Here is a 48573-nt window from a genome sequence, read left to right as displayed (position 1 = left end):
TGCAGACCGGGCGGTTGAACGAATGGCGGGCGACGTTGTTGGTGCGGGAAACAGCATGCCTGTCGGCTGCCGATCGGGGCATCGTGGACCGCCGGTTGTGCTCGGATCCAGCCATTCTCGACGGGGTCGGTGACCGCGGGCTGATCGCACGGGCGAAGGCGTTGGCGGTGGAACTCGACGCCGCGGCGGTCGTGGCCCGGCATCGCAAGGCGGTGTCGGAGCGGCGGGTCACGACACGCCCGGCGCCGGATTCGATGGCCTATCTGAGCGTGCTGATGCCGGTCGAGCAGGCCGTGTGTCTGCAGGCGACCCTGGGGCGGGATGCGGACAGTCTGATCGCGACCGGGGACAGTGGTGGCCGGACTCGCAATCAGCTGATGGTGGATCTGTTGTTCGACCGCGGCACCGGAGCGTCAGTGGCGTCGGGTGTCCCGGTGGCGGTGAATCTGGTGCTCTCGGACGAGACGTTGCTGGCCGGCGGGCACGAGGCCGCGCAGCTGCACGGGTTCGGGCCGATGCCGGCCGGTATCGCTCGGCAGCTGGTGGCCGACGCCGTCGATCGTGACACCGAGACGTCGCTACGGCGGGTGTACTCCTGTCCGCACTCGGGGGCGCTGACGGCGATGGAGTCGCAGTCCCGCACGTTCCCGAAGAGCCTGCGAAAGCTGATCGACCTGCGGGATCGGACGTGTCGTACGCCGTGGTGCGATGCACCGATCCGGCACCACGATCACATCCGCTCCCGCCGACAGCACGGGGCGACCACCGCGCGAAACGGGTCCGGGCTGTGCGAGGCCTGCAACTACGCGAAGGAAGCACCAGGCTGGACGGCCCGACCGGTGCACAACCCCGGCCGCACCCATCTCATCGACCTCGGCACCCCGACCGGACACCACTACCGGTCGGCGGCCCCACCGCTCCCCGCAACTGGACGACAGTCGGAGGTCGAAACTGTTGTGAGCACACACCTCCGCGCCTCCTGAACCACACCTTCCGAGGCGGAGGTGTAACGCCGCTGATGCAATGTGCGACTTGTCTGTTAACGCGTTGACACCTACTCGGGTGTTCGACACGGGCTACGAACGGATGGGGTAGACCATGGAACGTCGCGTTTCAGCACGCAAGGTCGCACATCGACGAAGGATCGCAGGCAATCTGATCGCGCCCGGCGCGTTGGGGCTGGCGGCGCTGCTCGCGACACCGTGGTCGAACCCGGGTTCACCGGCCACGACGGCGACAGCCTTGACGGCGGCGGCCTCGGATGCGTGTTACGACATGGTCAGTATCGCCGTTGCCGGCCGCGGTGACACCCCACGCGAGGGGAACCGGATGCTCGTGGCGCCCGACGGCACACGCCTTCCCGCGTCGTACTCCAGCGACTACAGCAGCCCCTGGATCGACGAGGTGGTGAATGCGCCGCAGCAATCCGTCGGCGGAGGGTCCTACGCCGCGGTTTACATCGAGTATCCGGCCAACATGAATTCGTACGAGGACGCCGTGAACGCCGGCGTCGACAACACCGAAACGGTGATGCGGTCGATCCACGCGTCGTGTCCGGACACGAAGTTCTCGATCGTCGGCTACAGCGAGGGCGCCGATGTGGCACGGCGGGTTGCGATGGAGGTCGGCAACCAGGACGGCCAGGACGGCTCGTACGACATTCTCGATCCCGCGTCCGTTGTCGGTGTCGTCATCCTGGCGGATGCCGGCCGCAACCTCGGGGGAGGGCCATTTCCCGGTTCGGAGAACGAATTCCGCAATCCCGACGGCTTCGACCTTGCGTACCAGTCGGGGCAGGCGGGCACGTCCGGGCGGGGAGCATTGCCGGGCACGTCGGGCAGCTTCGGTGCCCTGGACGGGAAGGTGGCATCGTTCTGCTCGGAAGGCGACCTGACCTGCTCCGCACCCGAGAACATTGCGCTACTGCAACTCGCGATCAACGTGGGACGGCAGTTGAACGTCGACTCTCTGCAGAAGGACGGGCTGACGCCGGCGACAGGACAGGATCTTGCGGTGGTGCTCGGGCAGCTCGCCCTCGCCGCGTTCGCGGACATTCAGTCGCAAGACAATTGGATGCAATCCGATGAGACGTTCCTCGACGTCCTGGTCAAGGTGTCGGATCCTGCGTACAAGCTCGATGCCGCTGCGGCGCAAACGGACACGTCAGCTGGTCCCATCTCGTCGAATCAAGCGGTCGACCTGGTCTACCTGCCCGCGAAAGTGCGGAACGAGATCATCGGGTTCATCGCGGACAACCAGAACACGATCCAGGTGGCGATGAGCGACCCGTATCAGCAGACGCTGGGGGAGGGGACGGGCCATCACTTCGACTACTGGCGTGATGCGAACGCCGCCGGCGGGAAACCGCTGACGTCCGCCCAGTACGCTGCGGCCTGGTTGACGCACCTGGCGCAGGAAGCGGAAAAGGGCGAAGCGCGAGCGGCCGCTGCGGAACCGTCGACCGCGAAGCTCGCCGCTGCGTCCACGAAGGAAACGGAAGCGTCACAGGTCGCCCCCACCACCGACAGCGCGAAAAAGGCTCAGTTGGCGAGCAACCCGGTCGGCACGACCACGACGACCAGCAGTTCGCCGACACCGACGACGACGGTCGCGACGACTACGTCACCGGAACCCACGACAGTCGTCGAGGTAGCCGCAGAACCTGCGACCTCGGCGCCTCAGGCCGTCGCGGAAACAGCGGAAATAGCGGACACATCCGTGGTGACCACTACCGCGGCGGAACCCACTGCGACCACGGTGTCGGAGTCACCGACGACCACCACGCCGGTCGTCACCACGACAACGGTTCCGCCGGCGGCCGGGTGACCCCTCCGTCAGTGCTGCTCGGCTTCGCGTGCAGCACGTTGGAGGCGGGTCCGGTAGCTCTGCCACCACGTCCGGTCTTCTGCGGGCACGTCGGTGTTGTCGGGCCGAAGTCCGACCGTCGCGTCGAGCGGGAGAGTCCGGATGGTGTCGTCCGCGTGCACCCATGCTGTGCGGTACTGCCCGACGATGTATTCGCGTGACTCGTCGGGGGTCGCCCACATGTCCATGTCTTCGGCGTCATCGGTCACACACGGTGGGAATTGGACGGATCGGCCGAACGTATTCGGACAGCCCGTCCAGCTTGGAGGTAGCGGTGAAGGTCCACCTTCGGATCTGTCAATGCCCTTCCTGATCGGTCAGGTCCTTGCCTTCGAGGGCCTTGACGCGACGCCGTTCGAGGAGCACGAGCCCCGTGCCGAGCACGAGGCAGAGGACGCAGGCGATCCCACCGATCAGCGCCCAGCCCTCGAATCCGTACCCGGCCGCGACCAGCGTCAATCCGAGCACGGCGATTCCTGCGGCGATGAGGATGTATCCCGGCCAGTTCCGGCTGTCGGTGATCGCCTCACCGGCGTGATTGCGCATGGTGTGGACATCGTCCTGCGGGTGGTGCTCGGAGTTCAACTCACGGCTGGGTCCGTTGTCCGGCTGATACGTCACTGCAGTCCTCCTGTGCTCGAGCGGTGATCTGAGTTTCATCAGTCGGTCTCGGTTTCGGCGTCGGCGGAGTCGTCCGCCAACTCGGGTGCGTTCTCTCTTGTCGCCATGCCGCCGTCCTTGCCGTGATCGGCGGGACCGGGACGGCCACCCTTGGGCTCGTCCGTCTCGCCGTGAGTGTCTTTGGTCATGATCACGCTCTCCTTCAGTGGCTGTGCCGACGGCGTTGTCGTACGGCGAGGTAGGCAACGACGAATGCGCTGACGAGTCCGGCCGCCACGGCATCGCGGGGTTGCTGCCGGATCCTGTCGAGTTCGTGACGTGCGCCGGCTTTCGCGCGTGCGGGCACGTCCACCTTGCGGTGTAGCGCATCCACAGTGGATGCGAGTGCGGCTCGCTGTTCGGCGACGGAAGGTTCCGGTTGCGGCTGTGGGTCGGTCATCGAAGACCTTCCTTCACGGTGTCGACGTCGGCGCGAACGCTGTCGGCCATCTGCTCGGGCACGGGCGGCAGCGCGTTCTTGGCGCGGCGGGCTCCGACCGCCGCGACGACACTGCCCACGATGATCAGCACGGCGGCCACGATCAACGCGGCCAGCCACGGATCGAGTGTCGTCGCCAGTCCCAGAATGGCGGTGGCGACGAGGGCCCCGAATCCGTACAGCAGCAGCAGCACGCCTACTCCGGAGACACCTGCTCCGATCCCGAAGCGCGTTCCTTTGTCTTTCACTTCGGTGAGGGCGTGGGTCATCTCGGTTCGTACGAGTCCCGCTACCTGATCGGTGAGTCGTTCGACGAGTTGGACCGTCGACAGCTCGTCGAGATCGTGTGCAGCGCCGGGCGGTTGGACCCGCGCGGAATCGGCGCGATGGATATCGGTCATGTCCGTGCTCCTTCCTCGTCTCCGCTCCGCCTACCCGGGAGCGTTCCGGGCGAAACAGAATGGTCTTCCGCCGTGCTCACCGGTCTGCGGAGTCGCCGTCGGTCGAGCGATGCCGCGACTGCAGGATCGCAGCGAATCCCCACAGTCCGCAGAACATGGCGAAGGCCACCGCGGCGGCGAGGGCTCCGACGAGGGGCGAGATCACGAAGCTGAAGATCAACGCCACCACACCGATCAGCGCCAGCGCGAGGGTGGCGATGCCGCAGATCGCGAGGCGATGCGAGGCAAAGACGAGATCCGGGAGCGCGTGCCGGCGGAAGAGCATGCGGTGCAGGCCGGCAGGGGCCACCAGAAGCATGGTCGACGTCACCGACAGTGCGACGGTCGCCAGATAGATGGCGACCTCGCTGTTCGAGAGGTCCTCGAAACGCTGCTGGAACGGCAACGTCAACAGGAAGCCGGTGAGCAGTTGCACGCCGGTCTGCACGACACGCAGTTCCTGCAGAAGGCCACTCCAGTTCCGGTCGAGCCGTTGAGTCTCGGTCTCGTGCCGGGCGCGGAAGTTCCAGTTCGCATCGTCGCGATCCAGTCCTCGACTGTCCATCCCTCTGGAGTACCCCATCACCGGCGGTGAGGGCACTATTTCGCGGGGAATACGGGGAGAGAGCCACAGAACCGGGTCTGCCCATCGTGCGATGGGCAGACCCGGTTCCGGAGTACGGGCCGACTAGCGTCGCCCGGCCGTGCTTCGTCCGGTGACGAGCCTGACCAGGAACAGGAGTATCACCGCGCCGAGTAGGCAGGTGAAGAAACTGAACCAGAGACCGCCGCCTTCGACGTCGGTGCCGAAGAGGCTGAGGATGAAGCCGCCGAGGAGGCCGCCGATGATTCCGACGACGATGTTGAGGATGATTCCCATCTGAGCGTCGGTCTTCATGATCTTGCTGCCGATCCACCCGGCGAGGCCGCCGATGATGATCCAGCCCAGAATTCCCAGTCCTAGCACGTATCAGTCCTTTCGGGGGGGAGTGGTGACCGGCGCCGGCCGATTCCACTCGGAGAAGAGACGCTCGGTGCGGGCCGATCGTGATCCGGCCCGCACCGTCTCACTGTTCGGCGCGCTGGCGTGCTTCCTGCGCTTCGGCCTTGCCTCGGGCCTTCTCCGCTTCGGCTTCCTTTGCGGCGGCCTCGCGTTGGGCGGCCGCCTTGTCCTGCTGCGCCTTGCCCTCGCGGGTGAGATCGTCCTGACCGGACACCGCACCCGCGGCTTCCTTCGCTTTACCCTTGACGTCTTCGACGACGCCCTTCACGGCCTCGGCCGGACCGCTGTTGTTCTCAGCCATGTTCGTCACCTTTCGGTTGTGGACGGGAGATTCGGCAGTACTCACCGCGCTTGCGCGGCTGCCTGCTTCTCGGAGTGCGCGCCGTTGTTGGACAGGCTGCCCCCGGAGTTCTCGAGGTGGGCGCGGACGAACCACTGGAACTTCTCGAGTTCGCCGGTCTGCCCGATGAGAAGATCTTCGGTGATCGGGTCGAGATCGCCCGTCTCGGAGATCGCCTTGCGGTTGTCTTCGACGACACCGCTGTAGACCAGGTCGAGGGCTCCGAGGTGCGCCTGCGCCGTATCGCGCTTCACCGAGTAGTCGTCCCAGGTGCGGTCGCGGGCGATGGCGGCCGGGGTTCCGTCGGGCGACTTCCCCAGCGCGGCGATGCGTTCGGCGACGGCGTCCGCGTAGCCGCGCACCAGTTCGACCTGCGGGTCGATCATCTCGTGCACGCCGATGAAATTCGGACCCACCACATTCCAGTGAATGTGCTTGAGCGTCAGATGCAGATCGTTGTAAGCGCTGAGCCGTTTCTGAAGTATGTCGGCGACTCGCGCGCCTTGATCGTCGGAAAGACCTGGCACGGTGAACTTCGACATTCTCGGTCCTCTCTTTCGCTACATACCTGCCTGCGGAACTTCGAGGCTTCGGTGCCCCCGTCGGTTGCTCGAGAGGCGGGGCGCCGGTTGAACTCACCGCGTACCCGTGGTGAGCAGTCTCGAATCACCAGCACCTGCCTCGCCGCAACCCGCGCTCGCGTCGACCAACGTTTCTGATTCGACTGCTGAAGTTCCGACCACTCGACCGTACTACAAAATCTATGTCGGGCAAATCAGATCTTCTGCGGTGTTCGGAGAGGATGCGCTGGGCCCGGCAGATCTCGATTGTGCAAAGGCTCCGCCCGAATCGCCCCGTACCCGCAAGAGAGGCATTATTTTCGGTCTGATTCGACCAGGGGTCGACCGTGCATACGCCGAGGAGGAGCAATGCTCAACGTGGCTCTGCTTGTGGTTCTGCTCGTTGCGAGTCTGTGGGGCGGAGCTGCCCTCCACGGCCTGGCCGATCGAAGGGCGGAACGATGAGCGCCGGGTACACACTGCCTGCCGGGCGGTCGGAGGCACTGCGCACGGGCACGGTGCGCTGGTTCAACGCCGAACAGGGCTTCGGTTTCCTCGCTCCGGCCGACGGATCCGACGACATCTTCGTGCACGCCTCCGAAATCGCCGGCGACGGTCACCGCATTCTCGAGGAAGGGCAGCGCGTCAGCTTCACCGTCTGCCGCACCGAGACCGGCAACCAGGCGCGCGACGTCCGGGTCGCCTGAGCCCTCCGAATCGAGTCCGTCGAACCGGCAAGTCGGGACGCATTTCGGCCCAGCTCGCACTTTCGTTCGCCGACGGGTTGAGGGTCGCGGCAGCTGGGTACGCTGCCGAGAGTCGCAGAAACCGACGACACAGACGTGGAGTGCAGATGGCCGAGGTCGACGAGGTTAGACGAATGAAAACGAGATCCGGTGTGCCCGTGGAACTTCGTGTGGCGGCGGAGTTCGAACAGTTGCCTGTGGTGCGCGCCGTCGCGGAAACTCTCGCCGTGCTGGGAGACTTCACGCTCGACGACGTGGCCGATATCAAACTTGCCGTGGACGAAGTGTGTTCGGAACTGATCGCGGCTGCGCCGGGAAGCGCCGAACTGACATGTTCGTTCGCCGTCACGGAGACGGGGTTGCACGTGACGATCAGTGCACCCCTCACCCGAGGCGGAGTGCCCAACCGGGAGAGCTTCGGCTGGCACGTGCTCGAGACGTTGATGAATGCGGTTTCGGTATCGGCGGGACCCGTCGGCAACGGGTCCGTCGAACGGACCGTGGCGGTGGAACTGGTCAAATACCGGGGCACCATCTAGTGTCTCCGGTTTCGGAACGCGGCGAAGGGCACCGTCCCGGCAGAGACGACTACAAGGACGTGGCGCCCGCGGTTGCGCGCCTGCGAGCCTTGGACGCGTCGTCCGGGGACGCGTCCGTCCTGCGCGACGAAGTCATCACACGGTGCCTTCCCCTCGCCGATCACATCGCCCGCCGATTCGGTGGGCGCGGCGAGGCGCACGAGGATCTGCTGCAGGTCGCCCGGCTCGGGCTGGTCAAGGCCGTCGACCGCTTCGATCCGGACCGCGGCTTCGACTTCGTGTCCTACGCGGTGCCCACGATCATGGGGGAGGTTCGCCGGTACTTCCGTGACACCGGCTGGTCGATGCGAGTGCCCCGGCGCATGCAGGAACTCCACGCATTGATCACCAAGGCCGTCGACGAGCTGTCGCAGGAACTGGGACGGTCGCCCTCGGCCAGTGAGATCGCCGCCGAACTCGAACTCGACGTCCGGGAAGTGTCCGAGGGCCTGCTCGCGAAGAATGCCTACCAAACCTTGTCGATGGATGCGGCCATGGGTGATGATCCCGACGACCTTCCCCTCGCCGAGACTCTCGGTGAGGAGGACCCGGAGCTCGCGAACGTGGAAAGTCACGCCGCCGTGCGGCCGGCGTTGGAGAAACTTCCGCCGCTCGAACGCCGTGTGCTGATGTTGCGGTTCTTCGGATCGATGACCCAGACGGAGATCGCCCAGCGCGTGGGCGTCTCGCAGATGCAGGTCTCGAGGATCCTGGCGCGCACCCTGTCCGGGCTGCGGGAGCAGTTGGGCGGCGGCTGACCACGCGTCACCCACCCAAACCCGCGACAGTCGATTCGAGCGACGCGGCGTGGAACTCCAGATCGCTCTGCGAGCAGTCGCGGTCTTTCGGGAGCTGCTCGCGCAACTCGTCCCGGGTCACGATGACCAGGGACTGATGCTCGTCGCCCAGCTCACCCGAATCGACGATGGTGGGGGCGCCGCTCTGCAGGATCAGGGCGGGATCCGGCAGTGGCGAATCGAGAAGTGTCTGCAGGTGGGTCGCGGTCACGTGGGTGTTCATAGTGCCCGGCATACCCGGACATACCGCGTTCGAACCCCGCCGGTTGATGCTGCCGCGAGTCGGGCACCCGGCAGTCGTCGTCGCACGAAGGGAGAGAAGGCTGCTGCACATCACCGCGCTCCGGCGCCTGCGCTCGTGGGCGTACGGCGATTCCGATCAGCCGGCGATGCTCGGCGACCGCATCCTGGCGGTCGCGGTGGGCGCCGGAACCGGTGGACGGCCCGATCGTTGGGCCGAACGGTCGGCGCAGGTGCGGGTGCAACTGGACGACGCCCTGGACGCCGTGGCCTGGACGGCGGAGAGCGCGCGCGCCAACGTGCGACGCGCCGCCGGTCCGGTCGCCGCCGGAAGGAGGTGGGGACAGGCGGTCGTTTCGTGGAGGCTCTGGCAGAGGTGATCCGATCCGAAGTCGCCTTCGCCGACAGCCGCGACGCTCACGTCGCCGCCTGCCGGACGGCGGAGGAACGGCTCGGCCACCTCGAGGATGCGGTGTCCTACCACAGCGGTCTGACCCGGGGTTCGTCGATGAGCGCCGGAAGCATCCTCCGGCCGTCCGCTGCAGCGCTGAGCTTGCTGACCGGGGAATCTCCCGGCTCGCCGTCCGGGACGGCATCGGTGGACGAGGACGGTCCCGGGGTCGAGTAAAGTCTTCTCGACGGTAGAGACAACTGCTGCGTTCGTTCAGTGGGTGTCCTGTCGGTTACACCCGGAATTTGAGGTGTATCCGAGAATGGCCGAGACTGTGGGTGAGCACCCTGAGTCGATGTCCCCCGATCTCGACAGCGCGACGATCGCTGCCCAATTGGGCTCCTTGGCAACCGCGTTGGACGAGTTCAATCGCAATTCCGGGTCGCAGGTGGAGATGAGCCTGCTACTGCAGCGGGTCTGCGAACAGGTGGTGGACGCGATCGCCGACGCCGACATGGCCGGGATATCGCTGCTGCGCGACGGGCGGGTAGTGACCGTCGCGTACACGGACGAGGCGATCCGTGAGATCGACATCGAGAACTTCCAGGCCATCGACGGCGACTACTTCGGTGTCGCAGGAACACGGAAGGTCGTCAAGGCCCGGCTCGGGGAGGCCGCGGCCCGGTGGCCGTCGGTCGCGGACAATCTCGACCAGGCCGGTATGCGCAGCTTCCTGTCCGCGCCGCTCGCCGTCGACGAGGCCCTCGCCGGCACCCTCAACATCTACGGGCAGGGGGATCACGGGTTCAGCGAACTCGACGCGGTGGTGCTGCTCGTCTACACGACGGCGATCGAGGGTTTGCTGAGAAGCGCCCGCAGCGTGGAGCTGGCCCGGAACGAAGTCTCGGGCCTCACGAGGGCCATGAAGTCCCGCGCGGTCATCGAGCAGGCCAAGGGCATCGTGATGGCGCTGCGGGGCGTTTCCGCGGACCAGGCGTTCGAGATCCTCGTCGCGCAGTCGCAGCAGGAACACATCAAGTTGGCGGAGGTGGCGCGTCGCATCGTCGAATCGGTGACGACGAATCCCGAGTGAGGTCACGACATCACCCACTCATGGAGGTCGCGGTCGTACTCGATCAGACCGCCGGCTTCGAACGCGTTCAGCCAGCCCCGCATCGGCCACCGCCCCCAGCGGCGGTGGAAGGTGCGGGCGTTGGCGAGGATGTCGCGCAGGTGCTCGACGGGCGGATCGGACACCGGATGATGCTGGTGGAACGAGTCGGCTCCGCCCACCCATCTCAGACCGACGCCCGCGGCGCGGGCGGTCTGCGCGAAGTCGGTGTCCTCCCCGCCGTAGCCGGAGTAGTCGGTGCAGAACCCGCCGACATGCTGCCAGGTCGCGCAGCCGACCGCGAAGGACAGCGACCAGAACAGATCGAAATCGGTTCCCGCCGTCACGGACCCGTTCGGCGGCGCGGGGCGCGCGGGGTGCGGGGATCGCATCTGGTCGAGCCCGTCGAGGTCGTATCCTCCGGGACCGGGCGGCGGAAGGTACGTCACGGGGCCGCACAGCAGGGCCGACCGATTGCCCGGTTGCTCGGCCGCCGACACGTAGCGGCCCAGAAGCTCCTCGGAGGCCATGCAGTCCACGTCCAGGAACACCAGCAGATCGGCGCCGCCGGCGAGTGCGGCCGCCGCGCCGATGTTGCGTGCGGCCGCCAGTGGCAGTGGTCCCTCGTCATGGTCCAACCAGATTCCCCGCGCGTGTCCATGTTCGGAGACGGCGTCCATCGTCCGCGGGTCACCCATCGCGACGACGACGTGGTCGTCGCAGGCGCGCCGGCTCCGCCCGAGGGAACGCAGCTGCATCCGCAGGTGACGGTCCCGGTGCGCGGCGATCGTCACGACCGCGACCCTCATGTCACCGATTCCGCCCGTTTCGCGAGACTGTCGATGACTGCCGCTGCGCGGGTGGCGGCGCCCGCGGTCTGCCAGCGCACCCAGCGTTCGCCGCCGAGGGCGAGTGCCCGGTCGAGGAGGGCCGGCCACCGGTTCAGCTCCGGCCAGTGCGGTACCGTCACGGCCAGTCCTCCGCGGGCGAGTGCGTCCGCTGTGGCCTCCTGTTCGCCGAACGGCCGCGGCTGGGCGATGACGATCGCAGGGCGGCGCGCGGCGGCGATCTCGGCGACGGAGTTCTGGCCGGCATCGGAGACGACGACATCGGCACCGCACAGCTCCGGCCACGGGTCGTTCACCCACGGTGCCCCGGGAACCCCGAGCGCCTGCCATCGGTATCCGCGGTGACGGTGTGCACATCGACGGACGTCGGCGAGCGTCGCCGCGGTGCCCCCGGCACCGCTGAGAACGAGTATCCGCGGGCGGGCCGAGTCGGGGCCGCCGGCGGGTGCGCGGCCGTCGAACCGGCTGATTCCTCCGACGAAGGTGGTTTTGTGCGCGAATTCCCGCAACCACTCCGGGTCGTACATTGCCTGCGGCCATGCGGCGACGATGTGGTCGGCCAGCCGGTAGCCGAGGTGATGGGCTGGATCTGTGCGTTCGCCGGGCATCGCGATCACCACCACGGGCACGCCCAGCAACCGAACGAACGCCGCCACCTCCACCGATACGTCGACGACGAGCAGGCTGGGGTGGGTCTCGTCGACCCACGACGCTATGCGGGACATGCGAGTCCGCAGCCCGACGTCGTGCACGGGTGCCCAGTGCAGAGCATCGTCGGCGGTGGGGTTCTCGGGGGAGGAACCACGGTCGTCGCGCGCCAGGGAGACGCTGTCGGCGAACGGGGCGCCGGGAGCGATCGGCGCCGAGGACAGCGCGGTGACGGGCGTGTCCAGAGCCGCACAGATACTCGACGCGCGCATCCGATGCCCAGACCCGTGGTGATGGATGTAGTAGCCGATCACGACGCCTCCCGCCGCTCGCCGTCGGCGCGGACACGGTTCGCCGCGAGCCGACGGTAGATGCTCACGTAGGCATCCACCATGCGGCGTTCGGAGCAGTGCGCCCGGGCGTGCGCTCGCACCGACCCACGTGGCAGCGCGATGACCCGCGGTATCGCGTCGGCGAGGGCATCGACGTCGTCGGGCGGGACGAGGCGACCACAGTCGGCGGACACCACCTCGGGGATACCGCCGCGCGCGAACGCGGCGACAGGTGTGCCGCAGGCGAGCGCCTCGGCCACCACCAGCCCGTAGGGTTCGTCCCACAGTGGAGTGATCACGGCCGCCGCCGCACGACCGATCGCTGTCGCCAACTCGGGCTGGGTGAGGTGCCCCAGATAGGTCACGTCGGCACCCAGCAGGGGTGCGATCGTGCTCTCGAAATAGGCCGGATCGCTGATGGGTCCCGCGAGATGGATCGCGAAGCCCGCGCGGCGCGCCGCCGCGACCGCGACGTGCGCACCCTTCTCGGGTACCAGTCGGCCGAACCAGATGAGGTCCGTGCCGCCGGCCCCTTCGGGCCAGCCATCGACGTCGACACCGTTCGGCACGACATCGATACGCTCGACGGTGTGACTCCACGCTGCCGCGGTGTGCCTGCTCACGGCCACGAAATGTGCGTCAGTGCCGGCCCGGACGGCGAGAGCTGATTCGAGCCACGGAGTGGGCGGTGTGTGCAAGGTCGACAGCACCGGTATCGGAACCGCGGGGGCCATGGCTACGGGAAGGTAATGCAGGCTGTGGTTGTGCACCACGTCGAACGACCCCGCCAGCGGCCCGGCGAGATCGAGCATCAACCGCAGGTACGCATGGTGCTCCCGCAGGAAGTCCATCGGTGGCATGGACACGTCCCGCTGGGCGGCGACACTCGTCGCCAAGGTCTCCACCGTCAGGTGCGCGCAACCGAGGCCCGGATCGGATCCTGGTCCGGCGAAGAGACTGACCCGATGCCCGTCGGCGCACAGGCGTCGCGCCAGATGCCAGACGTGCGATTCGAGGCCGCCGGGGAACGGTTGCCGGATGGGGTGCCGACTCGAGGCGATCAGGGCGATGCGGAGCGCATCGCCGTTCACGGCAGTGCACGCCACGACAGCGCTCTTTCGTACAGGTCGTGGTGTGCACGCGCGAGGAGGCGCCGCTGTGTTGCGCGCGCGTCCCACGTCGCCCGGGCCGTCTCGGACCCGTACAGGGTGCGGATGGCTCGATCGAGCGAGGTCGCGTCGAAGGATTCCTCGTCGAATCCGTAAGTGGCGCAGTCCTGTTGCTGCGAGTAGAAGCCGCACGTCGGCGCAGCCACCGCGGTGCCGAGGTCGTGGCACGCCTCGAGCCATCCGGAGTGGGTGCCGAAGCGGTACGGCAGCACCGAGATCGACAGCGACGACAGATAGTCCCACAACTGGTCGTCGGAGAAATACGGGTGGACACGCACCTCGACGCAGTCGGCATCTCGGTACTGCAGTAGTCGCGCCGCCGCGTCCGGCGCGTACCAGTAATTGCCCGGTTCGAAGATCTCGTCATGGACGTCGATCTGCAGACGCGCTCCAGGTAGCCCGGAGACGGTCCGGGCCAGGGTGTCCAGTACCGGGAACGGATCCATGTTCGCGCGAAGGCTCTTGACGTGGACGCCGACCACGAACTCGTCCGAGTCCGGGCGGGGACGCTCGATCAGAGGCCGCTCCACGACGTGCGGGTGGTCGAGAACGGTCGCGATGCGGGCCCAGTTCGCGTCGACAACCGCGGCCGCGCCGTCGGTGAGGGTGACCAGTTCGGTGGCGGCAGGCACCAGTACGTCCAAGATCTCGAGGTGCGGCTCGGGGTCCGGGTGGTGCGGATTGCGGAGGTCGTGCACCGTGTACACCAGCGGCTTTCCGCGGACGGACAGTTCGTGGACGATGTCTTTCATCTCGGCCGGATCGATGGCGTCGAACCCGAAATGAATATGGAACACGTCGAAGTCGCGATGGTGGCGGCTGATCCATCCCGGATCCAGCATGAGCGGCGGCCACCATCCGCCGGGGACCTTGCGACCGTCCGCCGGGACCGGATCGGGGAGACGCACGACGTCGCCGCCTCCGTCCGGGTCGGCCAGATGACGAACGTAGACGTGTGACTCCGGGACGGAGGCAACGCGAATCATGGGTACTCCTTCGGCCTCTGCCGAGATACGACGGGGGTAGTGCGACTGATCAGTCGCCGGCAACCGGAGACAGCGCGCCGAGGAACGACTGCGCCCAGCGGTGCACGTCATGGTCGAGCACCTGGCGGTGCAGCCGCGACATGCGGCGCCGTCCCTGCTCCCGGTCCGGGTCGAGGGCGGCCATGATCGTGTTCTTCACTCCGTCGAGGTCGTGCGGGTTCACCAGGTAGGCGCCCCGGAGTTCGGCGGCGGCACCGGCGAACTCGCTGAGCACCAGCGCCCCACCCAGATCCGCTCGACAGGCGACGTACTCCTTCGCGACGAGGTTCATCCCGTCACGCATCGGGGTGACCAGCATGACGTCGGCGGCCAGGAACAGCGCGATCAGCTCGCTGCGATCGACCGGCTGATAGAGGTAGTGCACGACCGGCCGGCCGATCTGACCGTGATCACCGTTGATGTGGCTGACCTGCTCCTCGATGGAACTGCGCATCTTCATGTAGTGCTCGACGCGTTCACGGCTCGGGGTGGCGAGCTGCACCATCACGGTGTCGGACGGATCGAGCCGGCCCTCGTCGAGCAGTTCACCGAGCGCCGAGAGCCGCAGGTCGATGCCCTTCGTGTAGTCGAGTCGGTCGACTCCGAGGAGGATCTTGCGGGGGTTCCCGAGCTCGCGGCGGATCTCGGCGGCCCGTTCGACGATGGCGGGATCGGTGGCCTGTTCGACCAGTTGCCGCGAGTCGACGGAAATGGGGAACGCTCCGACCTGCACGACCCGGTCGTCGAGTGTCACCCGACCGAGTGCGCTGCGCACGCCGACGCCTGCGGTGGTGGTGTCGAGTCCCAGCAGCCTGCGCGCCAGGAACAGGAAATTGTTGGCGCCGCCGGGCAGGTGGAAGCCGATGAGATCGGCGCCGAGCAGCCCCTCCACGATCTCCTTGCGCCACGGCAACTGCATGAACAGTTCGACGGGCGGGAAGGGGATGTGGAGGAAGAACCCGATGGTCAGGTCGGGGCGCATCTCCCGCAGCAGACGGGGCACCAGCTGCAGCTGGTAGTCCTGCACCCACACGGTTGCGCCCTCAGCCGCGGTGCGCGCGGTCTCCTCGGCGAAGTGGCGATTCACGTCCAGATACGAGTGCCACCAATCCCGGTCGAAGACCGGCGCCACCAGCACGTCGTGGTACAGCGGCCACAGCGTCGCGTTCGAGAATCCTTCGTAGTACAACGAGACCTCGGCCGAGCTCAGCTCCACCGGGTACAGGTCGATCCCGCCGGAGACGATCGGTTCGACCTTCGTGTCGGGCACACCGGGCCAGCCCACCCAGGAACCGCGTTCCCGGTCGTGAAGGATCGGTTCCAGGGCTGTGACGAGGCCTCCCGGGCTCCGCTTCCAGCGTGTCGTCCCGTCGTCGAGTGTCTCCATGTCCACGGGCAGTCGGTTGGCGACCACCACGAAGTCGGACGTGCCGTACGGAGCAGTGTCTTTCACGCCGAGCGCCCACCCTGGTGAATTGCCTCGGTGACCAGCCGGAAGGCGTCCTCGAGGTCGGCGCCGAAGGGGATCTGTGCAGCCATGTGCATTGCCGTCAACGGCCTGCGAAGAGCGGTGTTGCCGGTCACCGCCCACGGCACGGCGAGCCTGCGGGCGCGACCGGCCATGATGTCGAGTATCGGTAGGGCAGACGCGCAGAAGAACTGCACGTCCGTAAGGTCGAGCACGAACGGAAGTCGTTCGTTGATCGCCTCGTCGAGGTGGTTCCCGAAGGTGTGGAGGGTGGTGACGTCGATGTCACCGGATATCCGGACGACGAGAATTCCGCCGGCACCGGGCGCACTGACGACGGAGAGCCTCCCGTGCTCGGGCTCGACGGCCCAGCTGAACAGCGTCGAATTGTCGGCAGGGTCGGAGCGTGTCGGCAGCGCACTGAGAACAGATTTCATGTCGTTTCCTCACGATCGAGCGACGTAGGAGACAGGCACGAAATAAGGCGCGTGAACCGTGCCCGTCCATTGCGGCTGGGGGCTCAACCGTGCAGGACTCTGACGTTACCCCATGGTGTCAATTACGGGGACGCGTTTCTCACCCCACCATCACCGCCGATGTCGCGCCGTTCGCGTTTTCGGTAGTCCCACTGCACTTCTCGACGGCGCGTCCGGCGGCACAGCGGGAGCCCGGCGTAGCTTTTCCGCGGAGTGGGTAACCGGTACGGATGGAAATCATCGCCATCGTGATCCTTGTCGGCGTCGTGACGTTCGTGATCGCGCGCCGCCGTGCGCAGAGTCGGAAGCAGAACTGATGCGGAACAGTCCTACGGGCGACGCCGCTTCTTGTGCGAACTGTCGCAGAAGGGAGCGATGCTCGTCCGCCCACACCGGCACAGCGCCACGGTGGCCCGGCCGCCGCCGAGCGGGTTACCGTCGGTGTCGAGGATCCGCGCAGCACCCCGCACCAGGAGTGGACCATCAGGGCAGACGGTGATCGTGACGTCGGACTCGTCGGCCACGGCAGATTCGTCGGCCCCGGGAATGGGAATGGAGTTCATATGACTACTTTGCACTCTCGGTCGACGTCGGACACGGTGGCGCAATCGGGAACGTCCATGCCCTTCCCGAAGCCGCGCGGTCCCGTCAGCGATCTCCTGTTCTCCATTCTGCGCGCCGACGGCGCCGATGCCGAACCGTTCGTGGCGGCGGCACGCTCCCTCGCCTCGTCGGCGCGCGACAGTCCCCGGGCCTTCCTCGTCGACGAGGACGCGCAGATCTGCCTGACCGCGCTCTACGAACTGCACCTGCAGGGGATCACCGGTGTCGGTGACGAGTGGGAGTGGAACAGCGACCTGATCGCCGCCCGATCGGCGCTCGAGGTCCCGTTCGACGCCGCGATCCGTGACGTCGCCGACGCGCCGACCGGCGCCGACGACGTGGTGACAGCGCTGTGGGCGATGACCGCCCCCAGCACGGCGCCGGGGCTGTCCGGTCACATGGCCCACGACGCGGATCTCACCCAGTTCCGGGAGTTGCTGATCCACCGTTCGCTGAACCAGTTGCGTGAGGCCGACGTGCACACGCTCGGCATTCCGCGGCTCGCGGGCGCACCGAAAGCGGCGCTGGTGGAGGTGCAGTCCGACGAATACGGCGGCGGCAGGCCCGAGAGGATGCACTCGGCGCTGTTCGCCACCACGATGCGCGAGCTCGGGCTGTCCGGCGACTACGCGCACTACATCGACGCGGTGCCCGCCGTGACGCTGGCGTCCCTCAACGCGCTGTCCCTGTTCGGCCTGCACCGCGGTCGTCTCGGGGCCCTGGTGGGGCACCTGTGCGCGGTGGAGACCACGTCCGCACTGCCGAGCAAGAAGTACGCCGCCGGACTGCGCCGCCTCGGATTCGGGAAGGCGGCCACCCTGTTCTTCGACGAGCACGTGGAGGCCGACTCCGTGCACGAACAGATCGTCTGCCGCGACCTCGCCGGCGGGCTGGTCGCGGCCCGGCCCGCAGTAGCCGACGACATCCTGCTGGGGGCCGCGGCCTGCCTGGCCTTCGACGACCTCGTCGGCGATCACGTCACCCGGTGCTGGGCGGAGAACCGCACGTCCCTGCGGCAGCCGCCCGGTTAGGGTCAGGTGCCGGACGCGGCGACCGCGTGCTCGAGGTCGCTGAGCGACGTCTCCAGGTGCGTGATAATCCGCTGAAGATGGGGGACGGCGTGCCGATCGCCTACGACGCCGACGTCGAGTTGACCGGACCGGCTGGTGAGGGTGATGCTGAGCGCCTGACCCCCGAGGACCGTCGGCGCCGGATAGACCGCGTCGAGGCGGGCGCCGTTCCAGTACCGCGGCCTCGACGGGCCCGGCATGTACGAGATCATCACGTTGAACGGCGGGGGAGTGTCGTCGACGAACCGGCGGACCGGCTCGAGCAGGATCGGGCTGATCGCCAGCGCGCTCATCAGCTGGAACTGGGTGTGGCTCAGCGCGCCGAACACACGGTTGGTGTGCTCGACCGATTCGCTGATGCGAGCCAGGCGTGCCGCCGGATCCGCTTCGTCGGTGGCGAGGCCGACGACCATCGCGCCGACGCCGTGATCGCGGCCGCGCGGACCGATCATCGTGCCGCCGAGGTCGAGGGGCACGGGCAGCATCGCCGTCAGCGGCGCGTCCGGCAGCGCGTACTGCTCGAGGAGATACTGGCGCAGCGCCCCCGAACACATCGCGAGCACCACCGCGTTGATCGTGGTGCGGGCCGCGGTGGCCACCGACACCAGGCGCCGGATCGGCCACGACCGTGCCGCCAGTTTCCGGGCCCGGCCGACCGGAACGTTGAGCATCGTGGGCGGTGACTGCAGGGGGAGGGTCAGATGTTGCTCGCGGACGCCGTCGTACGCGACCTTCGCGAGCGCAGGCAACACCCCGACGATGCTGGTGGCGGCCCGCACGCCGGCCCGGACCATGGCCACCGGCAGCACGGATTCCCGCCGCGGCGTGCCGGCGACCCCGGGCGTCCACGGTGCGGGGCAGTCGCGGGCGTCGGGGTCGGTCGACAGGGCGTGATGGAGAAGTCGCAGCCCGGCCGGTCCGTCCATCAGCGACAGGTGAATCTTCGAGAACACGGCCGTCCGTCCGTCGGCGAGCCCCTCGATGACGTGCATCTCCCACATCGGGTGCTGCGGGTCGAGCGGCATGCCGTGCATCTGGGACACCAGCGACAGCAGATCCTCCATGCGGCCCCGGCCCGGGACCGCCGTGTGCCGGACGTGGTAGCCGAGATCGATGCGGTCGTCGAACGACCACCAGGGATAACTGGCGCCCCGGAGCGGGCGTACGGCGCGCCGGCGGAACGTGTCCGACGCGTCCTCGTGCGAGATCAACGCCTCGAACATGGCCCGGGCATGATCGGGCCCCGACTCGCGCGGTGGTTCGAACAGTTCGAGCGCACCCACGTGCATGGGATGCGACGGCGTCTCGAACAGCACGAACATCGCCTCGGTGGGACTCATCACCGACATTCAGCGCCTCTTTCTCCATGCTCGGGACACGGCCCGAGCATGCCCCGGCGCATCCCACGTCTCCAGGGTAAGCAGAACATGGAAACTTCTTCCGCACGGCCGTTTTCGTGCCCCGCCTGCTCAGCCGCGGTCGAGCTGCGGAAACACCGTCTCGCGGGCGAGAAGCAGAACGGCGGCGGCGACGGGTATCGCGAGCAGCGCCCCGACGATCCCCAGCAGTGCGCCGCCGATGAGGACGGCGACGACGGTGACCATCGGGGGCACCTTGACGGTTCGGCCGATGATGCGGGGAACGAGAAGGTAGTCCTCGAACAGGCGGAGGGCGATGAAGTAGACGATGGTGGCCAGTGACACCGGCAGGGACACGGTGAGGGCGACCAGCGCCACCACGACACCGGCGAGGGTGGATCCGACCACCGGAATCAGATCCAGCACGGCGACCAGGACGGCCAGCAGCAACGGGTAGGGGACGTCGAAGGCGACCAGCCACACGAACGTGAGGACGGCGGTGATCAACGAGATCAGGAGGTTCCCGAGCACGTATCCGCCGACCTTCGCGAAGATTTCGTCGCCGATCAGAATCGTGCGTGGACGCCGCGAGTTCGGGGCCAGGCGGTAGATCGACGACCGGATGTGCGCGAAGTCGGCCAGGAAATAGGCGGTGAGCACGACCACGATCACGGTGCCGCTGATGGCGCTGAACACGAACTTGCCCGCACCCACGATCCCGCCGACGACGATCGGTACGTTGCCCGCATCGAGTGCCCGGCGCAGTTCGTCCTGCAGATGGAAGCGGGTGCTGAGTTCCCCCAGCACCGGGTAGTTCTGCTCGAGGTGCCCCAGGTAGTCCGGGGCGTTGTGCACGAGGGCGCCGCCCTGCGTCACCATCGGCGGGATCGCCGCGGCCAGGAACCCGGCCAGCACGGCGAAAGAGAGGACGAAAACCGTTGCGACCGCCGCCCATCGGGGAAATCCGTGCCGCACCAACCAGGACACGGCGGGTTCGAGGCCGATCGCGAGGAATGCGGCGACGGCGATCAGGACCAGCACCCCGCGGGCCGCGAGAACGACCTCGATCAGGGCGTACGTGACGGCGACACCGGCGGCTCCGGCCACCCCGATGAAGAACGGGGACCGGCGATCGAACCGCGGTCCGGGCTTCCCGAGCGGATGCGCCGCCGTGCTGATGCGCGCCGCGCCCTCCTCCGCGGCGATGATCGGCTGCTCCTGCGCGGGGGAATGCGGTTGGGCCACGCTGTCGTCGTGGCCCCCGGCGGCCGTGGTCACGGCCGGCGGACGACTCTGTCCCGCCGTCCGCTGCCGGTAGCGTCCCGCCCGATGCGAGGACACCGATCCGCGGCGATCGATGTGCCGGGACCGGTTGTCGGCGCAACCGGTGATGCGGGTGTCGAGCGGCAGTAGTCGTCGATCAACTCCACCGCGCGTTCCGCGCACACGGCGGGTGACGGCATCCGCCCGATACCGAGGCCGGCGATCACGATGACGCTGCGGCGGCCCAATCCTTCGACGCCGAGCGACCAGCCGAAGGTCCGGTTCCACGCCAGCACCGCGTTGCGTCCCGGCAGATAATGCAACCGGAGCGGCAGAACGAGGACGACTTCGATGCCGTCGCTGTCCCACCAGTCGATGGAGTCGGCGTGAACGCTCCTGGCAACCGTGTGGATGTAGTCCCGAACGGTGCGGGTGTCGGCAATGCCTGTTCCGCTCTTCATCGTCCACCGCCTCAGCTGTTTGACGATCGACATACCCGGCCCCGCGACAGTTGAAACTTCACCCACCGAGGTGTGCGTGCTCGAGGGGCGCGACGCGCCCGCCTCCGGGTAGCCTCGCCGCATGCCTTACGTGGAGCGCTCGGGAGATGTGTTCGTCCTGTACTTCGGTGAGGAGGGGGAACCGGACAGCGAGAACGCCTTCCACCCGGATTGGATCGACAAAGTCGAGGGCCTCCTCGATCAGGTCGAGCAACACGACGGTCCCGCCGCACTGGTGACGACAGGGCTCGGAAAGTTCTACTCCACCGGTCTCGACACCGCCTGGGTCGTCGCCAACACCGACAAGCTGAACTCCTACATCGACCGTGTGCAGGCCCTGTTCGCGCGGATCCTCACCTTCCCCCTGCCGACCGTGGCCGCGCTGACCGGGCACACCTTCGGCGGCGGCGCAATCCTCGCGGCGGCCCACGATCACCGGGTGATGCGTGAGGACCGCGGCTACTTCTGCCTGCCGGGCATCACCATCGGGGCGAGTTACGCGCCGGGCAGCATTGCGCTGCTCGCGGCCCGCCTGCCCGCGCGGGCCGTGCACACCGCCCTGGTGACCGGCCGTCGGTACGGTGGCGTCGCGGCGAGAGAACTCGGGTTCGTCGACGAGGTCGCCCCCGAGCAGCACGTGCTCACCAGGGCGGTCGAACATGCGCAGGGCCTCGTCGCGACCCGAGGACGCACACTGGGTGAGATCAAGTCCTCGCTCTACGCGGACGCCGTCGCCTCGCTCCGCACCCCGGTGGCGAACCTCGAGACGCAGGAGGCGCTGAACGGCGGCTGACGAGTCACGGGGCACACCGAGGGGTGCAGGCCGTGAAAACGGGTACTACTCCCGCGAGGAGCGGGGCGTCGGGCATCCGTTCTCACCGTCATCCGGAGGCGACACCATGAAACGCGTTCTGACACTTGTCCTGCCGATCCTGCTGGCCGTCTTCGCGCTGGCCGCGTGCGGAAGCGACGGTGACGACTCGTCCGGTTCGGCGGAAACGGCGTACGGCGGGGACCATCCCATGTCCGGCATGCCGTCGATGTCCATGTCGATGCCGATGTCGATGCCTGCGGGGGCTCAGCGGGAGATCGTGATCTCCGATTTCACGTACACCCTGCCCGGCACGTTCGCGCCGGGAGAAGAGGTCACCGTCCGCAACGACGACACCGCCGAACACACCGTGACGGCGGACACCGGCGACCTGTTCGACGTGGAGGTTGAACCGGGTGCGACCGCGACGTTCACCGTCCCCGGTCAGCCGGGCACGTTCGCGTTCCACTGCACCTATCATCCGAACATGGTGGGCACGCTCGAGGTTCGGTGACCGCGTCAGTCGAGCGGCTCGATGCGGAAGACCTCGCACCGGTCCGCGGCGGCCGCGAACGCCTCCGGGGAGGAGTTCGCGACCGTCCCGGCCTTGAGAAACATGGTGACCCCATGCGGCACCCGGGTCGGGAACTCGCGGAGAATCCGGCCCCGCTCCGGCACCGGCAGCGCGACCAGTCGGACACGCTCGCGTCGCCGCCCCCGGGTCAGCTCACCACGCCCGGCGGCCCGGGCGTTCTTCGCCCAGTCCGATTCGGCGTATCCCGCGACGACGTAGCGCCGGCCGTCCACCTCGTACGGTGAGACGGGCGTCGACCGCAGCACGCCCGTCTTCCGGCCGGGGACGGTGAGCGCGGGCATCGGCATCGGAACGCCCAAGCGATGCAGACCCACGATCACCCTGTTGACGTGGGCGAGATACCAGGGCGGCAGCACTCTTCCGGTCCGGCGCACCATGTCCTCGACTATTCCGAACCCGGCGCTCTCGTGGCAACCACCTCGATCTCCACGAGCGCATCCCGATGCGGGAGTGCGCGCACGGCTATGCAGGATCGGGCGGGTTTGATGCCGGCGAAGGTTTCGGCGTAGACGGCATTGACGGCGGCGACATCCTCCATCGACGTGAGGAAGATCGTCGCTTTGACGACGTGCTCGAGGGAGCTGCCTGCCGCCGCGAGCACCGCGGCCACATTGGCGAAGACCTGACGCGTCTGGGCCCGGGGATCGTCCTTTCCGACGAGCACGCCCGATTCGGCGGTCAGGGGCAGCTGCCCACTGCAGAACACCAGGTCGCCGACCTGGATTCCCTGGTTGTAGAGATGCGCCGCGGACGGCGCGTGGGTGGTGGCAATGGCGGTGGTCACGTGCATCGGTCCTTACGTCAGGGTGCAGGGGTCGAGTTCGGTGGACGGCGCTGCGGGGTCCGGGTGCTCGCCGGTGAGCGCGACGGTGATGCCGGACAGGACCCGGTCGAGCAGGGCCTCCGAGGTGGCGAAGTTGATCCGGATGAACCGGTCACCGGCCTTCCCGAAGGGCGCACCGCCGTCGACGAGCACGTGCCCGGCGCGGCGGATGCGGTCGATCGGATCGTCCACCGGCAGGGCCGAGACGTTCACCCAGCTCAGATACGTGGCCTCGGGCAGGTGGTGCCGGGCCTCGGGCAGCGCCCGGGTCAGGACGTCGTAGACCCGTGCGCGATTGCGGTCGAGGACGCGGATGAGGGTGTCCTGCCACGCCTGCCCGTGCTGCCATGCGGCGAGGGATCCGACGACCCCGAGAACCGAGACCGCGCCGTAGAGGTCGGGGGGTTCGTTGTCCCGGACCGCCAGCAGGTCCGTGGGACCGTAATGCAGCACCGCGCAGCGCAGACCGGCGAGGTTGAAGGTCTTCCCGGCCGACGTGACCGTCACGGTCCGCGATGAGGCGTCCTCGCTGATGGACGCGAACGGGATGTGCCGGTGCGGTTGGTAGATCAGTTCGGCGTGGATCTCGTCGCTGATCACGAGCAGGCCGTACCGTTCAGCGAGTTCGGCGATGCGTTCGAGTTCGCCGCGCGTGTGCACTCGACCCGTCGGATTGTGCGGATTGACGAGGACGAGCACCTTGGGACGATTCCGTGCCAGGGTGCGCTCGAATTCGTCGAAGTCGAGCGCCCACCCGTTCTCGGTGTCGACGAAGGGGAATTCGACGGTGCGCCGCCCCATCGTTTCGATCGTCGCCAGGAACGGCGGGTAGTTCGGGGTCTGAATGACCACCGCATCCCCGGGGCGGGTGCCGAGATGCAGGATCAGCTGCAGCGCCTGGATCAGATCGGTCTGCTCCCGCACGTCGGCGGGGTCGACCTGCCAGCCGTAGCGGTCGGACATCCGCCGGGCGAACTCGGCACGCAAGGGAGTGCCGCCCAACCAGTTCGGGTACCCGAGGTCGCCGCGGTCGATGACGTCCTTTAGCGCGTCGCGGATCTCCGGGGCAACAGGAAAGTCCATGTCGGCGACCCACGACGGGAGTGCCCCGGCTTCGACCGCGCGCGCCCATTTCACCCCGGTGCGCCGGGACAGCGCACCGAGGTCGAGGTCGTCGAATCCCGGGAACAGGGGGTGGGGTGTCGTCGAGGTGGTCACAACGCTGCTTCCACTGGGACGGTCGACAGGGCGTCGCGGGAAACCTCGACCTGTCCGTGATGTTGGGAGAGTTCCTCGAGCACGTGGAGGAGGACCCCGTTCGGGGTCAGTTGGCGGCTCGGCCCCTCGTAGTCGGCGGGTGGGGTATTCGTCAGCGGCGCAGCGGGGTCGAAGCCGTCGAGGTCCTTCTGCAGGTTCGCCCGCAGGGCGGCGATCGTGCGGGTGAGGTCGGCGATGGTTCCCCGGGCGGTGAACTCGGCCTCTCGGTCACGGTTGCTCTCGCGGCCGCCGATCAGGTGCCCGATCCAGTAGTCGGCCACCTGGGTGCAGTGGTAGGTGATGGCCCAGGGGGAGTTCGCGCCGTCGAAGGGTGGTGCCTGATTGGCGCGCTCGTCGCCGAGTTCGCCGAGGACGGCGAGCATGCCGTCGAACGCGCGGTCGAGGAAGTACAGGTATTCGTCGGTGTTCACGGGATTCGCTTTCGTCGTGGTGGGAGTGTGCGGAAAGTCAGTGGATCTGTTCGAGGACAGCGTCTTTCGTCTCGGGCAGGCGGGTGAGCACGATCAGCGCGCCGATCGCGAACAGGACCGCGCTCGTGGAGAAGACCAGTCCGGTGCCGCCGAAGCCGAGCAGGAAGGGGACCGCGATGGGGCCGAAGACCGAACCCAGCCGGCCCAGGGCGGTGGCGGAGCCGACTCCCGCCCCGCGACTGCGGGTGGGGAACAGTTCCGGGGTGTAGGCGAAGATCGAGGAGAACATGCCGAAGAAGAAGAACTGCAGGAACGATCCGGCGAGGATCAGCTCGAACGTGCCCGAACTCTGGCCGTAGAAGAAGGCGGCGATGCCGGATCCGATGGTGTACCCGGCCAGGCAGTAACGCCGTCCGAGCCGCTCGATCAGGTACGCGGCCGACAGGAACCCGGGGATTCCCCACAGGGCCATGACGAGGACGAACCCGATGCTCTTGGCGACGTCGAGGCCGTTGTCGGTCAGGAGCTTGCCGATCCAGGTCGTCAGCCCGTAGTAGCCGGTCATCAGGCAAAACCACACTGCCCATACCGTCAGGGTGCGCGCTTTGTGTGCGGGAAGGAAGAGTGCCCGGAAGCCTCCCCGTCCGGTGTCCTCGCCGTGCGCGCCGCGCACGGGTTCGGGCTCGGGTAGTGGCCGGCCGGTCGCGTCGCGTACCGCGCTTTCGATGGAGGCCAGGGTGCGTTCCGCTGCGGCCGTGTGCCCCCGGGAGACCTGCCACCGGGGTGACTCCGGCAGGTTGCGCCGAATGATCAGCGCGACCACGGCCAGGGCGGCCTGCATGAGAAAGAATCCGCGCCAACCGAACGTGGAGGCGACCAGGAGGTAGGACACCGCGCCGGCCGTGATGAAGCCGATCGGCCAGGCACCCTCGAGCAGGGCAGCGTAGCGCCCGCGCTTCGACGAGGGCATGAATTCGGCGAGGATTGCCGCGGCCACCGGGAACTCCGCTCCCATGCCGACACCGAGCAGGAATCGGAAGGTGAGCAGGGATTCGAAGTTCCACGACAGGGCGAGTCCGATGCTCGCCAGGCCCCAGGCGATGATGCTGTACTTGAAGACCCGCTGGCGTCCGAATCGGTCGGCGATGGCACCGGCCCCGACGGCTCCGAAGAACATTCCGGCGAAGCTGGCGCTGCCGAGTACCCCTGTCTGTGCTGCGGTGAGCGAGAAGTGGTGGCTGATCGGTGACAGCAGGAAGGTCATGGCGCCCAGGTCGATCGAGTCGAAGAACCAGGCGGTGGCAATCACCAGGAAGAGGTTTCGCTGGACACGGCACCACGGCAGTCGTTCCATCCGGCCGGCGATCGTGGTGGTGGTCAGGGGAGGCGCGGTGGGCCCTCGTGTCGGTGCTGGGACGCGCGCATCGTCGTACATGGAATCCGGGCTCCTTTGGTGAGAACGCTGTGTGAATGAGTCCCGTCGCTGGCGCCGAGACGAATCACCCTCGGTAGCGTCACCACCCTAGGGGGTGACGGGGATCATGGAAGAAGTTTGAACTCGTTCGCGTCACCTGTCAAGATGGTGACGTGAACGAGTTCGTGTATGTGAGTGGACGGCATTGCCTGGATTTCGCCGGCACCATCCTGTGGCGCCGGACCCTGCGCACTGAGCTGCTCGAGAATCCGGACGATCTGCGCCGGTGGGTGGCCGGGGCGAACCTGTGCGACGAGATGGAACCGCCGTCCGCCGACAGCGTCCGCGACGCACGGCACCTCCGGGAGGCGATCTACAGCGCCGTCGGTGCGGCGCTGACCGGCAGCACCCACCGAGCGACGGAAGCCGAGGTCGGCCTCCTCAACACCGCCGCCGCGGGTCCGTTGCCCACCCTCACCCTCACCCGCGAGGGCGATACGACCAGCACCGGCACACCAGGCAACGCATTGAGCCTCCTCGCCCGGGATGCCATCGATCTGATCGGCTCCCCGGCGATGGCGAAGGTGAAGGAGTGCTCGAACCCGGACTGCACCCGGCTGTTCGTCGATCTCTCCCGCGGCTTCTCGCGCCGCTGGTGCGGAATGGCGGAGTGCGGCAACCGGATCAAGGCCGCAGACTACCGCCGCCGCAAGAAATTGCAGAGCATCGACTAGCGGCGATCAGGGCTGGCGGGTGCTTCGCTGTCTCGCCACCAGCAGAACACGAACAGCGCCAGCGACGCGACGAGTGTGGAGACCACCCACACCGTGAGGGCGATGTCGACCCACGACCCGATCGGCGGGCTTCCCGGCAGGATTCCGCGCAGTGGCACGACGGCGAACAGCATCGCGGCCATCCAGCCCAGCATGTCCGTGTTGACGGCGCGCTTGCGGCGGAACGTCTGCAGCGCGACGAAGGCGGCGAGGCCCGCCAGGATCGTCATCATCAGCAGCAGGATTCCGGCGTAGATCAGGTTCCCGCCCGTGCGCGCGAACATCAGCGCGGCACCGGTGCCGTTCCGGGAGAGGTCCGTGTCGACCGCCACCGCCTCGGCGCGCGCCTTCCACCCGTCGACCCGGCCGTCCAGCAGCAGGGCCGTGGGCACCAGTTCACGGTCGGCGCCGAGCCCCTGATACGCCTCCACCACCATCGGATTCACCTCGAACCGGTCGAACGGCCAGTAGGCCGCGTTGCCGGTGGCGATGAACTCGGTGTCGAAGGTCGTGGCCGAGGCGCCCGCCCGGAAGACGATCTCCTCGTGGCTGGTGCTCGGGATGAGCAGCAGCGTGATGTCCCGGTTCAGTGTGTCGCCGTTGGCGTGGAGGAAATCCTCACCGACGGTGATCGTCACCTCGGCCTGCACCCGGTCGGTCGTCGGCTGCAGCGACTTCGCCGTCACGAGGACCACGACCTCGTCGCTACCGATCTCGAACGGTCCGTCCTCGTCGCCGGTGCGGCTGCTCAACCCGTACACGGTGAGCGACGCGGCGTAGATCAGCGCGAGGAGAAGCGCCGGGACGGCCCACTGAAGGCGGTGATGTTTCGAGTTCATGGACGTCGGCGAATCACAGCGTGGCGGAGACGTTCTCGGGGTCGATCAGGATCTTCGCGTGCATCTCGGGGCTGCCGAGCGCGGTGAACGCGGATTGGACACCGGACAACCCGACCGTACCGGTGATCAGCGGCGCCGGATCGATCTTTCCGTCGGCGAGCATGTGGAGGGTGTCGCGGAATTCGCGGGGGTCGTAGGCGATGGCGAAGCGCAGGTCGATCTCCTTGTTGACCGCCAGTGCGGGCCGGAAGGTGTCGGTCTCCATGCAGACCCCGACCACGACGACACGTGACCGCAGCGGCGCCCCGGCCAGGATGCCGTCGATGACTCCGGGCATGCCGACACACTCGAAGACGACCGGCCCGGACGGTGTCGCGCCCACCGCGTCGGCGAGGGCGAAGGCGTGCCACCACGGCAGCTTCGGGATGCGGCGCAGCTTCTCCATGGTGTCCAGTCCGAGGGCGAGCACCTCCGTGATGGAGGTCGTCTCCCTGCGCCGCGGATAGGACGTCCAGGGCGACGCCGCGGCAGGGTCGACCACGACGTCGCCCCCGCAATGCCGGGCGAGTTCCCGCCGACGGGTGGAGAAGTCGGCGGCGACCACGGTGCGGACACCGGACGCCTTCAGCATGCTGATCACGGCGAGACCGATCGGGCCACATCCGATGACGATCGCGGTGCGGCCCTTGCCGACGTCACCCTTCCGCACCGCGTGCCACGCCACCGCCATCGGCTCGGTCAGTGCGGCCTTCTCCGCCGACAGCCCGTTCGGCACAGGCAGGGTCATCGACTCCTGCACCACCACCTGTTCCGCATAGCCGCCCGGCGCCGAGGCCGACAGCCCGGTCAGGTGGATGTCCGACCCGGTGCGGACGATGGGCAACGCAACCACCGCGGTACCCACCGGCCACCGCTTTCGGCAACCGGGACCGTAGTCGGCGACGGTGCCGCTGAACTCGTGCCCGAGCACGACTCGCTGGTGGGAACGCATGAAGTCGCGGTAGCCGGTCTCGGCCGCCAGTTCCGCCATCTCGTCGGCGTGTACGCGGGCGTGCAGGTCCGAGCCGCAGATCCCGCACCGGGACACGTCGATCAGCACCTGACCCCGGGCCGGGATCGGAGCCGGGATGTCACCCACCTCCAGGCGAGTCTCGGTGCAGATGACAGCCTTCATGCTGGGCTCCTCGGGTGCGGCGCGGTGGGCCTCCGCTCCGAACGTAGAACACTCCCGGCGCCGAGACACCACGATTGCCGAATGGCCGCCGCAGGGTTGTCCCGTCCCGGCGATGGGTGTAGACCGACAGCATGAGCGTCCTCGGTCAGATGGACTCGTTTCGCCGTGTCTTTCCCACCGCCCGCCGCAACCGCGCAGACCTGTTGCGCTGGTTGCGGCGCCGTCCGCAGCTACTCGCCGCCGTCGGGTTCCACGAGTTCGCGCTCGCGACCAGCGCCAGGGTCGACCCCCGCCTCAAGGCGCTCGGCGAGATCAAAGCGGCCGCGCTGACCAACTGCGAGTACTGCCTCGACATCGGATCGGCATTCAGCCGCGCTCTCGGAGTGAGTGACGCCCAGTTGCGCGCCCTCCCGACATTTCGTGAGAGCAGCGAATTCGACGACACCGAGAAGCTGGTGCTGGAGTTCGCCGAGGCCATCACCCGCACACCCGCCCACATCGGCGAGGACCTGCGACGCTCACTGCTCGCCGAGTTCTCCGAGGCGCAACTGACCGAACTCGCCGCGGCCATCGCCTGGGAGAACCACCGCGGACGTCTCAATCAGGCGCTCGGTGTCCGGCCCTCGGGGTTCTCCGACAGCGACTTCTGCGTCGTGCCCGAGCGGTAGCCGACGGAGTCTCCGAACTCGGTCCGATCGACGCCAGATAGTCAGCGGCAGCGGGAACGGGACAACCCGCCGAGCACGAAACCCAACCCGATGCCGAGCATCCACACGTCCTTCGCGACGGCGATGCCGTTCTCGTTCGGCCAGATGCTGCCGGGGTTACGCAGCGCGGGCGTCCTCGCGTACATGGCCACGAGGCCCCCGGAGAACCCGGTGAGCGCCGCCCCGGCCACAGCGGAGGGCACAAACGGTGCGAGTAGTGCTGCGCCCGTGCCGATCTCGGCGACCGAGAGCAACTTGATGAATCGTTCCGGCGGAATCGCGTTCAGGAACGGGAACGCTCCCGCCGCCATACCGTGAATCCCCTGGGCGGTCTGCTCGTCCGCCGACCATTTCTGGATCCCCGTATGGAGGATGAAACCCCCCGTCGCGATGCGCGCGGGAAGGTCGCCGAGTGTGTTCACTCGCATGGTGGTCTCCTGTCGTCCGGGTCGAACCAGAGAACTGTTCCCCTCCTCAGCCTCCCACTCGATCGACGGCCGGGAGCGGTTTCGACGAAGCAGGGGCGCCTGCTGATCGTCGCCGCGCCCCTCGCGGAGCCGCGGCGACGACGGTGCGTGACCGGCGGCTCAGTGGGCGAGGACGACGGCCCCGTCCGTGTCGGCGGCGGCCGCTGACCCCGAACCGGGTGCGCTCAGCTGCGAAATCCGGCGGGGCAACGCGAAGGCCACGATCGCGCCCAGTAGTGCGGAGATCGCGCCGATCACGAACGCGATCGTGATGCCGGTGTCCGTGTAGAAGACCGCCCCCTGCATGACGGTCGCGATGTGCGAGTTCAACACCGAGAAGGCGATCACCGGAAGGATGGCGGGCAGGATGCTCTGGAACACCGCCACCATGCTCGCCGTCGTCGCCTGCAATTGCGGCGGCACCACGGCGATGAGCAGGTTCGGGATGGAGGCGTACCCCATGCCCATTCCCACGCCGAGGAGTGCGGCGAATCCGATCAGGAGTGCCTTGTCGTCGTGGATCATCGCCGTGAGCAGGCAGGCGGCGGCCATCACGAGCATTCCCACGACCATCAGGACCCGGGGGCGGACGTTCCGGGGAACCAGGGTTCCGACGATGAGTCCGCCGATTACCACGGCGCCACCCAACGGTGCCTGGAAGATCGCGAATCCCTCTGCGCTGATGCCGAATCCGTAACCGAGACCCAGGATCGCCGGGGTCATGCACATCATCGGGAGCATGATCGTGAACACCGAGGACGTGCCGTAGCAGAAGCCCGCGCCGAGCGCCGTCAGGAACACCGGCCGCTTACCGAAGAACCGGATGTCGATCAGCGGGTCCGCGAGCAGGCGTGCGGACACGATCCACGCCACCAGCAGGGCCACACCGCCGGCGATGAATCCGATCGTCGACCCCGACGTCCAGCCCCACGAGGGCCCGAAGCTCACCCCGACGAGGATGCCGGCGAGTCCGGCGCCGAGGAGCGCCGCACCGATCAGGTCGATGCGGGAGCGAAGGCGCACGGGCGACTCCCCGGTCGTCGCCCGGATCAGGACGCTGAGGATCACCAGGCCGGCCACGAAGAACCAGAAGATGCTCCGGAAGCCGAAATTGTCGATCAACCAGCCGGTGAAGAACGGCGCGGGGATTGCGATGAGTCCCATGCCGCTCGTGGCGATGCTGACCGCCAACGCCACCGTCCGGGCGGGGAAGACGTCACGGATGAGCGAGTAGCTCAGGAACAGGCAGGGCACGAGCAGACCGGTGAGTGCGCGGCCGGCGATCAGCACTGCGTACGTCGGTGCTATCGCCGAGATCAGCGACCCGAGCGCCGACAGGCCCACGGCCGTCAGCAGGAGCTTGCGCTTGCCGTGCGTGTCGGCGAGCTTGCCGATCAGCGGGCAGGTGATCGCTCCCACCAGCAGGAACGACGTGAGCAACCACGCGCCCTGGGTCGTCCCGTAGTGGGTGACGATCTGCGGCAATGCGATCGAGATCATCATGTAGCTGACCGCGAGCATCTCCAGAAGCAACACGATCGAGGCGAGCGAGAAGATCAGGCGGGGCGTCCATCGCTCGGTGGTCGCATGGGTGACCATCATCGGGTCCTTTCGAATACCTGCCCGGGACTCGGGGCGGTGCTGCGGCACAGCGGCGGCCCGAGCCGGGCGGTAGGGGTGGGTGGTCACATTCGGTGGTCGAAGTCTCGTGAATGTGTAATTGACATCACAGTTCTCGGGGATGCGGCACGCCATGCGGCGTTCCGCCCAGCGGGAAACCGACCGGAGTGCGTGTTCGCCGGTTGACGCGAATCGGTGATTCCCGGTCCCCACTCGAGCGAGGATCGACTCATGGCCGAAACACAGCGCGAGAAGGAGTTCCACCGGCTGAGAACGCCACGCTCGGCGGCCGTCGCGGGGATCGTCTTCGCCGTGCTGTTCGCAACCAGCCTCGTTCTGCTGCGGACCGCGCTGCCGGCGGACCCGTTCGACGAAACCCCCTGGGTGGGGAGCGGCGAGACGCGGATCAAGGCGGCCCTGCTGCTTGTTCCGTTCGCGGGGATCGCGTTCCTCTGGTTCATCGGCGTCATCCGCGACCGGCTCGGTGACCTCGAGGACCGATTCTTCGCGACGGTGTTCCTCGGCAGCGGATTGCTGTTTCTCGCGATGGGTTTCGTCTCGATGGGGGTGGCGGGCGGCGTACTCGCCATTGCCCGCCACTCGGGCAGCTCCGCGAACGAGATCGTCTACTTCGGCCGCGAGATCATGCTGCAGATCAACCACGTCTACGCGCTGCGTATGGCCGCGGTGTTCATGATCTCGCTGGGGACGATCTGGCTGCGGACCGGCCTGGTGCCGCGATGGCTCGTCGTGACCACGTATTTGCTGGCTCTGGCTCTGCTGGTGATCGTCGACTTCAGCCTGTGGACGACATTGGCATTCCCTGCGTGGGTGCTGCTGGTCAGCGTCTACATTCTGGTCACCGGACGCCGCGCGAGCGCGGTCGCCGACCGATCGCTCAGGTCCGCGCCGGCGTCGTGGAGACGAAGTCGTCGATGATCTCGACCACCGCGGCGGGATCCTCGAGGTGGGGATAGTGCCCGACCCCGTCGAGGACGGCGAGCCGGCTCCCGGGAATCGCCTCGTGCGCCGCATATCCGTGCGCGACCGGGATGATGCCGTCCGAATCGCCCCAGATCAGTTGCGTCGGGAGACCCTCGTTCAGGTACAGGCGGCTCAGCGCGCTCACCGCCTGCCCCCGATGGTCGACGACTGCGCGGAGCGTCCGCAGAAACGCCTGCCGGGTGGCCGAATCGGACAGTGACGAGTAGGCGTTCCACATCTCGTCGCCGCGTACCGAGTGGATCCCGACCGCCGAAAGCCAGCCACGGACCTTGTTGCCGGCGTCACGAACCACCGGGGGCGCCACCAACGGCAGGAGAAACTCGGACCCCGGCGCCGCCAGCAACCGCAGGGTCCAGTTCACGTCCGGTCCCAGTCCGCCGCTGCCGATGAGGACCAGTCGGTCACACAGCTCGGGATGCTGGTAGCTGAACTGCATCGCCACCCCGCCGCCGAGGGATTGACCGATCACGGTCACGCGTTCGATGTCCAATTCGTGCAGGAGGTCGCGCAGCCAGGCGGCGAACGCGCCCAGCGAGTAGTCGCCGCGAGGCTTCGCGGAATCACCGTGGCCGGGCAGGTCCGGCGCCAGGACCCGGTACCGCTGCGCCAACTGCGGAAGAATCGCACGCCACGTCGCAGAACTTCCCGCCATCCCGTGGACGAGCAGCAGTGCCTCGCCCTCACCGCCCATCCGGTATGCAACTGCGTCCCCGTGCAGTGCGAGGTGCTGGAGTTGGGACATACAACGACCTCCCGATCGGGTGATGCTGCGGCCTCTTCGGTAACGATAGGGGAGTTTCGCTCGATATCGTCATCAACTGCGGCGTGGGAACTTGATCTCAGCCCCCGGTTGATCTAGCTGGCACCCCAACGCAAGGCTCGAAAAACAGGAGGAACCCGCATGAACTCTGTGTCGAGCCCGGCCATCGCTCGTCCGCGTGTTCTGCTGATCGACGCCGACGTCGAGACATCTCTCGTCGACCGCCTCCGGGATGGGGGATTCTTCGTCACGAGGACGTACGCGGAACCGGTGCGATCGCGGATCGAACCTCCCGACGTGGTCATCGTCGACGCGCGATCGCCGCACCTCGACGCCGACACAACGGTGCGGGCGTTGAAAGCGATGCGATTCGCGCTCGCCATCGTGGTGATCGGCACCTTCCGTTCCGGCAACCGCCGCAGTGACCTCCTCGAGGCCGGCGCCGACGACGTGATGGAGATGCCGGTCGGGGCGGACGAACTCGTCGCACGGCTCCGCGCGATCCTCCGCCGGGTGAAGCCCGACGTGTCCGCACAGGCACCTGCCGGCGCGCAGGACGTCTGCCTGTGCGAGGAGCCTCACGAACCCGACCACGACGGGCTGCGCACCACCCTGACCAGGACGGAATTCGTCCTCTTCACCGTGCTCGCGCAGAATGTCGGCCGAGTCGTCACCCGCCGCGACCTCATGCTCATGGTGTGGGGTGTGACGGTCGAATCGAAGACGAACGTCCTCAATGCCTATGTCTGCTCGCTGCGGCGGAAGCTGGTGGCCGTCGGATCGCCGTACGTCGTCCACACCGTGCGCGGCGTGGGATTCGCGCTCGGCGAGGTCGAACGTCCGGGGAGCATCGACTCCGTCCGTCAGGTGCCTGTCGCCGCCTCGTGACACGGACCCGGCTGCGCGAAGAATTCGAGCGCCCGTTCGAGCACGACATCCGGCGTCTCGTCGACGAGGAAGTGTGAGGCGCCGTCGACGAACTCGACACCGAAGTCGGCGGTGTGCTCCTCGAATCCGCCGAGGAACTCCGGGCGCACGATGGGGTCTTCGGCGCCGATGAGCGCCCGGGTGGGGGTGCTGAGCCGGCAGTGCCTGTACGTGCCGGTCATGATCCGCGCGGCCTCGCGCATGATGAAGCAGCGGTAGAGAGCGGACGCCGCGTCGGCGCGGGCCGGTTCGCGCAGCCGTTCGGCGAACAGTTCGATGTCCCGCTCCGACCAGGCGTTCGGGTTCGTGGTGAAACCCCGCAGCAGGTGGTAGGTCAGCCGTTGATGTCCCCGGCCGAGCAGGCGTGGACCGAAGAACGGTGCGGCGATCACGGGTTGGAACCAGCCGTGCCGGGCGATCGTCAGCAGCAGCCGTGGGTCGAACCGCACGAACGGGTGAGGGACACCGAGGCTCACGTACTTCCGGACACGGTGGGGCGCGCTCAGGCACAGCTCGTATCCGAGCAGTGCGCCCCAGTCGTGCGCGATCAGGCAGACCCGGTCGAGTTCGAGCGCGTCCAGGAGCGCCATGACGTCGGCGAGCAACTGCTCGCGGTCGTATCCGGTGGGCGGGGCGTCGGTCCAGCCGGCGCCGCGAAGATCCGGGCAGATCACCCGGTAGTGCGCGGCCAGCCCCGGGAGTATCCCGCGCCACTCCCACCAGTGCTGGGGGAAGCCGTGGAGCAGCACCACCGGTTCGCCGTGACCGGCCTCGGCCACGTGCATGCGCAGGCCGGGGAGTCGGAGGTAGCGGTGCCGGACACCGTCCAATGCAGGAAAGGTGTTGTCCGGCTCGCCGTTCGGGCCGGAAAGTCTGTCGTTTTCGCGGGCCGCGTGTCTCATGACCTCACGTTACTACGATCATAGTGCCAAGTCACTATGTTTATAGTAGCGGTGTGACGCCAACGAGAACGAGAGCGCTCGACGCAGCGATCGACCTGGTCGGAACCGAGGGTCTGCGATCGCTCACCCACGCCCGGGTCGACGAACGCGCCGACCTCCCGAAGGGAACCACCTCCAACTACTTCCGTACCCGGGCGGCGCTGCTCACCGGCACCGTCGACGCGATCGTGGAACGCGAGATGTCCGAAGTCGGCGTGCTGGCACCGACATCCGCAGACGACCTCGTCGACGCGCTCTGCCGTCTGATCGACTACACGACCGTCACCAACCGAACCGTCACCGCCGCCCGGCTGGTCCTGTTCCTGGAGGCCAGCCACGACCCCGCTCTCCGGGAAGCGCTGGCGCGCGGACGCACAGCCATGGAGGCGTCGGCCGTCTCGGCATTCCACCGGCTGGGAGCACGGGATCCGCAGACCGCCGCCACCGCGGTCATGGCCTGCGCAGAGGGGATGATTCTGCATCGCATCGCCCGATGGGACACCACGGATCCGCGGCCGACGTTCACACTGGTGGTGCGGGCTGCGCTGAACTGACGTCCCGCGTTCGCCGCCGAGAGTCGCTACCGAGATCGGTCACCTCAGGTCGCGTCGGCGGAAGCCGATCAATCCGACTGTGACGAGTGCGGCCGCGATGACCGATTCCCACACGATCGGTGCCGGGTCGAACGCCCCACCAGGAAGTTTCGGAAGGTGACCGAATGGTTCCAGGTCGAGGACCCAGGCCGGGAGGCCGGCGAGGGAGCCGACCGTGAAGATCAGGATGAACGCTACATAGACGGCCCATGCGGCGGGCGCGAGGCGGGGCAGCAGTCCGAACAGTGCCACGGCTACTCCGGCCGCTATCCAGATCGCGGGAAGTTGAACCAGTGCGCCGGCGACCGTCGCGGGGAGCTTGTCCGAGATGTCCCCGACGGACGCGCCGTACGTCACTCCGACGGCGACCCCGGCGACGACGATGGCGACGGCTGGGCCGAGCACCGCGAACAGCAGGTGGCTCAGTGCCCACCGAACGCGGCCGACCGCGCCCGCGATCACCGGCTCGCCGCGTTGCGCGGTTTCCTCGTAATGGAGCCGGAGGGCGGCGGAAATCGCGTATGCCGACGCGGCGATGCCCAGCATGGTGAGCGCGAAGGCGACGAAGACGTCCTCCACGGTTGCGTTTCCGCCGAGGCGGGCAAGGAAGTCGTTGATCGTCCGGCTGTCGCCGAGTTGGTTGCCGAGTCCGTGGGCGGCACTGCCGAACAACAGTCCGTACAGGAGCAGGGCGACGGTCCACGCGAGCAGTGTCCCGCGGTGCATCCGCCACGCCAGACCGATGGGCCCCGCGAGAGCCGGCCCGGCGGTCTCGCCGCCGGGGCGTTCCGCGATGAGTCCGCCACCGACGTCGCGGCGGCGAAGCAGCACGTAGGCGCCGGCGGTCGACGCCGCGGTCGCTGCCACATGCAGCAGGAGAACCCACCACCGCTCCTCGGCGAACGGGCGCAGCTGCAACGACCAGCCCTGCGGCGACCACCACGACAATGCCCCGGAACCGGCATCACCGACGGCGCGGAGCGCAAAGAACACTCCGAGTGCGCCCAGCGCGACGCCGCGCGCCGTGCGGGCGGAGGTGGTCAACTGCGCGGCGACGGCGGCTACGCCGGTGAACACGAGACCGCTTGCGGCCAGGGCGGCTCCGTAGCCGATCGAGCCGGCCGGCGGCAGGTCGAACATGCTCAACACGACGGCGAATGCGGTTCCCGTCACGATCGACGCACCCGCGGCAACGACGATCGCGGCGGTCAGTCCGGAGTATCGGCCGACCGCGGTCGAATCGATCAGCTCGGCGCGACCGGATTCCTCCTCGGCCCGGGTGTGCCGGATCACGGTCAGGATCACCGCGACGGCGATCACGGTGTACAGCGCCCCGGCTTTCCAGATCGCCACCGCCCCGGGACTGGGGTTGAATATGGGTCCGTACATGGCGATCTGGGCGGGACTGGCGGCGGTCGCCGCCGCAAACTTCGCCAGATCGGTAGGCGTCGGGTAGACCGATTTGATGCTGCCGGCATAGGTGATCGGCATCAGTACGCCGATGATCACGGTCCACAACGGAAGCACGACCCTGTCGCGGCGCAGGCAGAGTCGAAGAAGGTGCAGTGTGCCGGCGAAGTCCGCAGTGAGACCCGCGCGCACCCCGGCAGCGTCGCGGGGGCCGGTCACGGACGCGGTGGTCATGTCCGCTCCTTCACCCTGCCGGCTGTCGGCTCGTCCGGGGCGCCACCCACCCGATAGTGCCGCAGGAACAACTCCTCCAACGTGGGCGGCGTGCTGACCAGGCTTCGGACGCCCGTGTCCCCGAGCACCCGGATCAGCTGGCCGAGACCTCCGCTGTCGACCTGACAATGCAGCGTGCTGCCGTTGATCACGATATCCGCGACGCCGGGGATGTGGTGCAGGTCGCCCGGGTCGCCGAGCAGTTCGGCGGTGATCGAAGTGCGGCTGAGGTGACGCATCGAGTCGACGGCGCCGCTGTCGACTGTCTTGCCTTCACGGATGATCGTCACCCGATGGCAGAGCGCCTCGACCTCGGAGAGGATGTGGCTCGACAACAGGATGGTGGCGCCGCGGTCGACCGCTTCGCGGGCGCACTCGCGGAAGACTTGCTCCATCAATGGGTCCAGACCGGAGGTGGGTTCGTCGAGGAGCAGAACCCTGGCGTGCGACGAGAGGGCCGACACCAGGGCTACCTTCTGCCGGTTACCTTTGGAGTAGCTCCGCGCCTTCTTGCGCGGATCCAGATCGAACCGATCGATGAGTTCTCCGCGGCGTTGTTCGTCGAGTCCGCCGCGCAATCGTGCCAGCAGGTCGATCGTTTCGCCACCGGACAAGGACGGCCACAGTGTGACGTCGCCGGGCACGTAGGCCACTTCACGGTGCAGCGCGACTGCATCGGACCACGGATCGCGACCGAGCATCCGGGCCTGACCCGACGTGGCACGCAGGATCCCGAGCAGTACACGGATGGTGGTGGATTTTCCGGAACCGTTCGGCCCGAGGAAGCCGTGGATCTCGCCGGTGTCGACTGTGAGATCCAACCCGTCCAGTGCGTGAACGTGACCGAAGTATTTGTGAAGACTGTGCACTTCTATGACGTGGTGCATGTCGGCTCCTGTCCTGCTCAACTGTCGCTGATCCACCGGCCGGTGTACTAGGGCCTTTCGTCCGCGTTCTTTCGTTGCCGCAACCACGCGCGACCGGTCGGGCGAGGTGGTGACCAATGACCCTGACGCGCCGATGGAGCCAGGACCCACACTGAGACTTCGGGGACACGGACCGGGAGGAATTTCCTGTGCGAACCGGCAGAGTGGCTGTTCTCGTCTTGGGCTGTCTGAGCGCCCTGACCGGGTTCGCGCTGCTCACTGCCGCGGTGTTTCTGGGGTGGGCCTACTTCATGCAACGCGACGGGGGGCACTTCACCTCGCCGCGTGAGCACTTCGAGACGAGTGAAAGTGCCCTGGTATCGGAGAAGGTCGATCTCTTCGAGGGCGCCGACTTGCCGGAAGGGTTCAGCACCGAGGACCTCGGCCGGGTACTGCTGCGAGCCACCGCCACCGATCCCAGCCAGGAGATCTTCATCGGGATCGGCCCTCGTGACGAGGTCGACAAGTACTTCACCGACGTTGCTCGCACCGAGGTGACAGACGTGCACTTCGATCCGTTCCGACCGACCTATCGGCAGATTCCTGGAACCCGGCCCGCGGAAGCACCAGGGGCGCAGTCGTTCTGGTCGACCTCTTCAGCGGGTCCCGGCACACAAGAAGTGCGCTGGGAGCTGCAGCAGGGTGCCTGGACGGCTGTCGTGATGAATGCCGACGCCGCCCCCGGGGTGTCCGCCGACATTCAGGCCGGGGCACGCCTCGCCTTCCTCGGACCGCTCGCTCTGAGTGTCCTGATCGGTGCAGTCGTCTTTCTGATCATCGGAATCCCGTTGATCGTGGCAGGAGCGATCGGTCTGGGTCGGCACGGTCCGCCGCAACCGCATCCCGTCGGACGGGACGCAGCCGGCGACACGTTCGCCGGCGACGTCACCCACCCCCAGGTTCCATGGACCGTCTATCCCACTCGTCTCGTGGGTGAACTCGACGAGCCACTGTCGCGATGGCTGTGGCTGGTGAAGTGGTTACTGGCGATCCCGCACTACTTCGTGCTCTTCTTCCTCGGGGTCGCGTTCGTCGTCACCACCCTGGTGTCCGGATTCGTGATCCTGTTCACGGCGCGGTATCCGCGGGCCCTCTTCGACTTCGGCGTCGGCGTTCTCCGGTGGTGGTGGCGCGTGCAGTTCTATACCTACTCGGCCCTGGCGACGGACCGCTACCCACCCTTCACCCTGAAACGTACCGACTATCCGGCGGACTTCGACGTCGATTATCCCGTGCGGCTGTCCCGCGGACTGGTGCTCGTGAAGTGGTGGCTGTTGGCGATCCCGCACTACCTGATCCTGTCGCTACTCGCGGGAGGGTGGTTCGGGAGCTGGCGTGCCGGAGCGTTCGCCGCCGACGGTGCGCACTACGGGCAGACGTGGCTCTTCGGTTCTCTGCTCGGTCTCGTGGTGACCTTCTCGGCAATTGCGCTTCTCTTCACCGGACGGTACCCACACGGTCTTTTCGACTTCGTGATGGGCATCAACCGCTGGGCGTTTCGCGTCGCGGCCTACGCGACCCTGATGCGGGACGAGTACCCACCGTTCCGCCTCGATCAGGGACCGTTCGAGCCGGATGAGCCCAGGCCTCACTCGGGCGGAGACGATTCCGGTGCCGACACCTCTCCGGAAAGGCCGCGCCCATGAAAGTACTGGTGGCGTACGCGACAGCGAAGGGCTCGACCCGCGGGATAGCCGAGAGACTCGGGTCGTGTATCGAAGGTTTCGGGCAGGAAGTCGATGTGCGGGTGGCCGCGGACGTGTCACACGTGCACTCCTACGACGTGATCGTTCTCGGAAGCGCGATCCATGACGGGCAGTGGCTCGCCGACGCCTCCGACGCGGTCGAGCGCCTGCGGTCGCAATTCGAGGGGAAGCGAGTATGGGCGTTCTCGGTGTCGTCGGTGGGCGTCACCAGCACGACCCTGTCCAAGCGGCTGGCGCGTCTTCTTCGTCGCATGACACCGGAGCCTCGAGCGGTGCAGTTGCTGCGGGATGCGGCCGACGTGCGCGACCACCGATTCTTCGCCGGGGCGATCGCCCCGGGTGATTGGCCAGGATTCGGGCGAGTCGTCTTCAGGCTCATGGGTGGGCACTACGGCGACGCCCGGGACTGGTCGGACGTGTGCGCGTGGGCAGGCACCATCGCCGCCGAATCGACCCGGGACACGGAAAGACGGACCTAGATCCAGTGGTCGGCGCCGCGGAGGCATTGCTCTCGCGGTGCCGGGCCGGTGGAGGTGAGATCGGAGGAGCATCGATGAGTCCAGTGAAGAGGCGTGTGACGTGGGCGAGTCTGACAACGCCGCAGCGCGCCGCGCTGGTCGTGGCGGCGGCGGTGCAATTGGGGCTGGCCGTGGCGGCCTGGGCGGATCTGGCGAAGCGTGATCCCCGCGAGATCAGGGGGAGCCGAACTATTTGGGCTGCCGTGATCGCGGTGAACTTCATCGGACCCATTGCGTATTTCCGGTGGGCTCGCCGCACCCCGGAGGATGCACGATGAAGGGCCGGAAACCGTTCAGGGTGAGCCGATTCCCTCGCTCTGCTTGACCTCGCGGCGGAGCGCATCGAGCTGCGGCGCCGTTCCGAGTGCAATGACAATGGTGCCCGGGTCCAGACGTCGCTCCAGCGGGGGATTGGCAATGAACTGCCCCGTCGGTGACCGCAACGCCATCAACAGCGAGCCGGTGGCCGCCGCGAGGTCCGCTTCCGCCAGGGTCCGCCCGGCCAGCGGCGAACCAGCCGAGACCTCGACCTCCTCGATCCGGTAGTCCAGTGTCTCGTCGTGCATCACGACGTCCAGGAACTCGGCGACGTGTGGCTGGAGCGCGAAGGCACCCATCCGGCGCCCCCCGATGAGCTGAGGGTTGACGACGCGGTTTGCTCCCGCCCGAATCAGCTTGGATGTCGAACCGTCGTTGCGGGCGCGGGCGATGATGATCAGGTCCGGCCGCAACGCGCGGCTCGAGAGGGTGACGTAGACATTGTCCGCGTCGGTGTCGAGCGCCGTGATCAGAGCGTGGGCACGGCCGATTCCCGCCGCTTCGAGAACCTCGTCGTCAGTGACATCCCCGACTACTGTCGGGACGTCGAGGTCGGCGAGGCGCTCCGGATCTCGATCGACGACGACGACCGGCATCCCGAGCGTGGCCAGGTACTGCGCTCCGGCCCGTCCGACCCGGCCGAAACCACAGATGATCGCGTGCCCGGTCATCCGGCTGATGTGTCTGTCCATTCGCCGACGCTCCATGTGCTGACGTAGATGTCCCTCGATGAGTGCTTCGAGGATTACCCCGAAGGTGTACAGCGCCGTACCGGCACCCGCAAGTATGAGCAGGATCGTGAAGATCTGGCCCACCGCACCGAGTGGGTGGACTTCACGAAACCCGACCGTGCTGATCGTCGTCACGGTTTGGTACAGCGCATCCAGAATGCCGAAGCCCAGGACGACATACCCGAGCGTGCCTGCAACGACGACGAACCCGAAGGCGCCCAGTGCGCGGCCGATCCTCAGGAGGGGACTCATCACGGTCCTCCCGGCCTGCCCGTCGTGGGGTGCCACGGTCACTTGCCTGCGTACCGAAGGCGGCGGTGCGGACCGGCAAAGATGACCGGGCACGTCGCGCGCATGAGGACGCCCGTGGCCGTGCGGCCGAGCATTCCGCGCGGTGCAGCGGGGACACCGCGTCCGACGATCAGCAACTCGGCCGACGACGAGTAGCGGACCAACACTTCATCCGCCGGCGCCTCCGTGGTGATCGGGTCCACGACGACCTCGGGGAAGCGGCCCCTCTCCGGCGCCAACCATGCATCGAGACGATCTCGCGCCTCGTCCGAACCTGCGGTGAGGTCCGGTATCGACGAATTCGGTCCGGTCGCGACGGAGTGCACAGCGCGCAGCACGGTCCCGCTCAGTTGTGCGTGCCGAAATGCATAGTGCAGGACGTCCGGTTCGCCGTCCGACCGTACTCCTGTCACAATCGACCCACCGGTGCGGCGAAACCCAGGCCTGACCACCGCAACTGGACAGGCGGAGCGTGCGATCAGCGCCGCGGTCGTCACGAGCGACGCGGGTGCGGAGGACGAGTCGCTCCTGGCGCCGAGCACCAGCAGTTCGGCCGCGTCCGCGGCCTCGAGGAGTGCTGTGAAGGACGTTCCCGCCCGCATCTCCATTCTGATTTCGGTGGTCCCGGGCCGCGTGGGTCCGGAGGCGGCGACGTGGCGGGCGACTTCTGCGGCCTCGGTGAGGTGCATGTGCGCGTCCTGGGCTCGCTGTCGCTCGTGCTCCCCGTGGTGTGCCTCGCCCCGTCGCCCACCTTCGGAGGGATCGTGCACGAAGAGCAGCCGCAACGGAACACGATGAAGGGCAGCAACTTCCGCCGCCCACGCGGCGGCGTTCAGCGCACCGCGCGAACCGTCGATCCCGACAACGATGTGACGAGGATGATGGGCGGCGTCACTCATTCCATTTCCGTTTCTCTGGATCGGCTCGGGGCGAAAGCGTGGTCTGGGCAATCTGAGACTGGATCGGCATCGTCACGATCCGCAGCCGAGTCGGAAATGAACACCTCGCTCGTACTGAGTCACGACACGCATGGAGAGGGCAAGGAGAAGCCCGCGTGAAACGACTACGGCGAGAATGATCACGGCAGGCATGACGGCTCCGACGTCGACGAAGGGGTACGTCTACATCGAAGGCGGCTGGGCGGCATGGCAGTAGGGCCGACGGTCACTAGTTGGGGCATTTCGTCAAGGGTGGTGGTCGTTCGCGGAGAGAGGCACTTCGGCCCTGTTCCCTCCCGGATCGACGCCGCAAGGATCGAACTGGGGCACGGAATACACACGCGTCCGGACACTGGGAAGCAGGGTGACATGAGCGCGACCACAGCGACGCCGGCGGAGCGGCCGGAGCAAGTCTTTCAAGACCGACGGGAGGCCGGACGGGTCCTGGCAGGACTCCTCGAGGGCTTTCGCGGCAACCCGAAGGTCACCGTGCTCGGGCTGGCGCGGGGAGGCATCCCCGTGGCGTGGGAGGTGGCAGCCTCGTTGGGTGCCCCCCTCGACGCCTTCGTCGTGCGTAAGGTCGGTGTGCCGGGCCACGCGGAGTTCGCGATGGGCGCACTGGCCAGCGGCGGAACCGTGGTGGTCAACGACGACTTGATACGAGACCTGCGAATCTCGCCGGAACAGATCCGCCGGGAGCTCGATCGCGAGGGCCGGGAACTGCTGCGACGGGAAGCCGTCTACCGAGAGAACCGACCGCCTCCCGACGTCGCCGACAAGATCGTCATCCTCGTCGACGACGGCCTCGCCACCGGCGCGAGTATGTTCGCTGCCGTCGACTCACTGCGCCGACAGGAACCTGCCCAGATCGTGGTGGCGGTGCCCGCCGCACCGGAGTCCACCTGCCGCGACCTCGGCGCCATGGTCGACGACGTGGTGTGCGCAACGATGCCGTTTCCCTTCCACGCAGTCGGCGAGTCGTTCTGGAACTTCGCACAGGTCACCGACAGCGAGGTCCTGACGCTTCTGCGCACGCCCACTTCCGCTGGGACAGCTCGTGATGCGAAGGCGCTCGAATTCGGTTCGGCAGCAACAGCTGTACGTATCGCGGCGCTCGATGCCCCGGACGGTGTCCCCTCGCTCAACGTGCTTCTCGATCTGGTGGGTGACGCCCGGATCGTGGTGATCGGCGAAAGCTCGCACGGCACTCACGAGTTCTATGCGGCGCGCGCGGAAATCACCAAACGGCTCGTCGAGGACAAGGGATTCTCGGCGATTGCTGCGGAGGCCGACTGGCCGGACGCCTACCGCGTCAACCGCTACGTGCGCGGTGGTGGTCACGACACGACCGCCGAAGAAGCTCTCCGTGGGTTCGAGCGGTTCCCGTCCTGGATGTGGCGGAATGCCCCGGTACTGGACTTCGTCGGATGGTTGAAGGAACACAACGACCGCTCGAGGGCGCAAGGACGAACCCTCACGGGGTTCTACGGTCTCGATCTGTACAGCCTGCACAGATCGATGCGTGAGGTCGTGGAATACCTCGATCGGGTGGACCCCGCGGCCGCTCGGCGTGCGCGTGACCGCTACTCCTGCTTCGATCACCTCAGTGGCGACGACGGCCAATCATATGGCTACGCAGCGGCATTCGGTGCAGGGGAGTCGTGCGAGCAGCAGGTTGTCGAACAACTCGTCGAGCTGCAACGCCATTCCCTCGAGTATGTTCGGCGCGACGGAATGGCCGCCGAGGACGAGCAGTTCTACGCCGAACGCAACGCGGTGAGTGTGTGCGATGCCGAGGGCTACTACCGAACGATGTTCAGTGGCCGCGTGTCCTCGTGGAACCTACGGGATCGTCATATGGTTCAGACACTGGCAGCCCTCGTCTCGCACCTCGACCGGCACTCGGGCAGAGCATCTCGGATAGTGGTGTGGGCACACAACTCGCATGCCGGCGACGCGCGCGCAACCGAGGCCGGAACCCACGGCGAAGTGACCGTGGGGCAACTGGTGCGGGAAGCGTATCCCGACGCCTGTCGGCTGATCGGGTTCACCACGTTCGAGGGCTCGGTCACCGCGGCGAGTCAGTGGGGTGGACCGGCCGAACGCAAGGAAGTGCGCCCGGCGTTGCCCGGTAGCGTCGAGGAACTCTTCCACGAACTCGGAGAGCCGTCCTTCCTCGTGCGCACAGACGAGGGGAACGCTGCCGCGAGGACACTGCGGGCTGCGAGACTGCAGCGGGCGATAGGGGTGATCTACCGACCCGAGACCGAGCGGCAGAGTCACTACTTCCACACCCGGATCTCGGATCAGTTCGATGCGGTAATCCATATCGACACGACCAGGGCGGTCGAGCCCCTCGAACGCACAAGTCTCTGGGTTGAAGGCGAAACACCGGAGACCTATCCCTCGGCGTTCTAGCAACCGGTCCCGGTCGTCCATGTGTAGGCCGTGCGGTGCGAACGGGGCGAGCCCGTGAGCTGGTCTGTCAGGCAGGGCATCCGAGGAGTTCGAGTTCCTCTGCGACAACGAGGTCGACTTCCTCATCGGTCGAGCCGCCGAGAAGGTGCAACAGCAGCATCGATCCCATCTCCCTCAGCCGAGCCGGGCGCCTCACGTATCTCCTGGTCGGGGTGGGTCGTGGGGTGTCTTCCCGTGTCTATGTTCCATCGAACCCGGTGTACGCGGGCCGGCCGAGAGGACTTGGTCTTTTACCGAGGGGCCACTAGACATCGACTTGTGGCACCCGCCCCGGTAGCTCAAGGTTGGCACGATCGGACCCACCATCCGACCCGGGTCCGCCGTCGGGGACCTTCGGCCCTCGCGCCGCCCCGCGTGCAGCGGCGAGGGTAGACGTATGGGATACCAGGTCGAACTCGTCGAGATCGAGGCGCACCCGGCCGCCGTGGTGCGGGACCGCCTCCGTCTGGACCACATCGAGGACTTTCTCGGGCCAGCTTTCGGTGAGGTGGTCACTGTCGCAGAACGGCAGGGCCGGTACGTCACCGGTGTCCCGTTCGCGCGGTACCGCCAGGCGGAGGACGGGCAGTGGGACGTCGAGGCCGGATTCCCCCTCAGCGGCGGCATCGCCGCCCGCGGTCGAGTCGAGCCGACGTCGCAACCGGCGGGTCGCGCCGCCACCACTCTCCATATCGGGGACTACAAGGGAGTCGGCGCAGCGTACGCAGCCGCCACACACTGGATCACCGCGCACGGCTACGTCCCGTCCGGAGACCCGTGGGAGTCCTACCTGGACGGGCCCGGAGTCGCGGCGCCCCGCACCGAGGTGTTCATGCCCTGCATTCGGCGCCCCGCCGTGAACCGGGATCAGGGGCGAGGCGGCGAGGCCGTCGCGCGCGAGGACGAGACGACGACAGTCTCCAATCCTGGTGCAGAGCACTCCATCCGTGACGCCGAACCACGACCGGTGCCCTTGCGGGTTGCGGCGCCGCGATTGTTCCGGTGTGCCGCGCGTACGGCGAACCTCCTCGCCCGCCGCCGCCTTCACCAACCGAAACGGCACAGGGGCCGGAGAATGACCTTCGCTGACGGCACCACCGGAGTCGTCTACCGCGAGACCGTCATGCGCGGTGAGTCTCCACCCGATCCGGCGGTCCTCGTCGTCTCCTTCCGACTGCGCGGTGTCCACGGCTGGGGTCACCCGCTGTTCAGGGCCGAAAGCCTGCTCAACACAGCATTGTTCGCGGGGTTCCCCGGATTCGTGTCGAAGCTGTGGCTCACCGCGGACGAAGAGGACCGGTACCGCGGTTTCTACCAGTGGGACGGCGCACGCTCCGCCGAGGAGTACGTCCGGGTGTTGTGGTGGCCTCTCGCGCTGGTGAGCCATCGGTCCTCGATCCGATACTGCATCTTGCCCGGTCGTCTTCGCGACGACGTTCTCGAACGCGCCGAGTCAGGAGAGGGCACCGCACAGCCTGACACGGCGTGGTGGCGGCTCGTCCGGACGGAGACGAAACCGAGATGACCGCGCCGGACGGGCAGCCTCTCGACGTGCTCGTCGTCGGCGCAGGCCCGACCGGACTCGCCGCGGCGCTGATCGCTCACGATCACGGCGCACACGTGCGCATCGTCGACCGCAGACCCGACGCACCCCGATTCTCGCGGGCTTTCCTCGTCCAGTCCCGGACCCTCGAAGTACTGCGGCCGCACGGTGTGACCGAGGAACTCCTCGCGCTCGGAGACTCCAACCCGCAGGTGCACCTCCACCTGCGTCGGCGCTGTGTGCCCGTCGACGTGGGTGAAATACGGCTGCCGGACACCGCATTCCCGAATTTCCTGCTCGTGCGGCAAGCCGACGTGGAAGCCGTTCTGCGACGAGCACTCCGCGGCCGTGGCGTCGAGGTGGAGTGGGAGACGCAGTACGAGTCCTTTCGGGCAGTCGACGGAGTCGTCTGCGATGTGACGCATCACGGCATCCGCCGACAAGTCGCGGCCCGGTTCCTCGTCGGGTGTGACGGCAGCACCAGCACGGTGCGCGCGACGGCCGGCATCTCCTGGGACGGGTCGGTGTACCCGCACGAGATTCTCCTCGCCGACGTCGAACTCGACGGTGAGGTCCAGACCGGCGTCGCACACGTCGCGGTCCACCGTGAGGGGCTGCTGTTCCTGCTGCCGCTGGGCGAAACCGCTCGCTGGCGGTTGCTCACCGCCCAACCCCCGAACTGCGCGGAGGCCCCGACCGACCGACACCACCTGCAGAAGATCCTCGACAGGGCTGACGTGCATGCCCGCATCACCCGGATCGCCTGGTCGGAGCGGGTACCGGTCCAACACCGCGTCGCGTCCCGGTATCGATGCGGGCCGGTCTTTCTGGCAGGGGACGCCGCTCATGCCTTCTCCCCGGCGGGCGGCCAGGGCATGAACACAGGTATCCAGGACTCTGCCGACCTGGGGTGGAAACTCGCGTTCGCGGCACACCTCCGGCCCGGTGGCGACGCCACCCTGTTGCGGTCGTATGCGGAGGACCGTCGACCCGCCGCCCACCAGGTGCTGCTGCTGACCCACGTGCTGTTCTGGGCCGAGGCCGGCCGCGGTCGGGTGCCGTCGCTTCTACGCGGCGCCTTCTCCTCCGCAGGGGCACCGCTGGTCCCGGTGCTGTTGCGGCGGCGTCGGCTCGTCGCGCACGCGGTGCGAGTGCTCGCCCAGCTTCGCCGGCACTATCGGCGCGGTCCACTGTCGGTCGAGGGGTCCGGCGATTCCGGCGTCGCCGCCCCGGCCGGTGAGCGGATCCCGGACGAGGAGGTGACCGTCGACGGCGGCCGGCAACGTCTGCACGACCTGATCGCGACGCCGGCAGTACAGGTGCTCCTACATCGGGACACGCAGTGGGGAATGCCGCCGGCGCCTGACGGACGGCTACAGGTCCACCGAATTCGCA

57 protein-coding genes (1 of these 57 running past the window's edge) are annotated in these 48573 nt (G+C 67.5%); 22 read left to right on the top strand and 35 right to left on the bottom strand.

From position 1 onward, the window contains the following. A partial coding sequence (locus tag HGB39_RS17540; protein WP_168442934.1) for an HNH endonuclease occupies window positions 1-983 on the top strand: 983 nt, incomplete at its 5' end. Window positions 984-1098: 115 nt separating this feature from the next. Beyond that, window positions 1099-2826: a cutinase family protein gene (locus HGB39_RS17535; RefSeq protein WP_005570733.1), complete on the top strand. Its 1728-nt coding sequence runs from the start codon at window positions 1099-1101 to the stop codon at window positions 2824-2826. Between the two features lie 8 nt (window positions 2827-2834). On the opposite strand, the gene HGB39_RS38785 is transcribed toward HGB39_RS17535, so the two are convergent. The 9 genes from HGB39_RS38785 to HGB39_RS17490 form a co-directional block, all read right to left on the bottom strand. Then, on the bottom strand, window positions 2835-3074 hold the full coding sequence (locus HGB39_RS38785) for a DUF664 domain-containing protein (protein WP_005570734.1): 240 nt from the start codon (window positions 3072-3074) through the stop codon (window positions 2835-2837). Window positions 3075-3162: 88 nt separating this feature from the next. Continuing rightward, window positions 3163-3486 (bottom strand): hypothetical protein, encoded by a 324-nt coding sequence (locus HGB39_RS17525; protein ID WP_005570736.1) that lies wholly within the window; start codon window positions 3484-3486, stop codon window positions 3163-3165. Between the two features lie 38 nt (window positions 3487-3524). Continuing rightward, window positions 3525-3674 (bottom strand): hypothetical protein, encoded by a 150-nt coding sequence (locus HGB39_RS17520; protein ID WP_005257254.1) that lies wholly within the window; start codon window positions 3672-3674, stop codon window positions 3525-3527. Window positions 3675-3688: 14 nt separating this feature from the next. Beyond that, the gene (locus HGB39_RS17515) at window positions 3689-3925 is read right to left on the bottom strand and encodes a DUF3618 domain-containing protein (RefSeq protein ID WP_005570740.1); all 237 of its coding nucleotides are present in this window, start codon (window positions 3923-3925) and stop codon (window positions 3689-3691) included. Beyond that, window positions 3922-4365: a phage holin family protein gene (locus tag HGB39_RS17510; protein WP_005570742.1), complete on the bottom strand. Its 444-nt coding sequence runs from the start codon at window positions 4363-4365 to the stop codon at window positions 3922-3924. Before HGB39_RS17510 ends, HGB39_RS17515 begins: the two co-directional genes overlap by 4 nt. Before the next feature lie 76 nt (window positions 4366-4441). After that, the gene (locus HGB39_RS17505; RefSeq protein ID WP_005570744.1) at window positions 4442-4969 is read right to left on the bottom strand and encodes a DUF6328 family protein; all 528 of its coding nucleotides are present in this window, start codon (window positions 4967-4969) and stop codon (window positions 4442-4444) included. Between the two features lie 123 nt (window positions 4970-5092). Continuing rightward, window positions 5093-5371, bottom strand: coding sequence for a GlsB/YeaQ/YmgE family stress response membrane protein (locus HGB39_RS17500; protein ID WP_005570745.1), 279 nt, complete (start codon window positions 5369-5371; stop codon window positions 5093-5095). Between the two features lie 100 nt (window positions 5372-5471). Beyond that, window positions 5472-5708, bottom strand: a complete 237-nt coding sequence (gene mbp1, locus HGB39_RS17495) for a microaggregate-binding protein 1 (protein WP_005570747.1) — start codon at window positions 5706-5708, stop codon at window positions 5472-5474. Between the two features lie 41 nt (window positions 5709-5749). Beyond that, complete coding sequence (locus HGB39_RS17490) at window positions 5750-6289, bottom strand: Dps family protein (protein WP_005257247.1); 540 nt, start codon at window positions 6287-6289, stop codon at window positions 5750-5752. Window positions 6290-6768: 479 nt separating this feature from the next. Between HGB39_RS17490 and HGB39_RS17485 the strand changes: the two genes are divergently transcribed. From HGB39_RS17485 to HGB39_RS17475, 3 genes are all read left to right on the top strand, one after another. Next, the gene (locus tag HGB39_RS17485; RefSeq protein ID WP_005570751.1) at window positions 6769-7014 is read left to right on the top strand and encodes a cold-shock protein; all 246 of its coding nucleotides are present in this window, start codon (window positions 6769-6771) and stop codon (window positions 7012-7014) included. Window positions 7015-7160: 146 nt separating this feature from the next. Then, window positions 7161-7592 (top strand): ATP-binding protein, encoded by a 432-nt coding sequence (locus HGB39_RS17480; RefSeq protein WP_037203841.1) that lies wholly within the window; start codon window positions 7161-7163, stop codon window positions 7590-7592. Continuing rightward, window positions 7592-8389, top strand: coding sequence for a SigB/SigF/SigG family RNA polymerase sigma factor (locus HGB39_RS17475; RefSeq protein WP_005570755.1), 798 nt, complete (start codon window positions 7592-7594; stop codon window positions 8387-8389). Before HGB39_RS17480 ends, HGB39_RS17475 begins: the two co-directional genes overlap by 1 nt. A 7-nt stretch (window positions 8390-8396) precedes the next feature. On the opposite strand, the gene HGB39_RS17470 is transcribed toward HGB39_RS17475, so the two are convergent. Then, window positions 8397-8651, bottom strand: a complete 255-nt coding sequence (locus HGB39_RS17470) for a hypothetical protein (RefSeq protein WP_007298937.1) — start codon at window positions 8649-8651, stop codon at window positions 8397-8399. 1 nt (window position 8652) lies between these two features. Here HGB39_RS17470 and HGB39_RS38780 point away from each other — a divergent pair, with 1 nt between their 5' ends. The 3 genes from HGB39_RS38780 (at window position 8653) to HGB39_RS17460 (ending at window position 10152) form a co-directional block, all read left to right on the top strand. Continuing rightward, complete coding sequence (locus tag HGB39_RS38780; protein WP_240960775.1) at window positions 8653-9048, top strand: hypothetical protein; 396 nt, start codon at window positions 8653-8655, stop codon at window positions 9046-9048. Further along, on the top strand, window positions 9045-9296 hold the full coding sequence (locus tag HGB39_RS38775; protein ID WP_005570758.1) for a hypothetical protein: 252 nt from the start codon (window positions 9045-9047) through the stop codon (window positions 9294-9296). Before HGB39_RS38780 ends, HGB39_RS38775 begins: the two co-directional genes overlap by 4 nt. An 85-nt stretch (window positions 9297-9381) precedes the next feature. Beyond that, window positions 9382-10152: a GAF and ANTAR domain-containing protein gene (locus HGB39_RS17460; RefSeq protein WP_005257216.1), complete on the top strand. Its 771-nt coding sequence runs from the start codon at window positions 9382-9384 to the stop codon at window positions 10150-10152. A gap of 2 nt (window positions 10153-10154) precedes the next feature. Here HGB39_RS17460 and HGB39_RS17455 read toward each other — a convergent pair whose 3' ends face one another. The 7 genes from HGB39_RS17455 to HGB39_RS17425 form a co-directional block, all read right to left on the bottom strand. Next, a complete protein-coding gene (locus tag HGB39_RS17455; RefSeq protein ID WP_005570759.1) occupies window positions 10155-10979 on the bottom strand; it encodes a glycosyltransferase family 2 protein in 825 nt (274 codons plus the stop codon). Continuing rightward, window positions 10976-11980, bottom strand: a complete 1005-nt coding sequence (locus HGB39_RS17450; protein WP_005570760.1) for a glycosyltransferase — start codon at window positions 11978-11980, stop codon at window positions 10976-10978. The genes HGB39_RS17455 and HGB39_RS17450 overlap by 4 nt, the downstream gene beginning before the upstream one ends. Continuing rightward, window positions 11977-13104, bottom strand: coding sequence for a glycosyltransferase (locus HGB39_RS17445; RefSeq protein WP_005570761.1), 1128 nt, complete (start codon window positions 13102-13104; stop codon window positions 11977-11979). Before HGB39_RS17445 ends, HGB39_RS17450 begins: the two co-directional genes overlap by 4 nt. Continuing rightward, complete coding sequence (locus HGB39_RS17440; RefSeq protein WP_005570763.1) at window positions 13086-14153, bottom strand: glycosyltransferase family protein; 1068 nt, start codon at window positions 14151-14153, stop codon at window positions 13086-13088. Before HGB39_RS17440 ends, HGB39_RS17445 begins: the two co-directional genes overlap by 19 nt. Before the next feature lie 49 nt (window positions 14154-14202). After that, the gene (locus HGB39_RS17435) at window positions 14203-15645 is read right to left on the bottom strand and encodes an alpha,alpha-trehalose-phosphate synthase (UDP-forming) (protein ID WP_005570765.1); all 1443 of its coding nucleotides are present in this window, start codon (window positions 15643-15645) and stop codon (window positions 14203-14205) included. After that, window positions 15642-16097: an STAS domain-containing protein gene (locus HGB39_RS17430; RefSeq protein WP_005257205.1), complete on the bottom strand. Its 456-nt coding sequence runs from the start codon at window positions 16095-16097 to the stop codon at window positions 15642-15644. Before HGB39_RS17430 ends, HGB39_RS17435 begins: the two co-directional genes overlap by 4 nt. A 368-nt stretch (window positions 16098-16465) precedes the next feature. Then, a complete protein-coding gene (locus tag HGB39_RS17425; protein ID WP_005570767.1) occupies window positions 16466-16699 on the bottom strand; it encodes a CDGSH iron-sulfur domain-containing protein in 234 nt (77 codons plus the stop codon). On the opposite strand from HGB39_RS17425, the gene HGB39_RS17420 reads away from it, so the two are divergent. After that, complete coding sequence (locus HGB39_RS17420; RefSeq protein ID WP_064080119.1) at window positions 16700-17770, top strand: iron-containing redox enzyme family protein; 1071 nt, start codon at window positions 16700-16702, stop codon at window positions 17768-17770. 2 nt (window positions 17771-17772) lie between these two features. Here the strand turns inward: HGB39_RS17420 and HGB39_RS17415 are convergent, their stop codons facing one another. The 3 genes from HGB39_RS17415 to HGB39_RS39875 all read right to left on the bottom strand — a co-directional run bounded on the left by HGB39_RS17415 (window position 17773) and on the right by HGB39_RS39875 (window position 20891). Further along, window positions 17773-19158 carry a WS/DGAT/MGAT family O-acyltransferase gene (locus HGB39_RS17415; protein WP_005257202.1) on the bottom strand — a complete coding sequence of 462 codons (1386 nt, stop codon included), beginning with the start codon at window positions 19156-19158 and terminating at the stop codon, window positions 17773-17775. 120 nt (window positions 19159-19278) lie between these two features. Continuing rightward, complete coding sequence (locus HGB39_RS17410) at window positions 19279-20445, bottom strand: AI-2E family transporter (protein WP_064080118.1); 1167 nt, start codon at window positions 20443-20445, stop codon at window positions 19279-19281. After that, a complete protein-coding gene (locus HGB39_RS39875) occupies window positions 20442-20891 on the bottom strand; it encodes a DUF6292 family protein (protein ID WP_043787268.1) in 450 nt (149 codons plus the stop codon). The genes HGB39_RS17410 and HGB39_RS39875 overlap by 4 nt, the downstream gene beginning before the upstream one ends. Window positions 20892-21012: 121 nt before the next feature. On the opposite strand from HGB39_RS39875, the gene HGB39_RS17400 reads away from it, so the two are divergent. Together HGB39_RS17400 and HGB39_RS17395 are read left to right on the top strand one after the other, a co-directional pair. Then, window positions 21013-21723, top strand: a complete 711-nt coding sequence (locus HGB39_RS17400) for an enoyl-CoA hydratase/isomerase family protein (RefSeq protein WP_043787270.1) — start codon at window positions 21013-21015, stop codon at window positions 21721-21723. 106 nt (window positions 21724-21829) lie between these two features. Continuing rightward, on the top strand, window positions 21830-22255 hold the full coding sequence (locus HGB39_RS17395; protein ID WP_005561443.1) for a cupredoxin domain-containing protein: 426 nt from the start codon (window positions 21830-21832) through the stop codon (window positions 22253-22255). Window positions 22256-22260: 5 nt separating this feature from the next. Here HGB39_RS17395 and HGB39_RS17390 read toward each other — a convergent pair whose 3' ends face one another. From HGB39_RS17390 to HGB39_RS17370, 5 genes are read right to left on the bottom strand one after another with little or no spacing between them, the layout of a single operon-like run. Continuing rightward, the gene (locus HGB39_RS17390) at window positions 22261-22713 is read right to left on the bottom strand and encodes a nitroreductase/quinone reductase family protein (protein WP_005561445.1); all 453 of its coding nucleotides are present in this window, start codon (window positions 22711-22713) and stop codon (window positions 22261-22263) included. An 8-nt stretch (window positions 22714-22721) separates the two neighbouring features. Beyond that, window positions 22722-23126, bottom strand: coding sequence for a Rid family detoxifying hydrolase (locus HGB39_RS17385; RefSeq protein ID WP_005561448.1), 405 nt, complete (start codon window positions 23124-23126; stop codon window positions 22722-22724). Window positions 23127-23132: 6 nt separating this feature from the next. Next, a complete protein-coding gene (locus tag HGB39_RS17380; RefSeq protein WP_005561449.1) occupies window positions 23133-24377 on the bottom strand; it encodes a MalY/PatB family protein in 1245 nt (414 codons plus the stop codon). Continuing rightward, window positions 24374-24847 carry a DinB family protein gene (locus HGB39_RS17375; RefSeq protein ID WP_005561451.1) on the bottom strand — a complete coding sequence of 158 codons (474 nt, stop codon included), beginning with the start codon at window positions 24845-24847 and terminating at the stop codon, window positions 24374-24376. The genes HGB39_RS17380 and HGB39_RS17375 overlap by 4 nt, the downstream gene beginning before the upstream one ends. 37 nt (window positions 24848-24884) lie before the next feature. After that, a complete protein-coding gene (locus HGB39_RS17370) occupies window positions 24885-26282 on the bottom strand; it encodes an MFS transporter (protein ID WP_005561453.1) in 1398 nt (465 codons plus the stop codon). Window positions 26283-26434: 152 nt separating this feature from the next. Between HGB39_RS17370 and HGB39_RS17365 the strand changes: the two genes are divergently transcribed. Then, window positions 26435-26995, top strand: coding sequence for a CGNR zinc finger domain-containing protein (locus tag HGB39_RS17365; protein ID WP_005561455.1), 561 nt, complete (start codon window positions 26435-26437; stop codon window positions 26993-26995). Here HGB39_RS17365 and HGB39_RS17360 read toward each other — a convergent pair. Continuing rightward, window positions 26992-27873 carry a DUF8686 domain-containing protein gene (locus tag HGB39_RS17360; RefSeq protein WP_005561457.1) on the bottom strand — a complete coding sequence of 294 codons (882 nt, stop codon included), beginning with the start codon at window positions 27871-27873 and terminating at the stop codon, window positions 26992-26994. The genes HGB39_RS17365 and HGB39_RS17360 overlap by 4 nt on opposite strands. A 13-nt stretch (window positions 27874-27886) precedes the next feature. Further along, a complete protein-coding gene (locus tag HGB39_RS17355) occupies window positions 27887-29047 on the bottom strand; it encodes a zinc-binding dehydrogenase (RefSeq protein ID WP_005561459.1) in 1161 nt (386 codons plus the stop codon). 131 nt (window positions 29048-29178) lie between these two features. Here HGB39_RS17355 and HGB39_RS17350 point away from each other — a divergent pair, with 131 nt between their 5' ends. Next, window positions 29179-29715 carry a carboxymuconolactone decarboxylase family protein gene (locus HGB39_RS17350; RefSeq protein WP_005561461.1) on the top strand — a complete coding sequence of 179 codons (537 nt, stop codon included), beginning with the start codon at window positions 29179-29181 and terminating at the stop codon, window positions 29713-29715. Between the two features lie 41 nt (window positions 29716-29756). Here the strand turns inward: HGB39_RS17350 and HGB39_RS17345 are convergent, their stop codons facing one another. Both HGB39_RS17345 and HGB39_RS17340 read right to left on the bottom strand, forming a co-directional pair. Continuing rightward, a complete protein-coding gene (locus HGB39_RS17345; protein WP_005561462.1) occupies window positions 29757-30182 on the bottom strand; it encodes a hypothetical protein in 426 nt (141 codons plus the stop codon). A 159-nt stretch (window positions 30183-30341) separates the two neighbouring features. Continuing rightward, on the bottom strand, window positions 30342-31823 hold the full coding sequence (locus HGB39_RS17340; protein WP_005572902.1) for an MFS transporter: 1482 nt from the start codon (window positions 31821-31823) through the stop codon (window positions 30342-30344). 249 nt (window positions 31824-32072) lie between these two features. Between HGB39_RS17340 and HGB39_RS17335 the strand changes: the two genes are divergently transcribed. Then, a complete protein-coding gene (locus HGB39_RS17335) occupies window positions 32073-32780 on the top strand; it encodes a hypothetical protein (RefSeq protein ID WP_005572903.1) in 708 nt (235 codons plus the stop codon). Here HGB39_RS17335 and HGB39_RS17330 read toward each other — a convergent pair. Beyond that, window positions 32740-33588: an alpha/beta fold hydrolase gene (locus tag HGB39_RS17330; protein ID WP_005572905.1), complete on the bottom strand. Its 849-nt coding sequence runs from the start codon at window positions 33586-33588 to the stop codon at window positions 32740-32742. The genes HGB39_RS17335 and HGB39_RS17330 overlap by 41 nt on opposite strands. Before the next feature lie 159 nt (window positions 33589-33747). On the opposite strand from HGB39_RS17330, the gene HGB39_RS17325 reads away from it, so the two are divergent. After that, a complete protein-coding gene (locus HGB39_RS17325) occupies window positions 33748-34494 on the top strand; it encodes a response regulator transcription factor (RefSeq protein ID WP_005257175.1) in 747 nt (248 codons plus the stop codon). On the opposite strand, the gene HGB39_RS17320 is transcribed toward HGB39_RS17325, so the two are convergent. After that, complete coding sequence (locus HGB39_RS17320) at window positions 34470-35435, bottom strand: alpha/beta fold hydrolase (RefSeq protein WP_005572907.1); 966 nt, start codon at window positions 35433-35435, stop codon at window positions 34470-34472. The two genes, HGB39_RS17325 and HGB39_RS17320, sit on opposite strands and share 25 nt — an antisense overlap. A gap of 53 nt (window positions 35436-35488) precedes the next feature. Here HGB39_RS17320 and HGB39_RS17315 point away from each other — a divergent pair, with 53 nt between their 5' ends. Continuing rightward, window positions 35489-36028, top strand: coding sequence for a TetR/AcrR family transcriptional regulator (locus tag HGB39_RS17315; protein ID WP_005572908.1), 540 nt, complete (start codon window positions 35489-35491; stop codon window positions 36026-36028). Between the two features lie 39 nt (window positions 36029-36067). On the opposite strand, the gene HGB39_RS17310 is transcribed toward HGB39_RS17315, so the two are convergent. Further along, window positions 36068-37711 (bottom strand): ABC transporter permease, encoded by a 1644-nt coding sequence (locus HGB39_RS17310; RefSeq protein ID WP_064080117.1) that lies wholly within the window; start codon window positions 37709-37711, stop codon window positions 36068-36070. Further along, window positions 37708-38637 (bottom strand): ABC transporter ATP-binding protein, encoded by a 930-nt coding sequence (locus tag HGB39_RS17305; RefSeq protein WP_005563458.1) that lies wholly within the window; start codon window positions 38635-38637, stop codon window positions 37708-37710. The genes HGB39_RS17310 and HGB39_RS17305 overlap by 4 nt, the downstream gene beginning before the upstream one ends. A gap of 188 nt (window positions 38638-38825) precedes the next feature. On the opposite strand from HGB39_RS17305, the gene HGB39_RS17300 reads away from it, so the two are divergent. The 3 genes from HGB39_RS17300 to HGB39_RS17290 all read left to right on the top strand — a co-directional run bounded on the left by HGB39_RS17300 (window position 38826) and on the right by HGB39_RS17290 (window position 41178). Then, complete coding sequence (locus HGB39_RS17300) at window positions 38826-40322, top strand: DUF4389 domain-containing protein (protein ID WP_064080116.1); 1497 nt, start codon at window positions 38826-38828, stop codon at window positions 40320-40322. Next, window positions 40319-40861 carry a flavodoxin domain-containing protein gene (locus tag HGB39_RS17295; RefSeq protein ID WP_005563455.1) on the top strand — a complete coding sequence of 181 codons (543 nt, stop codon included), beginning with the start codon at window positions 40319-40321 and terminating at the stop codon, window positions 40859-40861. The genes HGB39_RS17300 and HGB39_RS17295 overlap by 4 nt, the downstream gene beginning before the upstream one ends. Before the next feature lie 74 nt (window positions 40862-40935). Then, window positions 40936-41178, top strand: a complete 243-nt coding sequence (locus tag HGB39_RS17290; RefSeq protein ID WP_043788188.1) for a PLDc N-terminal domain-containing protein — start codon at window positions 40936-40938, stop codon at window positions 41176-41178. A gap of 15 nt (window positions 41179-41193) precedes the next feature. Here the strand turns inward: HGB39_RS17290 and HGB39_RS17285 are convergent, their stop codons facing one another. Together HGB39_RS17285 and HGB39_RS17280 are read right to left on the bottom strand one after the other, a co-directional pair. Beyond that, window positions 41194-42201, bottom strand: coding sequence for a potassium channel family protein (locus HGB39_RS17285; RefSeq protein ID WP_043788203.1), 1008 nt, complete (start codon window positions 42199-42201; stop codon window positions 41194-41196). Window positions 42202-42239: 38 nt separating this feature from the next. Continuing rightward, entirely contained in the window at window positions 42240-43139 is a 900-nt protein-coding gene (locus HGB39_RS17280; RefSeq protein WP_081276484.1) for a universal stress protein, read from the bottom strand. 408 nt (window positions 43140-43547) lie between these two features. Here HGB39_RS17280 and HGB39_RS17275 point away from each other — a divergent pair, with 408 nt between their 5' ends. The 3 genes from HGB39_RS17275 to HGB39_RS17260 form a co-directional block, all read left to right on the top strand. After that, on the top strand, window positions 43548-45596 hold the full coding sequence (locus HGB39_RS17275; RefSeq protein ID WP_052023929.1) for an erythromycin esterase family protein: 2049 nt from the start codon (window positions 43548-43550) through the stop codon (window positions 45594-45596). Between the two features lie 436 nt (window positions 45597-46032). Then, window positions 46033-47160, top strand: coding sequence for a GyrI-like domain-containing protein (locus HGB39_RS38765; protein WP_005563444.1), 1128 nt, complete (start codon window positions 46033-46035; stop codon window positions 47158-47160). Beyond that, window positions 47157-48573 carry the 5' portion of an FAD-dependent monooxygenase gene (locus HGB39_RS17260; RefSeq protein WP_005563443.1) on the top strand. 128 nt of this gene lie beyond the right edge of the window, so the window shows 1417 of its 1545 coding nt (coding positions 1-1417); its start codon is at window positions 47157-47159; the stop codon falls past the right edge of the window. Before HGB39_RS38765 ends, HGB39_RS17260 begins: the two co-directional genes overlap by 4 nt.

The organism is Rhodococcus opacus (assembly GCF_012396235.1).
Classification (GTDB): domain Bacteria; phylum Actinomycetota; class Actinomycetes; order Mycobacteriales; family Mycobacteriaceae; genus Rhodococcus_F; species Rhodococcus_F opacus.
This window is presented reverse-complemented; position numbering and strand designations above follow the sequence as displayed.

Coding starts and splice junctions, on each gene's coding strand:
- HGB39_RS17320 (WP_005572907.1), bottom strand. CDS start 35,435: ATGAGACACGCGGCCCGCGAAAACGACAGACTTTCCGGCCCGAACGGC.
- HGB39_RS17310 (WP_064080117.1), bottom strand. CDS start 37,711: ATGACCACCGCGTCCGTGACCGGCCCCCGCGACGCTGCCGGGGTGCGC.
- HGB39_RS17295 (WP_005563455.1), top strand. CDS start 40,319: ATGAAAGTACTGGTGGCGTACGCGACAGCGAAGGGCTCGACCCGCGGG.
- HGB39_RS17535 (WP_005570733.1), top strand. CDS start 1,099: ATGGAACGTCGCGTTTCAGCACGCAAGGTCGCACATCGACGAAGGATC.
- HGB39_RS17290 (WP_043788188.1), top strand. CDS start 40,936: ATGAGTCCAGTGAAGAGGCGTGTGACGTGGGCGAGTCTGACAACGCCG.
- HGB39_RS17340 (WP_005572902.1), bottom strand. CDS start 31,823: ATGATGGTCACCCATGCGACCACCGAGCGATGGACGCCCCGCCTGATC.
- HGB39_RS17350 (WP_005561461.1), top strand. CDS start 29,179: ATGAGCGTCCTCGGTCAGATGGACTCGTTTCGCCGTGTCTTTCCCACC.
- HGB39_RS17285 (WP_043788203.1), bottom strand. CDS start 42,201: ATGAGTCCCCTCCTGAGGATCGGCCGCGCACTGGGCGCCTTCGGGTTC.
- HGB39_RS17470 (WP_007298937.1), bottom strand. CDS start 8,651: ATGAACACCCACGTGACCGCGACCCACCTGCAGACACTTCTCGATTCG.
- HGB39_RS17480 (WP_037203841.1), top strand. CDS start 7,161: ATGGCCGAGGTCGACGAGGTTAGACGAATGAAAACGAGATCCGGTGTG.
- HGB39_RS17355 (WP_005561459.1), bottom strand. CDS start 29,047: ATGAAGGCTGTCATCTGCACCGAGACTCGCCTGGAGGTGGGTGACATC.
- HGB39_RS17415 (WP_005257202.1), bottom strand. CDS start 19,158: ATGTCGGTGATGAGTCCCACCGAGGCGATGTTCGTGCTGTTCGAGACG.
- HGB39_RS17335 (WP_005572903.1), top strand. CDS start 32,073: ATGGCCGAAACACAGCGCGAGAAGGAGTTCCACCGGCTGAGAACGCCA.
- HGB39_RS17505 (WP_005570744.1), bottom strand. CDS start 4,969: ATGGACAGTCGAGGACTGGATCGCGACGATGCGAACTGGAACTTCCGC.
- HGB39_RS17275 (WP_052023929.1), top strand. CDS start 43,548: ATGAGCGCGACCACAGCGACGCCGGCGGAGCGGCCGGAGCAAGTCTTT.
- HGB39_RS17490 (WP_005257247.1), bottom strand. CDS start 6,289: ATGTCGAAGTTCACCGTGCCAGGTCTTTCCGACGATCAAGGCGCGCGA.
- HGB39_RS17515 (WP_005570740.1), bottom strand. CDS start 3,925: ATGACCGACCCACAGCCGCAACCGGAACCTTCCGTCGCCGAACAGCGA.
- HGB39_RS17460 (WP_005257216.1), top strand. CDS start 9,382: ATGGCCGAGACTGTGGGTGAGCACCCTGAGTCGATGTCCCCCGATCTC.
- HGB39_RS17425 (WP_005570767.1), bottom strand. CDS start 16,699: ATGAACTCCATTCCCATTCCCGGGGCCGACGAATCTGCCGTGGCCGAC.
- HGB39_RS17330 (WP_005572905.1), bottom strand. CDS start 33,588: ATGTCCCAACTCCAGCACCTCGCACTGCACGGGGACGCAGTTGCATAC.
- HGB39_RS17400 (WP_043787270.1), top strand. CDS start 21,013: ATGCCTTACGTGGAGCGCTCGGGAGATGTGTTCGTCCTGTACTTCGGT.
- mbp1 (WP_005570747.1), bottom strand. CDS start 5,708: ATGGCTGAGAACAACAGCGGTCCGGCCGAGGCCGTGAAGGGCGTCGTC.
- HGB39_RS17390 (WP_005561445.1), bottom strand. CDS start 22,713: ATGGTGCGCCGGACCGGAAGAGTGCTGCCGCCCTGGTATCTCGCCCAC.
- HGB39_RS17345 (WP_005561462.1), bottom strand. CDS start 30,182: ATGCGAGTGAACACACTCGGCGACCTTCCCGCGCGCATCGCGACGGGG.
- HGB39_RS17370 (WP_005561453.1), bottom strand. CDS start 26,282: ATGTACGACGATGCGCGCGTCCCAGCACCGACACGAGGGCCCACCGCG.
- HGB39_RS17455 (WP_005570759.1), bottom strand. CDS start 10,979: ATGAGGGTCGCGGTCGTGACGATCGCCGCGCACCGGGACCGTCACCTG.
- HGB39_RS17510 (WP_005570742.1), bottom strand. CDS start 4,365: ATGACCGATATCCATCGCGCCGATTCCGCGCGGGTCCAACCGCCCGGC.
- HGB39_RS17440 (WP_005570763.1), bottom strand. CDS start 14,153: ATGATTCGCGTTGCCTCCGTCCCGGAGTCACACGTCTACGTTCGTCAT.
- HGB39_RS17430 (WP_005257205.1), bottom strand. CDS start 16,097: ATGAAATCTGTTCTCAGTGCGCTGCCGACACGCTCCGACCCTGCCGAC.
- HGB39_RS17360 (WP_005561457.1), bottom strand. CDS start 27,873: ATGAACTCGAAACATCACCGCCTTCAGTGGGCCGTCCCGGCGCTTCTC.
- HGB39_RS17485 (WP_005570751.1), top strand. CDS start 6,769: ATGAGCGCCGGGTACACACTGCCTGCCGGGCGGTCGGAGGCACTGCGC.
- HGB39_RS38765 (WP_005563444.1), top strand. CDS start 46,033: ATGGGATACCAGGTCGAACTCGTCGAGATCGAGGCGCACCCGGCCGCC.
- HGB39_RS17420 (WP_064080119.1), top strand. CDS start 16,700: ATGACTACTTTGCACTCTCGGTCGACGTCGGACACGGTGGCGCAATCG.
- HGB39_RS17325 (WP_005257175.1), top strand. CDS start 33,748: ATGAACTCTGTGTCGAGCCCGGCCATCGCTCGTCCGCGTGTTCTGCTG.
- HGB39_RS17385 (WP_005561448.1), bottom strand. CDS start 23,126: ATGCACGTGACCACCGCCATTGCCACCACCCACGCGCCGTCCGCGGCG.
- HGB39_RS17395 (WP_005561443.1), top strand. CDS start 21,830: ATGAAACGCGTTCTGACACTTGTCCTGCCGATCCTGCTGGCCGTCTTC.
- HGB39_RS17520 (WP_005257254.1), bottom strand. CDS start 3,674: ATGACCAAAGACACTCACGGCGAGACGGACGAGCCCAAGGGTGGCCGT.
- HGB39_RS17305 (WP_005563458.1), bottom strand. CDS start 38,637: ATGCACCACGTCATAGAAGTGCACAGTCTTCACAAATACTTCGGTCAC.
- HGB39_RS17280 (WP_081276484.1), bottom strand. CDS start 43,139: ATGAGTGACGCCGCCCATCATCCTCGTCACATCGTTGTCGGGATCGAC.
- HGB39_RS39875 (WP_043787268.1), bottom strand. CDS start 20,891: ATGAAGAGCGGAACAGGCATTGCCGACACCCGCACCGTTCGGGACTAC.